The 54,394-nt window shown below is 44.8% G+C and carries 52 protein-coding genes and 2 tRNA genes; 31 read left to right on the top strand and 23 right to left on the bottom strand.

The window, feature by feature from the left end; genetic code table 11:
* Window positions 1–1,396, top strand: a 1,396-nt coding sequence (gene xsc / locus QZY95_RS09570; RefSeq protein WP_290922810.1) for a sulfoacetaldehyde acetyltransferase, incomplete at its 5' end; no start/stop codon positions are given.
* Window positions 1,397–1,500: 104 nt separating this feature from the next.
* Here the strand turns inward: xsc and QZY95_RS09575 are convergent.
* Entirely contained in the window at window positions 1,501–1,902 is a 402-nt protein-coding gene (locus QZY95_RS09575) for a hypothetical protein (RefSeq protein WP_290922811.1), read from the bottom strand.
* A 127-nt stretch (window positions 1,903–2,029) separates the two neighbouring features.
* Here QZY95_RS09575 and QZY95_RS09580 point away from each other — a divergent pair, with 127 nt between their 5' ends.
* The 5 genes from QZY95_RS09580 to QZY95_RS09600 all read left to right on the top strand — a co-directional run bounded on the left by QZY95_RS09580 (window position 2,030) and on the right by QZY95_RS09600 (window position 5,076).
* Complete coding sequence (locus tag QZY95_RS09580; RefSeq protein ID WP_290922813.1) at window positions 2,030–2,917, top strand: LysR family transcriptional regulator; 888 nt, start codon at window positions 2,030–2,032, stop codon at window positions 2,915–2,917.
* An 86-nt stretch (window positions 2,918–3,003) separates the two neighbouring features.
* On the top strand, window positions 3,004–3,315 hold the full coding sequence (locus QZY95_RS09585) for a metalloregulator ArsR/SmtB family transcription factor (RefSeq protein ID WP_290922815.1): 312 nt from the start codon (window positions 3,004–3,006) through the stop codon (window positions 3,313–3,315).
* Between the two features lie 167 nt (window positions 3,316–3,482).
* A complete protein-coding gene (locus QZY95_RS09590) occupies window positions 3,483–3,857 on the top strand; it encodes a rhodanese-like domain-containing protein (protein WP_290922817.1) in 375 nt (124 codons plus the stop codon).
* Between the two features lie 63 nt (window positions 3,858–3,920).
* Window positions 3,921–4,670, top strand: a complete 750-nt coding sequence (locus tag QZY95_RS09595) for a sulfite exporter TauE/SafE family protein (RefSeq protein WP_290922818.1) — start codon at window positions 3,921–3,923, stop codon at window positions 4,668–4,670.
* A 103-nt stretch (window positions 4,671–4,773) separates the two neighbouring features.
* On the top strand, window positions 4,774–5,076 hold the full coding sequence (locus QZY95_RS09600; protein WP_365971180.1) for a hypothetical protein: 303 nt from the start codon (window positions 4,774–4,776) through the stop codon (window positions 5,074–5,076).
* Between the two features lie 140 nt (window positions 5,077–5,216).
* On the opposite strand, the gene QZY95_RS09605 is transcribed toward QZY95_RS09600, so the two are convergent.
* A complete protein-coding gene (locus QZY95_RS09605; protein ID WP_290922820.1) occupies window positions 5,217–6,845 on the bottom strand; it encodes a hypothetical protein in 1,629 nt (542 codons plus the stop codon).
* A 364-nt stretch (window positions 6,846–7,209) separates the two neighbouring features.
* Here QZY95_RS09605 and QZY95_RS09610 point away from each other — a divergent pair, with 364 nt between their 5' ends.
* The 7 genes from QZY95_RS09610 to QZY95_RS09640 all read left to right on the top strand — a co-directional run bounded on the left by QZY95_RS09610 (window position 7,210) and on the right by QZY95_RS09640 (window position 14,333).
* A complete protein-coding gene (locus QZY95_RS09610; protein ID WP_290922822.1) occupies window positions 7,210–8,319 on the top strand; it encodes an iron ABC transporter substrate-binding protein in 1,110 nt (369 codons plus the stop codon).
* Window position 8,320: 1 nt separating this feature from the next.
* Window positions 8,321–9,391 (top strand): iron ABC transporter permease, encoded by a 1,071-nt coding sequence (locus QZY95_RS09615; protein ID WP_290922824.1) that lies wholly within the window; start codon window positions 8,321–8,323, stop codon window positions 9,389–9,391.
* Complete coding sequence (locus tag QZY95_RS09620; RefSeq protein WP_290922826.1) at window positions 9,388–10,143, top strand: ABC transporter ATP-binding protein; 756 nt, start codon at window positions 9,388–9,390, stop codon at window positions 10,141–10,143. The genes QZY95_RS09615 and QZY95_RS09620 overlap by 4 nt, the downstream gene beginning before the upstream one ends.
* A gap of 16 nt (window positions 10,144–10,159) precedes the next feature.
* Complete coding sequence (locus QZY95_RS09625) at window positions 10,160–10,768, top strand: FmdE family protein (RefSeq protein ID WP_290922828.1); 609 nt, start codon at window positions 10,160–10,162, stop codon at window positions 10,766–10,768.
* A 729-nt stretch (window positions 10,769–11,497) separates the two neighbouring features.
* Window positions 11,498–12,439, top strand: a complete 942-nt coding sequence (locus tag QZY95_RS09630) for a radical SAM protein (RefSeq protein WP_290922830.1) — start codon at window positions 11,498–11,500, stop codon at window positions 12,437–12,439.
* Window positions 12,440–12,677: 238 nt separating this feature from the next.
* Window positions 12,678–13,127 (top strand): iron-sulfur cluster assembly scaffold protein, encoded by a 450-nt coding sequence (locus tag QZY95_RS09635; protein WP_290922832.1) that lies wholly within the window; start codon window positions 12,678–12,680, stop codon window positions 13,125–13,127.
* Between the two features lie 543 nt (window positions 13,128–13,670).
* Window positions 13,671–14,333: an outer membrane beta-barrel protein gene (locus QZY95_RS09640; RefSeq protein ID WP_290922834.1), complete on the top strand. Its 663-nt coding sequence runs from the start codon at window positions 13,671–13,673 to the stop codon at window positions 14,331–14,333.
* Window positions 14,334–14,381: 48 nt separating this feature from the next.
* Here the strand turns inward: QZY95_RS09640 and QZY95_RS09645 are convergent, their stop codons facing one another.
* Complete coding sequence (locus tag QZY95_RS09645) at window positions 14,382–15,050, bottom strand: Crp/Fnr family transcriptional regulator (RefSeq protein WP_290922836.1); 669 nt, start codon at window positions 15,048–15,050, stop codon at window positions 14,382–14,384.
* A gap of 397 nt (window positions 15,051–15,447) precedes the next feature.
* Between QZY95_RS09645 and QZY95_RS09650 the strand changes: the two genes are divergently transcribed.
* Both QZY95_RS09650 and QZY95_RS09655 read left to right on the top strand, forming a co-directional pair.
* The gene (locus QZY95_RS09650; protein ID WP_290922838.1) at window positions 15,448–15,735 is read left to right on the top strand and encodes a cupin domain-containing protein; all 288 of its coding nucleotides are present in this window, start codon (window positions 15,448–15,450) and stop codon (window positions 15,733–15,735) included.
* Between the two features lie 407 nt (window positions 15,736–16,142).
* Window positions 16,143–16,388, top strand: coding sequence for a hypothetical protein (locus tag QZY95_RS09655; protein WP_290922839.1), 246 nt, complete (start codon window positions 16,143–16,145; stop codon window positions 16,386–16,388).
* Between the two features lie 98 nt (window positions 16,389–16,486).
* Here the strand turns inward: QZY95_RS09655 and QZY95_RS09660 are convergent, their stop codons facing one another.
* The 6 genes from QZY95_RS09660 to QZY95_RS09685 all read right to left on the bottom strand — a co-directional run bounded on the left by QZY95_RS09660 (window position 16,487) and on the right by QZY95_RS09685 (window position 19,802).
* Complete coding sequence (locus QZY95_RS09660) at window positions 16,487–16,990, bottom strand: Hsp20/alpha crystallin family protein (protein WP_290922841.1); 504 nt, start codon at window positions 16,988–16,990, stop codon at window positions 16,487–16,489.
* Between the two features lie 25 nt (window positions 16,991–17,015).
* A complete protein-coding gene (locus QZY95_RS09665) occupies window positions 17,016–17,414 on the bottom strand; it encodes an Hsp20/alpha crystallin family protein (RefSeq protein ID WP_290922843.1) in 399 nt (132 codons plus the stop codon).
* Window positions 17,415–17,428: 14 nt separating this feature from the next.
* A complete protein-coding gene (locus QZY95_RS09670) occupies window positions 17,429–17,857 on the bottom strand; it encodes an Hsp20/alpha crystallin family protein (protein WP_290922845.1) in 429 nt (142 codons plus the stop codon).
* 496 nt (window positions 17,858–18,353) lie between these two features.
* Window positions 18,354–18,430: transfer RNA gene (locus QZY95_RS09675), tRNA-Pro, on the bottom strand.
* Between the two features lie 141 nt (window positions 18,431–18,571).
* Entirely contained in the window at window positions 18,572–19,036 is a 465-nt protein-coding gene (locus QZY95_RS09680; RefSeq protein WP_290922848.1) for a hypothetical protein, read from the bottom strand.
* Window position 19,037: 1 nt separating this feature from the next.
* A complete protein-coding gene (locus QZY95_RS09685) occupies window positions 19,038–19,802 on the bottom strand; it encodes a DUF4198 domain-containing protein (protein WP_290922850.1) in 765 nt (254 codons plus the stop codon).
* Window positions 19,803–20,103: 301 nt separating this feature from the next.
* On the opposite strand from QZY95_RS09685, the gene QZY95_RS09690 reads away from it, so the two are divergent.
* Window positions 20,104–21,057, top strand: coding sequence for a DUF362 domain-containing protein (locus QZY95_RS09690; RefSeq protein ID WP_290922852.1), 954 nt, complete (start codon window positions 20,104–20,106; stop codon window positions 21,055–21,057).
* Here QZY95_RS09690 and QZY95_RS09695 read toward each other — a convergent pair whose 3' ends face one another.
* Window positions 21,058–22,722, bottom strand: coding sequence for a FapA family protein (locus QZY95_RS09695; RefSeq protein ID WP_290922854.1), 1,665 nt, complete (start codon window positions 22,720–22,722; stop codon window positions 21,058–21,060). It abuts the gene before it with no gap.
* Window positions 22,723–22,994: 272 nt separating this feature from the next.
* Here QZY95_RS09695 and murI point away from each other — a divergent pair, with 272 nt between their 5' ends.
* The 4 genes from murI (at window position 22,995) to QZY95_RS09715 (ending at window position 26,020) form a co-directional block, all read left to right on the top strand.
* Window positions 22,995–23,825 (top strand): glutamate racemase, encoded by an 831-nt coding sequence (murI, locus tag QZY95_RS09700; protein ID WP_290922856.1) that lies wholly within the window; start codon window positions 22,995–22,997, stop codon window positions 23,823–23,825.
* 233 nt (window positions 23,826–24,058) lie between these two features.
* On the top strand, window positions 24,059–24,883 hold the full coding sequence (locus QZY95_RS09705; RefSeq protein ID WP_290922858.1) for an arylesterase: 825 nt from the start codon (window positions 24,059–24,061) through the stop codon (window positions 24,881–24,883).
* Window positions 24,884–24,969: 86 nt separating this feature from the next.
* Window positions 24,970–25,128 carry a rubredoxin gene (locus tag QZY95_RS09710; RefSeq protein ID WP_290922860.1) on the top strand — a complete coding sequence of 53 codons (159 nt, stop codon included), beginning with the start codon at window positions 24,970–24,972 and terminating at the stop codon, window positions 25,126–25,128.
* Between the two features lie 148 nt (window positions 25,129–25,276).
* Entirely contained in the window at window positions 25,277–26,020 is a 744-nt protein-coding gene (locus tag QZY95_RS09715) for a PAS domain-containing protein (protein WP_290922863.1), read from the top strand.
* A gap of 436 nt (window positions 26,021–26,456) precedes the next feature.
* Here QZY95_RS09715 and QZY95_RS09720 read toward each other — a convergent pair whose 3' ends face one another.
* The 6 genes from QZY95_RS09720 to hflK form a co-directional block, all read right to left on the bottom strand.
* Window positions 26,457–27,929, bottom strand: coding sequence for a sigma-54 dependent transcriptional regulator (locus tag QZY95_RS09720; RefSeq protein ID WP_290922864.1), 1,473 nt, complete (start codon window positions 27,927–27,929; stop codon window positions 26,457–26,459).
* 9 nt (window positions 27,930–27,938) lie between these two features.
* The gene (locus tag QZY95_RS09725) at window positions 27,939–29,810 is read right to left on the bottom strand and encodes an ATP-binding protein (RefSeq protein WP_290922867.1); all 1,872 of its coding nucleotides are present in this window, start codon (window positions 29,808–29,810) and stop codon (window positions 27,939–27,941) included.
* A 21-nt stretch (window positions 29,811–29,831) separates the two neighbouring features.
* Window positions 29,832–31,790, bottom strand: a complete 1,959-nt coding sequence (locus tag QZY95_RS09730; RefSeq protein WP_290922869.1) for a response regulator — start codon at window positions 31,788–31,790, stop codon at window positions 29,832–29,834.
* A gap of 235 nt (window positions 31,791–32,025) precedes the next feature.
* Window positions 32,026–32,733 (bottom strand): LexA family transcriptional regulator, encoded by a 708-nt coding sequence (locus QZY95_RS09735; protein WP_290922871.1) that lies wholly within the window; start codon window positions 32,731–32,733, stop codon window positions 32,026–32,028.
* A 478-nt stretch (window positions 32,734–33,211) separates the two neighbouring features.
* Window positions 33,212–34,060: a protease modulator HflC gene (hflC, locus tag QZY95_RS09740; RefSeq protein WP_290922873.1), complete on the bottom strand. Its 849-nt coding sequence runs from the start codon at window positions 34,058–34,060 to the stop codon at window positions 33,212–33,214.
* Window positions 34,060–35,139 (bottom strand): FtsH protease activity modulator HflK, encoded by a 1,080-nt coding sequence (gene hflK / locus QZY95_RS09745; protein ID WP_290922874.1) that lies wholly within the window; start codon window positions 35,137–35,139, stop codon window positions 34,060–34,062. Before hflK ends, hflC begins: the two co-directional genes overlap by 1 nt.
* Before the next feature lie 438 nt (window positions 35,140–35,577).
* Here hflK and QZY95_RS09750 point away from each other — a divergent pair, with 438 nt between their 5' ends.
* Genes QZY95_RS09750 through QZY95_RS09760 form a run of 3 tightly spaced genes read left to right on the top strand, consistent with a single transcriptional unit; the run spans window position 35,578 to window position 38,317 of the window.
* Entirely contained in the window at window positions 35,578–35,997 is a 420-nt protein-coding gene (locus tag QZY95_RS09750) for a 4Fe-4S binding protein (protein ID WP_290922876.1), read from the top strand.
* A gap of 12 nt (window positions 35,998–36,009) precedes the next feature.
* Window positions 36,010–37,764, top strand: a complete 1,755-nt coding sequence (locus QZY95_RS09755; RefSeq protein ID WP_290922878.1) for an aldehyde ferredoxin oxidoreductase C-terminal domain-containing protein — start codon at window positions 36,010–36,012, stop codon at window positions 37,762–37,764.
* Window positions 37,765–37,810: 46 nt separating this feature from the next.
* Window positions 37,811–38,317, top strand: a complete 507-nt coding sequence (locus QZY95_RS09760) for a TPM domain-containing protein (RefSeq protein ID WP_290922880.1) — start codon at window positions 37,811–37,813, stop codon at window positions 38,315–38,317.
* 107 nt (window positions 38,318–38,424) lie between these two features.
* On the opposite strand, the gene QZY95_RS09765 is transcribed toward QZY95_RS09760, so the two are convergent.
* The gene (locus QZY95_RS09765; RefSeq protein ID WP_290922882.1) at window positions 38,425–38,904 is read right to left on the bottom strand and encodes a DUF1499 domain-containing protein; all 480 of its coding nucleotides are present in this window, start codon (window positions 38,902–38,904) and stop codon (window positions 38,425–38,427) included.
* 138 nt (window positions 38,905–39,042) lie between these two features.
* Here QZY95_RS09765 and QZY95_RS09770 point away from each other — a divergent pair, with 138 nt between their 5' ends.
* From QZY95_RS09770 to QZY95_RS09780, 3 genes are all read left to right on the top strand, one after another.
* The gene (locus tag QZY95_RS09770) at window positions 39,043–39,228 is read left to right on the top strand and encodes a hypothetical protein (RefSeq protein WP_290922884.1); all 186 of its coding nucleotides are present in this window, start codon (window positions 39,043–39,045) and stop codon (window positions 39,226–39,228) included.
* Window positions 39,229–39,245: 17 nt separating this feature from the next.
* Window positions 39,246–39,713 (top strand): ribonuclease HI, encoded by a 468-nt coding sequence (rnhA, locus tag QZY95_RS09775; protein ID WP_290922886.1) that lies wholly within the window; start codon window positions 39,246–39,248, stop codon window positions 39,711–39,713.
* Window positions 39,714–39,887: 174 nt separating this feature from the next.
* Complete coding sequence (locus QZY95_RS09780) at window positions 39,888–40,865, top strand: hypothetical protein (RefSeq protein ID WP_290922888.1); 978 nt, start codon at window positions 39,888–39,890, stop codon at window positions 40,863–40,865.
* Between the two features lie 162 nt (window positions 40,866–41,027).
* On the opposite strand, the gene qrcD is transcribed toward QZY95_RS09780, so the two are convergent.
* The 5 genes from qrcD to QZY95_RS09805 all read right to left on the bottom strand — a co-directional run bounded on the left by qrcD (window position 41,028) and on the right by QZY95_RS09805 (window position 46,258).
* Window positions 41,028–42,293: a menaquinone reductase integral membrane subunit QrcD gene (gene qrcD / locus QZY95_RS09785; protein WP_290922890.1), complete on the bottom strand. Its 1,266-nt coding sequence runs from the start codon at window positions 42,291–42,293 to the stop codon at window positions 41,028–41,030.
* 5 nt (window positions 42,294–42,298) lie between these two features.
* A complete protein-coding gene (gene qrcC / locus QZY95_RS09790; protein WP_290922892.1) occupies window positions 42,299–43,063 on the bottom strand; it encodes a menaquinone reductase iron-sulfur cluster-binding subunit QrcC in 765 nt (254 codons plus the stop codon).
* Between the two features lie 12 nt (window positions 43,064–43,075).
* Window positions 43,076–45,148 (bottom strand): menaquinone reductase molybdopterin-binding-like subunit QrcB, encoded by a 2,073-nt coding sequence (gene qrcB / locus QZY95_RS09795; protein WP_290922894.1) that lies wholly within the window; start codon window positions 45,146–45,148, stop codon window positions 43,076–43,078.
* A gap of 14 nt (window positions 45,149–45,162) precedes the next feature.
* Entirely contained in the window at window positions 45,163–45,795 is a 633-nt protein-coding gene (gene qrcA / locus QZY95_RS09800; RefSeq protein WP_290922896.1) for a menaquinone reductase multiheme cytochrome c subunit QrcA, read from the bottom strand.
* Between the two features lie 64 nt (window positions 45,796–45,859).
* Window positions 45,860–46,258 (bottom strand): hypothetical protein, encoded by a 399-nt coding sequence (locus QZY95_RS09805; protein WP_290922897.1) that lies wholly within the window; start codon window positions 46,256–46,258, stop codon window positions 45,860–45,862.
* A gap of 41 nt (window positions 46,259–46,299) precedes the next feature.
* On the opposite strand from QZY95_RS09805, the gene QZY95_RS09810 reads away from it, so the two are divergent.
* The 3 genes from QZY95_RS09810 to QZY95_RS09820 all read left to right on the top strand — a co-directional run bounded on the left by QZY95_RS09810 (window position 46,300) and on the right by QZY95_RS09820 (window position 49,992).
* Window positions 46,300–47,982: an ATP-binding protein gene (locus QZY95_RS09810; protein ID WP_290922898.1), complete on the top strand. Its 1,683-nt coding sequence runs from the start codon at window positions 46,300–46,302 to the stop codon at window positions 47,980–47,982.
* Window positions 47,983–48,077: 95 nt separating this feature from the next.
* Window positions 48,078–48,169 (top strand) — tRNA-Ser (locus QZY95_RS09815).
* Between the two features lie 1,271 nt (window positions 48,170–49,440).
* The gene (locus QZY95_RS09820) at window positions 49,441–49,992 is read left to right on the top strand and encodes a hypothetical protein (RefSeq protein ID WP_290922899.1); all 552 of its coding nucleotides are present in this window, start codon (window positions 49,441–49,443) and stop codon (window positions 49,990–49,992) included.
* A gap of 255 nt (window positions 49,993–50,247) precedes the next feature.
* Here the strand turns inward: QZY95_RS09820 and QZY95_RS09825 are convergent, their stop codons facing one another.
* Window positions 50,248–51,633, bottom strand: coding sequence for a sodium:alanine symporter family protein (locus QZY95_RS09825; protein ID WP_290922902.1), 1,386 nt, complete (start codon window positions 51,631–51,633; stop codon window positions 50,248–50,250).
* Window positions 51,634–52,513: 880 nt separating this feature from the next.
* On the opposite strand from QZY95_RS09825, the gene QZY95_RS09830 reads away from it, so the two are divergent.
* Complete coding sequence (locus QZY95_RS09830; RefSeq protein WP_290922904.1) at window positions 52,514–53,464, top strand: AraC family transcriptional regulator; 951 nt, start codon at window positions 52,514–52,516, stop codon at window positions 53,462–53,464.
* A gap of 62 nt (window positions 53,465–53,526) precedes the next feature.
* The gene (locus QZY95_RS09835) at window positions 53,527–54,159 is read left to right on the top strand and encodes a nitroreductase family protein (protein ID WP_290922906.1); all 633 of its coding nucleotides are present in this window, start codon (window positions 53,527–53,529) and stop codon (window positions 54,157–54,159) included.
* The last annotated feature ends 235 nt before the right edge of the window (window positions 54,160–54,394 follow it).

Consider the following 54,394-nt stretch of genomic DNA (forward strand, 5'->3'; position numbering starts at 1 on the left):
TACCTATCAGGAAGAAGTCCTTGATCCTTCCCGTGTTGCGGAAGTGCTTAACCGTGTCATCTTAAAGGCAAAGCGCGCCTCTGCGCCTGCACAGCTCAATATTCCTCGTGATTTCTGGACGCAGGTGATTGATATCGAATTACCTGAGGTCGTAGAGTTTGAGCAGCCGGCCGGTGGTGAGAACGCCATTTCACGTGCAGCTGAGATTCTGTCTAAAGCAAAATTCCCTGTTATTCTTAACGGTGGCGGTGTGGTAATCGGCGATGCTATTGGAGACTCCATGGCGTTAGCAGAACGCCTTGATGCTCCGGTTTGTTGTGGCTATCAGCACAATGATGCATTTCCGGGAAGCCATCCGCTTTATGCGGGTGCACTTGGTTACAACGGCTCCAAGGCTGCAATGGAACTTATTTCCAAAGCGGATGCCGTGCTGGCTTTGGGTACTCGGTTGAATCCATTTTCCACTCTTCCAGGTTACGGTATCGATTATTGGCCGAGCAATGCCGAGATTATTCAAGTAGATATTAATGCTGATCGTATTGGGCTGACCAAGCCTGTGAGCGTTGGCATCGTGGGCGATGCCAAGAAGGTTGCACAAGGTATCCTAGCAAAACTTAGCCCTTCTGCCGGTGATGTGGATCGTGAAGCACGCAGGCAGAGTATCGCGGAAACCAATGCGTCATGGGCAAAAGAGCTCGCCTCTATGGATCATGAAGAAGATGATCCGGGTACTACTTGGAACGAACGCGCACGTTCTCGTGAGCCGGAAAAGCTTACTGCGCGTATGGCGTGGCGTGTGATTAAAGAGGTAATGCCTGAAGGCTCAATTATCTCTACAGATATCGGAAACAACTGCGCAATCGGTAACGCATATCCAACATTTGAAGAAGGTCGTAAGTATCTTGCTCCGGGTATGTTCGGCCCATGTGGATATGGCTTCCCAGCAATCCTCGGTGCCAAAATGGCGAAGCCGGAAGTACCTGTCATTGGCTTTGCCGGAGACGGTGCGTTTGGTATTTCTATGAACGAAATGGTTTCGTGCGGGCGTGACGATTGGCCTGCAGTAACAATGGTAGTGTTCCGCAACTATCAGTGGGGCGCAGAAAAACGTAATACCACGTTATGGTATGACGATAACTTTGTCGGTACTGAGCTGAACCCGAACGTTTCCTACGCCGGAATCGCTAAAGCATGTGGCGTTGAAGGTTGTCAGGCGGCAACTGTTGAAGAACTTCGTGAAAAGCTTGCTGCTGCCATCAAGGCGCAGATGGAAGAAGGAAAAACAACCTTTGTAGAAGTTCTCAATAATCAGGAACTTGGTGAGCCATTCCGTCGTGATGCTATGAAGAAGCCTGTCCCTGTTGCCGGTGTAAGTAAAGATGATATGAAATCATAATGTCATGAAAAATCGGGCGGGATAATTGTAACGGTTCCGCTTGAGTAACAGTATAAAAAAGGCTCATGGGCGGTTGCCTATGAGCCTTACTTTGTCTGTGGTAGCTATTGCTTATTCACGTAAAATGTTTTGATACCTTTTGATGTTACCACGATAATATCACCGTCCTGCGTCAGGGCAAGATCTCCGGTTCCAACAATGTTGCATACTGTTTTGGAAAGTAGCCCTTTTCTGTCAATACAGTATACAGCACCATGTGAAACGGAGCTTACACAGACGGTGCGTGCATCATTTACGGCAATGCCTGCAAGTTTTCCAAGTCCAGTCGCCAGATCAACCTGTAAGCCGTCTTTATATGTGGCAACTACCCGCCCTTCTTCAGCAAATCCCACATATAAAACCCCTCTGTGGTCTCTTGCCAATAAAAGATGCTCCCCCGTAATATCTTCTGCATGCGCAATTGTGCCACATAGAATTGCGAATAATACTATAACTACCCGTGCCATATGTCTCTCCTCTGTCTTTTCAGGCGGTTGGCGTTACCACCTTGTTTGTTTGGCAAAGACTATACAGCTGAAAATAAGACCAATCCAATACCATTTACATTAAGAATGATGCGATTTAGGTATTATTATGCGTATACAACAACTGGAAAACTTCATTGTACTGGCAGAAGAACTGCACTTCGGAAAAGCTGCAGAGCGGCTGCATATGCAGCAACCGCCACTGAGCAGGCAAATTAAAGCCCTTGAAGATGAGCTTGGGGTTCTGCTTTTCAAACGCAACAACAGAAAAGTAGAGCTGACAGAAGAGGGAGTCTTTTTTTTGCAGGAAGCAAAGGCTGTTACAACGCGCCTCACTGTTGCACAGCATACACTTAAAGCTATGGGGAATGGCGAAGCAGGAACCTTGCGTATAGGTTTTGTCGACTCATCCATCACAGAGCGCTTCGTTACTGCAATGGGACGTTTTAAGGAACAATACCCCAATGTGATTATAGAGCTGGAAGAAAAAGTATCAGTTGAGCAACTTGCGGCCATAGAAGAGGGAAGTTTGCATATAGGCTTTATCCGTACTCATCTGGTGGAAACACACGAGTTGCCTCATATTGATGTCATTAGCGAGCCGTATATTGTAGCTTTGGCAAAGGATCACCCGTTAGCAGGACAGGAGACTGTTTCTGTGTACGATCTCGCTAAAGAACCGCTTATTTTCTTTCCTCATCGTAAAAATCCGGGAATTTACAATTGGGTTTTAAACGGCTTTTCGCAGTATGGGTTAGTACCAAAATTCGGCTTTGAAGTAGTAATGGATCAAGCTGCTGAGATGTTTGTTGCAGGCGGTTTTGGGTACACTCTTCTTCCGTCCACGTCTTGCAGAATGGGCAGACGGGGATTGACCTACAAGCGGGTTAAGGAACCATTCTTGAATTTACGTATAAGTATGGCGTGGAGTCAGGCACATGAGTGCCCGCTAGTGAAGAATTTTATCGAGGTGTTTACACAGCAGGCTGATTCATAGCGGCTGTGGTAAAAAACTCATAATAATAGGCTATTATGAGTTGACAAATATGTTCGTTTGGCAATATTGCCAAATGAGGAAGCGTTATGACAAAAAATACTGACAAATTAGTAACATTAGAACGTATACACGAACGAGCCAAGGTTATGAAAGCTATGGCTCATCCTTCACGTCTTATGATCATTGATGAGCTTGGTCATGGGGAGCGATGTGTCTGTGATCTGCAAGAATTGGTAGGACATGATATGTCAACTGTTTCTAAGCATCTGAAAGTGCTCAAAGATTCAGGTATTGTGAAGGATGAACGCCGAGGTAAGCAGATTTTTTATACACTGAGAGTTCCATGTATTCTTAAGTTCTTCCACTGTATCGAGTCAGTAATAGATGCACACAACTAAAAAAATTTGCCATAACATTTGGTCATTTTACCATATGACTAAATGTTAGCCGGACAGTGTCCTTATTTCACAGCGTAGCGGACTAAAATAACACAGCACAACTCGTTATTGATTTTGCAACTAAAACGCTCCATTACTAATGATGGAGAAATAAAAAGGATATTGGAATGAAAGAGTTAGATGTTGTTTTAGAAGAAATGGATTTTGAATTTTTAGGCTCTGGTGAGCATTCTATGAATATAGAAGGGATGCGGAAAGCGTTAAAGAACGATCATTTTATGTTTCTCGATATTCGTTCCGAGGAAGAAGTAAGCTATACGACATTCCCCTTTGCTGTATCTATTCCGCTGCATGATTTGCCTAAAAAATATGAGGAACTACCGAAGGATAAATGCATTGTCGTATTTTGCTCTTCTATTTTCCGTGCTGCTGTTGCGTATACGTATCTTCGCGCAAAAGGATTTGATGAGGTAAAAGGCCTTACTGTTCCAATGGAAGATATGGTTAAGGCATTTAAGCCGGGTCCATTGTCTAAAATGTAAGCTGCTGCGCACCATCTTTATTTTAAGGGTGGTGCATTTTATTCTTAGTATTGGAAGGTTGTAATGGACTTTATGACGTTGGCGATCACGCTGCTGTCCTTTTCATTGAGTTTTCTTTTTGCACTTGGCGGCGTCGGATCGGCATTAGCACTTATTCCTATGCTGACATGGCTTGGTGTTCCTTTTAGTTTAGCGCGTCCAACCGCATTATTCGTGAATACAGTAAGTATGCTTGGTGCAACGTATTCAAATATCAAAGCACGGCGGCTGGATTACCGGTTAGGACTTCCGATCATCGCCTCATCAATAGTGTTGGCGCCTGTTGGAGCATGGTGCGGTAACTTGTTACCGACACAATATGTCCTTTTTGTTTTCATTCTTTTCCTTTTATTTTCAGGGCTGATGATCTTGTTTTTCAAAGGAGGGAAGTATGCAAATCAATATCGTGAGGATAGACCGGTTTTAGGGCCCTTGCTTGTCGGGGTGCTTTCTGGCTTTTTATCGGGACTGCTTGGAGTTGGTGGCGGCGGAGTGATAGCTCCATTGATGCTGTTGCAAGGTTTTAATCCTAAACGAGTTGCAACTATTACAGCGTTTGCAGTGCCGTTTTCATCATTTTCTGCCTTTCTTACCTATGTAATGTTAGGGGATTTTTCGTGGAAAATTCTGCTCTTTGCCGGTGTTGCGGCATGGGTAGGCGGGTATTTAGGAACAATCGTGATGCATCGCAAGATGCGTTCAGCAACTGTTAAAAAGATATTGGGTGTTGTTCTACTTTTGTTAGCGGCACGCTTGATTCTGACTCTGGTGTAAGCGGGGAAGTCGTTGCAGTTTGCCCCTGTTTTGGCAAATGCTTGATAGTGAATATTTACTTCTGTATTGAAGAGCAATCAACCAAAACAGGTAAGGTTCAGCTATGTCGAATGATTTTACGATATTTCCCGATATTCAGCAGATGGAAGCGCTCACTACAGAGAATAAACCATGTGTTGGTTGTGGTTGGTGCTGTCTTCATGATCCGTGTTCAGAATCGCACCGGAAATATGGATACACAAAACGGTGTCCTGATTTGCTGTGGGATGAAGAGAATACCCGCTATATTTGCAAGCTGATGCTTGATCCGGCGTATAGTGAGAAGGTACGGGAATCTCAGCATGAAGGGCAAGGCTGCTATGCGCCGCTTAATGACTGGCGAAAGAACGTTAAGAATCGTGGTTGAGAATATGCTATTCTTCTGAATCACAGCAAATATTGGTTTATTAGTAGCTGGTCATGCCTAGAGAAAAGGGCACAGTTTTTAAGAAGAGTACGTAAAAAGAGGGCATCGAACGGTGCCCTCTTTTTTGTGGTCGCACATTTTTAACGCCAGCAGAGCTCGGAGCGGGTTGTGGTGAAATTGGAGATAATGATCTTTGCAAGCTCATCGTAGTTCGGCGCTGCATGTATGGTTGAGCCAAGGTTTTCTTGGGTTGAAGTTGAGAGGTGTTGAGGCGTGTCGTGTTGCGAAGTTGAGGCACGGTGGTAGATATCAATACCGGACAATTGCAATGCAAAGGTAGAACCGGAGTCTTTTGCGGAAAGGTTGGAGGTAACAGAAGCCAGAGGCAAATCTTTGATTTTGTGACCGGCATACTTTGCAATTTCTCTTAATGTTGCGAGTTGCTGTACGTTGTCTGTAGCTTCTCCGAAGTGCCAGACTGGAGGCATGGATGGACTGAGAAATTGATTTAGCAACCTTCCGCATTTTTCACGAGCGTTGCTTGCACACAGACCGTTACGGGCTGTGGTAAATGCCGTTTTACCACTGGCAAAAAGTAAAATGTTATTTTTCAGTAACGTCTCGGTAAAAGCAGAAAACTCAATGGCCTCTTCCTCGGTAGCCGGTGCGTCTCCAAAGAGATTCACTATACCCAAAATCTTACCTTCAATTAATCCGGATGCCATAATATCCATACAGCCGTAATAGTGATCAATTGAATCCTTACAGAAACCGACTTGTGCGGTCACTGAGGTGTCAGGGAGCAAAGGCTTGATGGTACGCCTGTCTTCAAAGCTTGAGAGGGCATGTCGTACGATAGATTTTGCTAACTCTTCAAGCGTGGCAGAATTTTTATTAAGAGATGTGGCATCTGGAATGTGGCTTATTTTATTGGCAGTTACTATGGCTGTTTTAGCAGAGCGGGCAGCTTCTGTGACTGTTGGAGAAAGTTTCAGTGTGTCAGCCATGAGCAAGTCGATCGCACCAGTTTGTAGGGCCAGTCCTATTCCGTTGAATGTAGCAAGGTGAGGAAGCTTGGCTGCCGACACTTCATCTTTACTACCTACTCCGAGTACTTGAATCCCCGCCGGACATAAGTCCTTAAGCATGGCGAATTGGTCGTTATCGTTCGCTGCTTTTTTAACTGCGTCAGCAAGACCGGGAATGTGTTCGTAAAGAGCAATAGTAATGGCGTCTGCATTTAGAGATTCAAGATGAACATTCGTGGTAATACGTTCTGGCACGCCGCAGATACAGTGAGGTATAAGGGTGTTGCTAATCAAACTGGTTAATAGAAATGCTGCACCAAATCGTAAGACCATTTTCTCAGTTTCTTGCCAGTTTTCTTCTCCATTCTCGGATAACACTTGCATATTGCAAAGCATGTCAGAAGTAGACCCTGTAGGGAGTAAGTTATGCTTTGTCCAAACCTGAATTCGTTCAGGAGGGGATACAATATGTAAGCTCGCTTGTGCGTCTTGTTCGTTGCACAAGATGTCTCCAAGAAGTGCATCAGCAAGATTGGAAGCAATGTCAGACGTCGATCTGTCTTTCGTTGCAATAGAGTAGTGTTCTGCAATTTTGCGTAACGTTCTTTTGCCTACGATAGAGAATGACGATGTATCTTCTGCTGCATATTTGAATAACTCAAGCTGCAGACGTGCTTGTTTTTCAAGAGTCGCGGCATTTTCTGCTGCGGCAACAAGCAGTGATCTATATGTTTTTTTCATTGGTCGATCTCCCTTTGGATAAATGCGTGATCGAAACCGGACATCATCTTTTGTCAGGTCCGACCATGCTAGGACTATGGCCTGTTGTTGTATCCTTTTGTGGCATTCTTCCATCAGGAGTGATGGTTTGAATGTCAGGAAGGCGACTGCTCGTAGGAAAAAAATAGTTTGAGGACGTCAGACGGTGGCATACGCGCTGCAGTCTGACGTTTTTTTGTGATCATATTTTATGAATAATTCATAGTTTTAGTATGTTACTTGACTCTTTCTTGCTCGGTAAGTAGGTGTGTCTGTGTTACATAATAAAATTTAGTAACACTTTCAGATGAGTTTTTAGCTGTCTGTATACACTTGGGAGCGAGTCATGAAAATTTTTATGCACAGTCTTATTGTTTGCTTGCTACTGGTTTCATCTGCGTCGGGTAAGGAACCAGCTCGGCAGATGATAGATGCTTTGGGTAGAGTTGTTGATGTGCCTGAGAAGGTTGAACGTGTCATTTGTTCAGGTTCCGGGTGTCTTCGTTTGTTGACCTACCTTCAAGCGCAATCAATGGCTGTGGCTGTAGATGATATAGAGTCGCGGGATCGAAATTTTGAAGCCCGTCCGTATGCGTTAGCGAACCCGCAGTTTAAGACTATGCCGATCTTTGGCGGCTTTCGCGGGCACGATAACCCTGAGCTAATCTTAGCGCTGGAGCCGCAGCCGCAGGTTATTTTCAAAACCTATGCTTCAAGTATGGGCTTCCCTCCTGATGATTTACAGAACAAAACCGGCATTCCAGTCATCACTCTTGATTATGGAAATCTTGGGGAAAAGCGTGCGCAACTCTATCAATCCCTTCGTGTAATGGCAGATGTTCTTGGCAAGCAAGAGCGTGCAGGGAAGGTTATCGCCTTCATGGAAGGTCAGATAGCAGAGCTCAAAAAGCGGACAGCTAATATTCCAGAAAAAGATCGACCGACTGTTTTTATTTGCGGCGTGGCTTTTAAAGGGCCTCATGGATACCAATCTACAGAACCTGCGTACCCTCCGTTTACATTCGTAAATGCGAACAATCTTGCTGGAAGTATGGGAGGGACTGGGCGTGACCTTCAACACTCTACTATTTCAAAAGAAAAGATACTTGAGTGGGACCCGCAAATTCTTTTCCTCGATTTATCAACGTTGCAGATGGGTGATAACGCGAGCGGGCTGTATGAGCTTAGAAATGATCCGGCATACCGCAATCTGACTGCTGTAAAAAATGGACATGTATACGGACTGTTACCTTATAATTGGTATACTAAAAACTATGGCTCCATTCTTGCGAATGCATACTATGCAGGAAAGCTGCTGTATCCGGAACGCTTTGCTGACGTGCAGCCGGAAGAAAAAGCAGACGAGATATATCGTTTTTTAGTGGGAAAAGACGTTTTTACGAAGATGGATACGATCTTTCACCAATTGGCGTATAAACCTGTTCCGGTGAAGTAGTATGCATTTTTCAGATGGACAGGTTCCTGTTGAGTACAGCCAGTACATACATAGAAAAATTATGCTGCTGGTAGGCGTTGTGGGGTTGCTTGCAGTGACACTTGTTGTTGCTGTTTCCATGGGGGTTGCAAACATATCGCTAAATGATGTCGCCAGTAGCCTGCTGGGTGGCGATGTTCTCCGCAGGGTGGACATAATTATCTGGAACATCAGACTCCCGCAGGCTCTTACAGCCGTTGTTGCCGGAGGCGGATTGGCCGTTTCCGGAGCAGTAATGCAGTCCATTCTTCGTAATCCTCTCGGGTCGCCGTTCACCTTGGGCATATCACACGCAGCGGCATTCGGGGCGGCATTTTCTGTGATGGTGCTGGATGGAGGCATTATGGGGTCGACCACTGCGGACGCAGTAACTATCACCAATCCATATATTACAACACTTTGTGCGTTTCTTTTCAGCTTACTTGCTGCCGGTGTTGTCATAAGCGTCTCCCGTCTTCGGGGAGCGACTCCCGAGGTTATGATTTTAACGGGAGTTGCTATGGGAGCATTATTTACCGCCGGTACCATGTTTCTTCAATTTTTTGCCGATGATGTGCAGCTTGCTGCAATGGTATTCTGGACATTTGGTGACACCGCACGTGCTACATGGTCTTCTTTGGGGATTATCTCTTTTGTAGTTGTTGTTATTACGGGCTATTTTATTGCTAACAGCTGGAATCTGAATGCTATTGATGCAGGGGACGAAACTGCAAAGAGCCTTGGAATCCGTGTGGAACGGGTGCGTATTGTTGGAATGGTGTTGTCATCCATGGTTACGGCACTGATAATTTCTTTTCTAGGGATAATCGGCTTCATCGGACTGGTCGTACCACACATGGTACGGCGCATTATCGGTTCAGATCATCGTTTTCTGCTTTTTGCATCCACCGTGTTTGGTGGAGTGCTGCTTCTTGTCTCAGATACTATGGCACGACTTGTCCTTGCCCCTCATTTAGTCCCTGTGTCTGTGCTGACAGCGTTCATGGGCGCTCCGGTGTTCTTATACCTGATAGTAAGGGGGCAGGGACGATGATTCTTTCTGTTTCGGATATTGATTTTACCTACGACAACAGCCCGGTGCTTTCTGATGTGGATTTTCAGTTGGCAAATGGTGAACTGCTGGCAATCTTAGGCCCTAATGGAGTCGGAAAGACAACATTGCTGAAGTGCATTAACGCAATACATCGTCCTGACTCTGGTGTGGTAATGGTCGAAGAACGTGATGTGCTGACCATGCGTCCTGATGAAATAGCTTTGTGTGTCGGCTATGTCGCACAGAAGACCGAAACAGCACGGCTGACAGTGTTTGATGCCATACTTATGGGGCGAAAACCTCATATTCGTTGGAAAACAAGCAAGCAGGATTTGAAAATAGTGGATTCTGCCATCCAGCGGTTGGGGTTGAATGCGTTGCTGATGCGGTATTTAGATCAGTTAAGTGGCGGAGAATTACAAAAGGTAGCCATCGCCCGTGCAATGGTTCAGGAACCACGGTTATTGCTTTTGGATGAGCCGACCAGCTCTCTGGATTTGAAGAGTCAGATAGATATTCTCGGTATGCTTCGGCAGGTAGTGAGTGAGCATTGCATTGGCGCGGCAATGACAATGCATGATTTGAATCTGGCATTGCGTTATGCGGATAAGGTTTTGTTTCTTAAAGATGGAGCTATTCATTTTATCGGCTCTACAGATTCTGTGACATCTGAGGTGATTGAGGATGTGTATGGACTGCCTGTTTCCATGCACATTGTTCAAGGGCATCCAATGGTCGTACCGGCTGCTTAAAAAAAGGAGAGTGCCAGTGGCTTGCTATTTTTCAGAACAACTTATTGAAGATGTAATCACGTTCCATGGTCATAGCTGTCCCGGTTTGGCCATTGGGATTCGGGCTTCCGAGTTAGCAATGAAAGAATTTGGAGATAAAGAGGGCGTTGAGATGGTGGCAGTGTCGGAAACGGATATGTGCGGAGTGGATGCTATCCAGTTTCTTACAGGATGCACATATGGAAAAGGCAATTTTCTGCATAGAGATTACGGGAAAATGGCTTTTTCGTTTTTTGACAGAAATTCCGGGCACGGTATCAGAGCATTGCTAAAGCCTGAGGCTCGAGCTGGTGCGGGCGAAGAACTCGATGCTCTGATGGCGATTGATGAGCCTTCTATGACTGATGCGCATAGCCAGCGTATTGTCCAGTTGAAGCTCCAATTGCAACAACAGATAATGAATCTTGCCTTGGACGAGCTATTTGAGGTTACGCCGTTGAATAGTGGAATGCCGCGTCCAGCAAAGATTATGAAGAGCATTGTGTGTGAGCACTGTGGTGAATCTGTGATGGAATCCCGTATCCGTTGTTTTAGCGGTAAATTTGTATGTATTCCATGTTTTACAACAATGGAGCAGAAACGTTGATGGCGCACCTATCATATTGAAAGGTAATGTATTCTATTAGGCAGGATTGTTGTCTGAGATAAAAAACAGCCAGTCGAAGGCTTTTGCTTTTTATGTGGATAAAAAAGCACACTCTTTGCCCGCTTTGATGCATCCTTAATGTGATCATTTTGAAGGCTGATGTGTTCATAATGAAGGAAATGAACTCATAATTTGTTTGATTCTGTTTGCAGCTATCATGCTGAAAGAACTTACTATCAGTCTGTTACAAGGAATTTGATTTTCCGAATTGACATTCTTAGATATATTTCGGAGAAAGACGTTCAGGAAGACTTTAAGAAATTAGGCGGACAGATAAGAATATTTCACGTTGTATTTTGTGTGTCTGTCACATGTGAGGCGTCATTGTGCCGCAGTTACTTGAGTGAATAGTTCTGTGTTTTTTTATGTAAAAAAGTAAGTAAGTATATACTGACAAAAAGTAGTTGGCGCATAACTCTCTTAATTTAGTGAGATGTACCGCAATGGCACCTCAGTATTAGGCTGGAAAATGTAAAAGACAAAGTCGGCAGTGAAAACACATATGAGGAAGTAATTTTTTACCCCCAATGGCTATGAATTTTGTCTTTTATCGTATCAACATATAACAATTAAATGCTCTCCATATCTCGAAAGCAAATTGTGTCTATCTAGTATATAGTACTCATTTTTGATTTGAAGTAAGCGATTCGATTAACAGGAGAATACGTTATGATAACTTTTGGACCAGTACCTTCCCGTCGTTTGGGACGCAGTCTTGGGATCAATAATATCCCTCCTAAAACCTGCTCACTCTCTTGCATATATTGCCAAGTGGGAAAAACAAATAAGCTGCAGGTTACACGACAGCCATTCTATGAACCGCAAGCAATTGTAGATGAAGTTGCAGAAAAGATACGACGTACAGAAGAGCAGGGTGAAGAAATAGATTTTCTGGCTTTTGTTCCTGATGGCGAACCAACCCTCGACTGTAACCTTGGTAAGACTATAGATTTACTTCGTCCTCTTGGAAAAAAAATTGCCATTATCAATAATGCTACATTGCTATGGCAAGACGAGGTCAGAGAGGATTTATGTAAAGCCGATTGGGTTTCCCTTAAAGTTGATGCTGTTTCGCCCAAAGTATGGCGTCGAATTGATCGGCCTCATAAGGAGTTGCAACTTCAAAATGTGTTGGACTCAATGCTTCAGTTTAAGAAAGAATTTACGGGAACATTAGTTTCAGAGACGATGTTACTTCGTGGAGTTAATGACACTCCTGAGGTGCTAACTGAGACTGCTTCCTTTTTAGAAAAATTATCTCCATCCACGTCCTACCTTTCTATTCCAATACGTCCGACAGTAGAAAAAATAGCTTCTATCCCTGACGAAGAAGCATTGAACACTGCATATCAAATTATTCACAATAAGGTTGAGAACGTAGAATGTCTTTTCGGCTATGAGGGAGATACGTTTTCATCCACGGGCAATGCAGAAGAAGATTTGTTGAATATTATTGCCGTTCATCCAATGCGTGAACAAGCCGTTCAGGAATTCTTGGCAAATACTCAAGCAGATTGGTCTCTTATTGATAAGCTTATCGAGCAAGATCGTATTTTTGTAACAACATATGAAAACAACCGTTTTTATTTGCGAAGATTGCATAAAAAATAGCGAAATCAAAAGGACCTCTTGTCAGGGTAAGTGCTTACTTATATTGTGTTAGACAGGCTCTTGCCCTCATAAGAGATTTACATAAGCAGGCAGAGCGCTACGTGGTTCGTATAAAGAGACCAAACAAGAACGTTTTATCCAGTCAACGCATGCTTATGAGTAAAGAACTCGCTAGGAAAAGCTTGCTATGAGCCTCGTATTGAGGCTGCTTGTAACCATTTAACAAACGGATAAGAAAGTGCCCAGTTTTGATGAGATTGTGAATGAACTTCAGGGTAAAATTAATGATGAAATCATTGATGCCTTTGGGCCGGCAGGATTTGAACGTTGGCGTAACCCACCACACAGAGGAAAACCTGCCAAGGCTAACTACGAGGGCGTATCCACTGGGGGATGTGGTGATACCATACGAATTTTTCTGTATATTGAAGACGATAAAGTCTGTGATGCAGGATTCGCTACTGACGGATGTGGTTCCAGTATGATTAGTGGATCAATGGCGGCAGAATTAGCCATCGGCAAGCCTTGCGACGATCTCGATACCATTACAGGAGAGACAGTGCTTGAAGGCTTGGGAGGGGATAAAGGCCTGCCAGCAGACGACCAGCACTGTGCCTGGTTAGCAGCCACCGCCTTACACGAAGCTGTAGGGGATTATTATAAGCAAACCGTGAAATGTAAAAAATGAGATTAATCCGGTTTACGAAGTCCAAAAAAGAAATTTGCGTAAGTAAAAATGATCTGACTGAAAAGTAAAAACAAGCTTCATAGGTACCTCCTGTGAAGCTTGTTTTTATTTAGGTCTTGTCACAACGAGTTACTCGATCACAAGCTGTATGGGGAGTCCTCAAAAGAGGTAGAAACTATCGCTACTTGTTATGATAAGTGCGTGTCAGCGATAGTGTGCTCTGCAGTGTTTTGGACGAAGGATTTATGAAATAAGTGCAAGTGATAACGTAACAGCGGTCTTTGCAGTACGTATGAAAAAAGATATTTAAGTATTTTAAATAATTAGTTAAATTTGCGTATAGTTATTATATGGAATGAACAGTAATCTTAAATGTTGAATGAAATAATCTGCTATCAGTTTAGGAGATAAAATGATTCACCTGCTTAAGCGTTTTTTACAGCTGTTTGTTGCTACTGTTCTTTTGCTTTTCCTTTGTGTTCCAGTCAGTTCGTACGCTGCTGAAACAGAAAAAGACCTATCTGTCGCAGCTCACGGGGCTTTATGCCGGCATCGGTGTTAGTATTTTCAGTGGGCAAACAAATTACCCTGCAACTGCATATGGAGACGGTACATATTTTATTGAGGAAGATTTTGTTCAGTTTGAACGTGAAGAGTATCGTTTTACTGAAACAAATCCTGCGGGTAGTTTTTTTTGTCGGGTATAACTATTTTTGGAAAGATATTCTTTTAGGCATCGAAGGTGACATTACTTTTACGGACTTTAATAGTTCGCATTCCATCAATACGTTGTATGATTCAGTACCAGTTCCTTTTTCTATGACCTCAAAGGTTCGTGCCAGCTGGTTTGCATCCATAGCTCCTAAGATCGGGTATCGTTATAATAATTCTCTGTTCTTTGTTCTAGGCGGAGCTGCCTTTTCTCATTTCCGATATAGTTTCTCATTTAGTGATGAGTATGGGGCAGGGCACCATAGCGCTGGTAGTAAATCGGCCAGCCGGACTGGTTGGGTTGTTGGGGCAGGCTATGAGCATACTCTCGAAGACCATTGGGCTCTTCGATTTGACTATCGCTACTATCGGTTCGATGACATTTTCAATAATTTTAAAACACCGTTAGGGCCAGATGAATTGCATGATGGGTTTTCGCACTCCCTCAAATTCGAGGCAAACATGTTTCGAGTCAGTGTCATTCGAAAATTTTAGAGATAGATTTTTATAAAGAGGCTGTTCTGTTTTTATAGCTTACTGTTGCTACCACTGCGCATATTCCACAAGTCGTTCAGGGGCAAAGACTTCAAAATTATTCTTGGTTATTTTGCCAATAATATTTTCGTCCCGAAGTTGAGCCAGCGCTCTGGAAACCGTCATTTGGTGAAGGCCAAGAAAATTTCCAATGTCTAACTGGCTAATTTTAAATTCACTTTTACTTTCATATAATTGGAAAAGGATTTCAGATACCCGTGCAATCGGCTTAAGGTTGAAAAGGTTTGCGGTGAAGTGGCTGATATATGTCCTTTTAAAAATTATATATTGGGAGAGATTTATGGATAACTCAGGGTACGAACGAACAAAGTTGACGTCTGTAAACATGTCAGAGGGAAAAGCATAGGCCTGAGTATCCGTTAAAAATTCGAATGAAACCCGTCCCCTATGTTTTATCATGCAACCCGCCTCATTAAATAGCGAGTCAGGGCCAACAAAGTATAAGATACGCCTGTCACCGCTGTGTAAGTAGCAGCTATAACTAATGTAGCCCTCTTTTATTAGATATACCCCGTCGTCGGCCTGATCGATCACTTGTCCTTTGGAAAACGAATGTAACCGGGCCAAATGGATAACCTCTTTCCAACAAGCATTCTTTTTTTCAAGAACAAAATGTAACTTTTGTTTTTCGGAAAAATTGTAACAACCTTCCTTCATAACGATTCCCTCATTTTGACCAACCGAGCTAATAGTAAATTATCTTAGATGATAGTGACTGCCAGCCCCTATGCATTAAGCTTCTCAGCCTTGAGAAGGGGCAAGTAGTAGGTCTCTTCTTAAAAAATATTTTCTTTCAAAAAAACAACAAATGTTATTTTTTTCCTCATTGCATGGCCTAATATATTCTCAAAAAGGGATTGAGCATTGGCTGATTCTCGATCAAAGGATCGTATTCAGAATCGGGCATAGTGTCCCTGACGAAGTGGAGCCAACCTATTCCAATAAAAGAGATCGCGTTTCTTGAGGTTGGGTCGGCAACTACAGAAATTAGAATTTATTGATGCTCTTACAATGGCGCTGTATGCCTGTAAGTAGTTAGCAAGAGGGTAAAATTATGGATTTAAAAAGTACAAAAGAATCACTGAAAGTGCATGTATATCATATTCCGTCCGATAAAACTGTTCCTTTGCATCAGCATAGTAACTTGGATGAAATATTTTACTGTATCAAAGGTTCTGGCTTTGGAGTACTGGAAGATAAAGAGGTAGCGCTGAACGTAGGGGATACGTTTGTTGCCCCTGCAGGTGTTATGCATTCATTGAGAAGTGATAAAGAGATTTATGTTACAGCCTTATTAGTTCCGGTCATGGATGATAGAAAGGAAAAGGTAAGAGCCGTTTAATAGGCGACAGACTCCGCAGGTGTTATGACCATGCGGTTTTTTTAATGTTTTTTATATTTCTGTCGGTAGTGTTTTCAGACAAAAATGAGTGTGTTGCGTTCAGCCGCACGAAAAAAGGGTTTAGATCAATTCGATCTAAAACCTTTTATTCTCTGGTCGGGATGACGAGATTTGAACTCACGACCCCTTGAACCCCATGCAGTTGGTTTCTGTGTTAAGGTCTTTTATTTCGATATGTTAAGCTCGATATGTTTTTAGCGAATGGACATTTTGCGATATGACCCGATTAAATTTGTTCAGTATAAAAATTTGAGAAAAGCGATTCGTTGTTCCTAAATAGGCAGGTATTCAAACCCGCTTTTGGCATCAGACATGTTCGGCCTTTCGTTAAGGCGAAACCACGCTCTATGGGGCAGATGTGGCGGACTCTTTCTGAGGTGTTAGCAGAGCCTAATACCGCTATTGTGATGTCCTTTGCTTCTGAAGAGTGGGCGCACTGGACTGTAGTTCAGGATATTGATGATGAGGCGTTGTGGTTAGCTGATTCTGATGGGATGCGCACAATCCTTCGCAAAGAAGCCAGTATGGTGAAGGTTAGTGCTCAGAGATCGCTATGTATTCAGTGGAGAGATGTGTTTGTGATGAGGCTATAATTTTTTAATAATTTTGAGGTGTAAGGTGTTGAGTGGGAGACTGTAAAAGAAAACATGGGTACCGCATTTTTGCGATACCCATGTTGAGTCATGTTATGTTAAGTGCTTTTTACCTCGATTCTTTTCACCTCCGTTTTAGTGTCTAGAGTTTGGGGTAGTTTTACAGTCAGTACACCGTTTTTGAATGAGGCTTCAGCCTTTTTGCCATCGATGCCGGCGGGGAGAGGTATAGTGCGGTATACTGCACCATATTGGCGTTCGGAAAGGTAATAGCCTTTTTTCTCTTCTTGACGTTCGACTTTTTTCTCACCTTTTATTGCCAGTACATCATTGGTGATGGATACCTCGATATCTTCCATATCCATTCCAGGCAATTCAACTGAAACTTCAATTGTTTTGTCGGTTTCTACAATGTCTGATTTCGCATCACCTCCACTCCAAGGCCATTCAATTGCCTCGATTTTTTGGTCAAAACGATTTTTGAATCGATCGAACACCTGGTTGAGCTCATTTTGGAGGATTGTGATTGGATGATCTTTATCGGATTGAGCCTCAGGGGTGTGATCCTTTTGTGCCCAAGGAAGTATGTCTTTAATTTGCATGTTATCCTCCTTTCGTTTTTCAACATTAGGCGGCGTTAACAACAATCTTTTTGGGTTGTGCAGCCTCGGCTTTTGGGAGCTTTACAGTGAGTATGCCATTAGACATTTTTGCTTCGATTTTATTAGGATCAAAGTCTTCCGATAGTGTGAAAGCCCGTTCATAGTCGCCTTGACCATATTCTTTATAGGTCAAATCAAGCTTTTCTGGCTGTACAGGGTGAATTTTTCCACGGATGGAAAGTACCCGTTTCTCTAGAGTTATATCAATATTGTCAGGAGCTACACCAGGCATTTCAAGTATCATCGAAACGCCATTCGAGCTTTCGATTATATCCGCAACTGGTCGATATGTGTGCCTGCCCTGAAAGGTTTCAGGAGTTTCCGCTGGGGTTTTAACAGTTGTCTGAGTTATTTCATTTTTCATGTTATAATCTCCTGTTATGCAGCTTTGACCTCAATTTTACGTGGTTTGTCTTCTTCAGCTCGACCAATAACGACGCATAACACGCCATTTTCAAAACGGGCTTCGACTTTATTTTCATCAATATTGAATGGAAGCTGAACAGGTCGGCTGAACTTACCGTAGCTACGTTCACGTCGGAGCCAAACGTCATCTTTTGCAGTATCTGTGACGGCTCTTTCTCCTGAAATTGTGAGGAGATCGTCTTTTACTGTAATTTCAAGTGCAGAAGGTTCAATGCCGGGAAGTTCGGCTGTAATAGCCATGGCATCATCACCTTGCCAGATGTTAACTACCGGGAAGACTGTTTGTGACCTGTAGGTGTTGGGAGGGGAGGCAACGTCTCGCATTAAAGAGCGCATGAGCGCAAAAGGATCGTTGCGTTTGTAGAGAGTAGGGTAGAACATGTTATAGTCTCCTTCATTGAATATAAAAACAATAAATTAACTATAGAGCTCGTTCCGGCCTTGTTTTCCTTTTCAGGAGTGTGGCCAAAATGAACAGAGCCTAACCAATCTCTGGCCAGTGGAACAGTACATTGTTTGTTACAAGATCTACTGTTCAGGCCGTGTTGAAAAAAGCTTCATTATTTGTGTCGCATAGCTATCTTCAAGATGAAATTGAAAATAAATTTGCTTCAAAAAATGTCAAGAAGAACCGTACAGATTTTTTTTTGAAAAAATTTAAGTTTTTGAAAAAAAAGAAAATATTTTTGTTTTGATTTGTTTGACTGTCTGTTTTCGGCAGAACATCCAACTGTTCTGTATTTCAAATATAACAGGTCATTTTATTCCAGCCTGTTAGTTGGCTATTTCGACTTTCATAACCACCAAGGCGTTCAGCCAACGTTCAGCCACACTAAAAAAGGGTTCACAGCGAATCGCTGCAAACCCTTGATATCTCTGGTCGGGATGACGAGATTTGAACTCACGACCCCTTGAACCCCATTCAAGTGCGCTACCAAGCTGCGCTACATCCCGAAGTGAAGATGTAAAATATCGTGCAGTTATGGGAGCGTCAATATAGTTTTCAAGTTGTAATATTATTCTAACGCCAAGTTCTTTGGCACGCTTTTTTGGGATGATTGGTGCAGAATCTTGGTAATAGGTAACTTACGCCTTTTAGCTCTTCACGTGTGTTTTTCTTTGTTTCAAAAGTAGGGCTGCACAAAGCAGATTAAGAATAATGCTTATGCCAAGAATAATCCGCAGAGGCTGTGAAGCTCCGGATGTTGCCGAGCTTGCTTGAACAGCCCCGTCTTGAGTAACCGTTACATCCAACTCAGCTCTGTGCCCCATGTCTGTAGCGCTAATATTCCATGTTCCTGAGGTGTTCGGAACAAACGCAAAGTTCCCTTTAGCGTCAGTTCTACCGTTTTGGAACTCCGCATCCCCGTCTTTTGATTCTGGCGCGAATACAAGAACTTCTGCGTATGACATAGGATCACCACCAGCGTATTCAAAATGAACCGCAACAGTTTTACTGGTGATGCCGTTTGCTGTTACTCCGTGTGCAAAAGCTGTCTCAATGGCAAAACTGGATACTCCCAGCAGCATAAACGCCAACGTGTATACTAAGCGGTACATCTTATTTTTCAATCGGGAATGTTAATGTGGCACGCATAACATGGCTTTCGTATTTTGAGCCGTTACCTTCAGCAACATGCTGTACACGAATCATCCAAAGACCTGAGCTGGAAAGATGAATTTTTGCAATGCCTTCACCATATGGCTCTGTGGTGTACGCGTAAGTGTTTTCTGTGTCAGAGAAACCTTTGTAGGTTGCAAAGATATTTTCAGGTGAAATGGTTTTGCCGTTAAAAAGTACTTTGATGCGGATGTCATCCCCGGCACGGGCTGTTAACGGGTTATCAATCGGGATAATTTCAAGAGCATGCCCAATCTTGCGATCAAAGTTTGCTGTCTTACCATCGACAGGTAAGATTGATTTTGCGAACTTCTCGTATTTTCTGGAAAGAATTACGCCCGATAACGTTGATGCATCCCCTTTTTTCCAACCCTGCGTAGTTTTGCTCCACACTTCTCCCTTTCGATGTGCGGAAAGAACAGCGGCTTCCCCACCTTTAAGAGTCACGCTTCCATCCCATGTCAGATATGGCTTGTTGGCAAATAAAGACACTTTGTTGCCCTTATATGATGCAACAACACTTTCTGCAGCTTCAAGCTCTTCGCTGTGCATAAAAGAGTGAGAAGAAGCGAGGCTGAATGGTAATTTTTGTCCATCATGGTATGCCTGCCATTGTTGCGGCACCAAAATAAATTCGTGCGCGGCAGCAAGAGACACAGTTGAAAACACCATCAGTAAACTCAAAATAATAGCACTTTTTCTCATAACATCCTCCTTGAGTAACACGAATAATAATTTAGTATACAGCTAGCAGCGTAAAAAAAAGATGTCAACGCTATATGACCAATATTTATAGCATGTTAATTTGATGAAGTTCTACACGGTGTTTAATGAAAACATGTTGACTGGAAAGGGAGTATCTGTCTTTTCAGAGGATAGTGTGTGCTTTTTTAATGACAAGGAATAGTAGAGAAGGGTAATACTAGACTGTGTGTACGCGATAGGTGGGGTGTCCGCAGGACAGCCAATATAAACATTATGTTTTTAGAACAGTATGAGGTTGCGATTGACTAACACAGCACAGAAAGCGGGCGGATTGATTCCTGTAGCGTTAACTCAATGCGATGATTATGACTATCGTACCGTGTATAAAGCTGTTTCTGAATGTTTAGAAGCAAGCCATTTTGCGCCTTCGCTAGGAGCATCAGTACTGGTAAAACCAAACTTGTTGAAGGCAGACCGTACAGGCCTCTGTTGTACACATCCGGTGGTTGTCGAAGCTGTATGCGAAGCAGTATTGGACTACGGATGTTCTGTCAGGGTCGGCGATTCTCCGGCATTTGGTTCTGCCGCTTCTGTTGCCCAAAATATAGGATTACTGGAGCGGTTGGAACGATTGGATGTTCCCTTAATTACACTTGATTCTCCGGAAAAAGTGCGTTTTGAAAGCGGGGCTTCGATAGGTATTTCCCGAAGTGCATTGTATAGTGACATGCTGCTGAATGTTCCTCGTATGAAGGCGCACACGCAAATGCGTGCTACGTTTGCTGTGAAGAATTTGTTCGGCTGCGTAAGTGGAGTGCGAAAAGCGATAGCCCATTCAACTCATGGGGATAAGGCAAATGCTTTCAGGGAACTTTTGGTAGATGTCGCAATGGCATTGCCTCCATCTGTAAGTGTCGTGGACGGGATTACCTGTATGCACAGGACGGGGCCGAGCGGAGGCGATCCATACTCTTTGGGGTTGATCGGTGCGGCAGGCGATCCTGTTTCGTTGGATACTGCTTTATATTCGGTACTTGGCTGCAGTGTGGATGAAATGCCGTTATGGCTGGAACTGCAACGAAAAAATATCCGAGGGGCGTTCGCAGAAAAACTGACGTATCCGTTATTGCCTCCTTCAGCATTCAACGCAGAAGGATTTATTCTTCCGCAGCAACTAACTCCGGAAACATTTCATCCATTACGGCTACTTCAGAGCGGGATTAAACGCTTCTGGAAACGCTATCTTTGCCCGTAATCATTCATGACTTTGTTGCGATCGGACTGCTCTTTGGTGATTTTCCAACTCCATGGATAGTTTTGGAAGTGGATACTCGATGGTCAGAGTCTGTCCGTGCATTGTTACCAGCGTTCCTGCAGCAACATTGCCCCGTATGATAACTCGATGAACAGGGTGTGTTACTTTTGGTGTAACTTTGTTGGCAATGGATTTGCGGATGCGCTTTGCTTTTTCAAGCAGCTTGTCAGCACGATTCCGCATAGAACCGGACACTTCTTTCTGCTGGCTTTTTCTGATCCATTCGTCGAGTTTTGAAATAGATTGGGAAAGGACCGTTTCTGCCTCGGATGTAATGCGCTGCAATGCTTTTGGTGATCCGGCTTCATTTGTGATTATCAGAATCGGCGGTGCTCCGTGCTCTCCTCCTGCTTCAGCGATATTTATTTCGCTGCCTGCCACTAGTGTGCTTCCAAGCACCGTCCCTTTTTCAGAACAGGTGCGTATAGCGCTGCCGGCGGTCAGTTCAGAGTTTATAATAGAGCCGGAAGTCACAATGCTGTGTGCTGCAACAACATCAGCATTGTGCATGTGGTTGGCATACACTGAACCTTTAGAGGTAATGGTGCTGGCTTTGTTCATAATGATGGCACCGGAAACAAATACATCCCCGCCGCAGGTAATATTTCCCTGATCTACATTTCCATCAACAATCACATGCTGTGGAGCCTCAACCGTAAAACCGGCAGTGATTGAGCCTGTAATATGCACCGAGCCTTGTTTAACGACAATATTTCCGGTCTTCATGCTTACATCTCCTTCGATACGTAAGACGTCGGTAATCGAAAGGATGTCGTCGCGTATGCTCATAAGCCCTTTGCATGAAGAGTAGTAGACTGTATGTCCGCCGTGTTGGGGGATTCCATATAGATTTTCCCCGATAGTGAGAGGCTCTTTGGCAGAGCTGTTTTGCTTGGGTGCCGGTTTTTCCATAACCGGTAAGGCGTTGCCGTATACATCAAACCCGTTAGATGTTTCAGGAACCGGCATTTGAATGGCTACAGGCGTATGTGCAGGTATTTCAGCGAAAAAGCCTTGATCCCGATAATCAACAGGAGCAGACGCATCCTGCATTGTGCGGAGAATCCGTTCCGGAAGTAATGGCAAAATAACAGGCGGTTCTTCATGAATTGCAGGTTTTCCCTTGCAAATTGGTACCATGCGCACGGGCGTTTCAAGCTCTCTTGCTTTGCGGGCGGCGGCATTAAAACGGGCGGTATCAATAGGAGCATTTACCTCCAGCTGCCAGAGGGCTGCTGCATAATGACTCAACAGCAGGGAGTTGCCTGAATAGTCCTTGTGGTAAATATCACCATATACTGTCATGCCGTCGTTAGCGGGGTACAATATTGGGCGGACAACAATCTTGTTATTATCAATATGCAGTACACCCAGAGTTGTTGCGTAGATTTTATTGGTTCCTGTATCTATAGAGTAATTATGTGTATTGGGAACAGCATCATTTTCATTCCCGACTTCAGAGGAAAGATGAAAATGTTCAAGGCGTTGTATTGTACCTATGCATGTACCGGGAGTAACAGGCAAAAGCGGATTGCCTGTTAAAGCAATATATCGGGAAAAAATGGATTCTTCTTCAGTAAGAATTGTGGATTTATCGTGTGTCATACTGTCCTCCGGCACGCCGGCACTGTACGCAAAATGCGTAAGAATAAGAGTGACTAGGGGATTTTTAGTATGCGCTATTTTGCAGCCCGATTCTATGTAGCTTTGGTATAGATGTGGCTCTTACTGGTTGATAATAAAAGAAATAGGGTGAAAATCCGTTTGCAGCCTGCACTCTGCTTGCCTTTTTTAGCAGCAGGAGTAGGTTCAGCCCTGCCATACAGGGTGGTAAGATGTACTCATCAATTTGTAGAATTGATGTCGGAGATATTACAATGACTTCTCTTCCAATTGGACTGTTTGATTCTGGCGTAGGCGGGCTTACAGTGCTGAAAGCACTGCGTTCAAGCCTTCCATGCGAAGAATTTTTATATCTTGGTGATACTGCACGGCTTCCGTACGGAACCAAAAGTCAGGAAACCATTATTCGTTATGCAGTGCAGGCAGCAGGTAAGCTTGTCGAGCGCGGCGTAAAAATGCTTGTTATTGCATGTAATACCGCAAGTTCTGTAGCTATTGAACCTTTGCAGCAGGCGTTTCCTGATATTCCGGTACTTGGTGTGGTTAAACCCGGTGCCGCGGCAAGCTGTGCTGCAACAGAAAACGGCAATATCGTTGTGCTCGCCACAGAATCCACAATTCGTGGGAATGCTTATCAGCGGGAAATATACAACATTCGTGAAGATGTGCAGGTAACAGGACTTCCATGTCCACTGTTTGTTCCTCTGGCAGAAGAGGGCTGGACAGAAGGTGAACTTGTTGAAGGGATCGTTGCCCGTTATTTGAACCCGTTGTTTTCTTCACCGCTCGAAACAGCTCAGCGTACAGCGCCGGATACAGTTGTTCTTGGCTGTACCCACTTTCCTTTACTCGCTCCATCAATTCGCAATGTTGTAGGCGACGGCGTCCATATTGTTGATTCTGCAGAAACAACAGCGCAGGAAGTGAAAAAAGTACTGACTGACCGCGGGCTGTTACAGAAAAAAACTGAATGCGGTGGAACGCTGTTTTTAACAACAGACGATATTTCCAGATTCGCCAGAACAGGAAGCTGGTTCTTAGGGCTTCCGATAGAAGTTGGTGATGTCGAGCTAGTCGATTTATAGCTGACTGTTTTCTTTACCTATAAGAGCCGAAGGTGTTTTTTTGAATGGCGGCAATGGCCATTTAGAAAAATTCCTTCGGTTTTTTTGTGTAGAATGGTTAGAAAGCATTGCACACGTAGCCTGCTGATAAGCTGTCTTTTCTGTATCTCATATCATTTTTTTACATAGTGTCGGGAGTATACTGGTTGAGATTCGCAATTCTCAACGAACAAAACAGACCTATGGAGACCACGATGAGACATGGCAGGCTGATGCGGTGTGGTCGCATCTGTATCGCGGTTTTGATCCTGTGTGTATTTGCATACACTCAGGCATACAGCTCGCAGGAGCCGCAACTTGTAGCGGTTGCTGTTAAGAAAGAAGCTTCTTCTCTCAAGTTGCGCAGCGTGAAATATACTCCGCGAACTTCACGTACGTCGCACTATCCACAGACCGATCTGGCGTACTTTACGCCTGAAGCGCAGGGGATAACATGTCCTCCGGGAAAGATTTTCTTTATATCTGCTTTTGGAGACAGCCTTATTTCCGGCTATGGGCTGGATAATGCTATGGACTCGTTTCCGGTGGTATTGCAGGAAACACTTCGTCGGTTAGGATATTCTGTTGTTGTGGAGAATGATGGCATTGCCGGAAACACAACCGCGGAAGGGCTTGCCCGATTACCCAAAATTTTGCTGAGCAGACCCGATATCGTCATATTGGAACTCGGAGCAAATGATATGCTGCAACATAGAAGTGTAACACGTATGAGAAGTAACCTTGCAGCAATGATACGGGAAATTCAGAATAGGGGCGTTAGGTTGCTACTTGCTGGGATGTATTCACTTCCGCATCTCGGGCAAAAGTATGCCGATAAGTTTGATGCCGTATACCCCGATCTTGCCGCAAAGTATGATGTTGCGTTTTATCCCTTTTTTTTAGAAGGCGTTGCGCTTAACCATTCCCTGAATCAAAAAGACGGGCATCACCCAAATGCCGCCGGTGTTCAGGTAATTGTGCATAATATTATTCCCTATGTTGTTAAGCAAATTGAATTGATTTGTGCAAAAAAACTCTAGCGGACAGGTGTATAATTCGCTTGCTAACCTAATTTGTTCTGTGCATAGTATGCGCATGATTTAACAGATTTCCTCTGGAGGAACGAATGAAAAAGTACGAATGCCCTTGCGGATATGTGTATGACCCTGAACTCGGGGATATTGAAAGCAATATTCCACCAGAAACAGCTTTTGAAGATCTGCCGGATGACTGGGTATGCCCTCTCTGTGGTGCAGAAAAAGAGTTTTTCGAAGCTATCGATTAAACTTGCCAGTAAAAAAAGAGCGACCAATCTTGTGCTGCAAGATCAGGTCGCTTTTTTATGGTTGTAATTTCCGCACGATATTCACGTTTTTGCGATAAAAGCCGCTGTGTGTTAGTATGATTATATCATCACACGGGGGGCACAGCTTTTGTTATTATTTCGCCATGCCAAGTTTTCTTTAGCCACAAAGTTTTCTGTTGCGGCAGCAGTCTTTTTCAGCTGTTCAGGATTGGTAGTGCTTTGTGCACTCCTCATACTTGCTGCAAGTTCCCCACTCACGCCAGTGGATATTCTGTGGCTTATGGCATGCTGTGCTGCCATTACAGTCCCGTGTTTTTACTACTTGTTTAACAAGTTGTGCAGAGGGCTTGTATGCCGTCCTTTAGAGGCACTTACCCAAACGGCAACCGAACTGGGTAGTGCTCCCCTTCCGACCAACATTCCTAAAGAGATAGAACTGGATGCCTTGACGATGGCGCTGGTTCGTTCCGGTGAAGTCTTCAGCAGACGTATGCAGAATGCTACAGAGAGCCGTTCATACTTCGAATCTCTTTTCAAAGGGATGCCGGGCTATGTTTCTGTTGTGGATACGTCTTTTACCATCGTTCATGCCAACAATGCTTTTATGGAGACCTTTGCTATCGCTGAAGGACGATCCTGCCGACATGTGTGTACTCGAGAGTTCCCGGGTGGAGATTGCCCTGTGGCAAAAGTTTTTATTTCGAGAAAGCCTGTTGTTGTGACAGAAGAGGGCATGTATCCGGATGGAACAGCCGCGTTATGGCTTGTAAGTGTGTCCCCTGTATTTGATGCATTGGGGCAGTTGACCGCCGCTATTGAATCTCGTCTGGATATTTCAGACGTCGTTAAAACGAACGCCACTAAGCTTTAGCATCACATAGTATTTGGATTGATGAATAGTCTCTCGCCGATGGCGTTGAGCCTTTTGTTGCGTCCAAAAGATAGCCCCCTGTAATCGGGGGGGGGATGATTACAGGGGGCAAGATAGGTTGGTCTGAATCTACGCCTCGGAAATAGAACTATAACTGTAGGGGGGGGAAGTCAGATATAGTTCGCACCGTATTCAGAGCCTAAGCACGACGGTTGGTACGTTGGGGGGGGGACGCCTAATCGCTGGCAATCCAACCGTCAACAAGACTTATAGCATCTATCGTGCCAAAATGTTAAGTTTTGGCTTGTAAAAAAAGAATCTATAAAACAGTATGTTACGTTTTTTTTAGTGTTTTGTTTTGTCAGAAAACTGTTATTGAGCCTATTTTGTGCGGATTCGAACGTTCGAATTCGCACAGTGTGCGAAAATGCACATGTTATGAAATTTTCCGATACAGAGCATATCGGGAAATTCCAAGGTACTCAGCGGCTTTTGTTTTGTTTCCATCAAACTTAGCAAGTGCTTTGCGAATAACAGATTGTGTAACGTCTTCCAGATTGAACGGGTTTTCTGGGAGAATGATCGTCGATGATGCAATGTCGATGGAAGGTAATCCCGTAGTCGGCGGCAACGGGGCACTAACACCTTCGCTGTGCTGTAGTGATCGTGATGATGCTAAAAACTCAATATGCTCAGGACGCAACAGTATGTCATCATGAATAAGTACTGCACGTTCTATTGTGTTCTCTAATTCTCGCACGTTTCCGGGCCAAGGGTACTCTTTGAGCAGGGTAAGAGTTTCCGGTGCAATGGCTGTAAATTTTTTCCCTTTTCGTTTTACCTGCTTACGGAGGAAGAGAGATGCCATTTTTACGATGTCATCTTGTCGCTCCCGTAATGGCGGGAGACGCAGATGCCCGACGGTTAATCTGTGATACAAGTCTCTACGGAAGAGACCTTCTTCAACCATCATTTCAAGGTCTTTGTTTCCTGCCCCGATAATACGCGCGGAAAAATGTTTTTTCTGAAGCCCACCGACACGATAGAAGCTTCTGTCTTCCAATACACGTAAAAGCTTAGGCTGAAGTTGAAGCGGCATTTCTGCAATTTCATCAAGAAAAAGAGTGCCGTTTCCGGCCAGTTCCAATTTACCTGCAGAACCACCGGCGCGTGAGCCGGTATATGCTCCGGCCTCGTACCCGAACAATTCACTCTCAAAAAGTGATTCAGCAATGGCAGAGCAGTTCAAGGCAACAAAGGGGGTATCGCAGTGGGTATCGCCATGATGAACCAGTCTTGCAATAACCTCTTTACCTGTACCGGTCTCACCTTCAATAAGTACAGGAACATCCGGCTCATGATGAAAAATGGTGGCGTCGCGAATGATTTCCTGCATTTTGGAAGAACCGGAAATAATTTGTCCTATGCCGGACACGTTCCTGAGCTGCGAACGCATTTTTTCAAGATCTTCCTGCAAAGATTCCTTTGCTTCAGCAACACGTTCTTCCATATTTTGTTTGAGATCAGTGTTCTCAAAAAGAAGGGTCTGGTGTTCTGCACTGCGTTCAACTGCTGCTGCCAGTTCTCTGGCATTGATAGGCTTATTTAAATAGTCATACGCACCGTTTCGTAATGCTGTGATGGCTGTTTCCATATCACCGTGTCCGGTAATGATGATAACATCACTGCGCTTACTGGTTTCACATGCCTTAAGCTCTGCAAGCAGGGAAAGGCCGTCCATAGCAGGCATTTTTATGTCTGTAATAATAAGGGGATAATAACTTTCTTTAGCATGATTCAGCGCTGCAACAGGGTCGCTGAATGTACTAGGCTGGTGCCCCAAGTCAGTGAGTACAACACTCAGACTTTGCAGGCTTGTAGAGTTGTCATCAACAATAAGTATTCGCATGCAGATCTCTTAAGCAGACGGAGCCTGTGGAAGTAAAATTTTAATAAGTGTCCCTTTGTTGTCAGATAGCGGTGACTCGGCTGTAATGGTTCCACCCCAGCTGGTAACGAAGGTATGAACCAAAGCAAGACCCAGCCCCATATTCTTTCCGGATTCTTTGGTTGTAAAAAACGGATCAAATATTTTGTCACCAAGTCCTTTCAGTCCGGGTCCGTTATCACGGATGCTTAGCAGAACTTGTTTGTCATCAGTTTCCAGCGTTGTAATGGTTATGCAGCGTTGCTCTGAGCAGAGTTCAAGTGCATGTGCAGCATTCATAACAACATTGATTACAATTTGCTCCAGCTGAATGGGCAGAGCAAGAACAGGAGGAAGCGAATCCTGAAGTTGTTCTTCAATGCAGATATTTCGGGAATCAAGCTTGCTTTGCAACATGCCCAGAGCTTGTGTAACAGCTTGATTTACATCTGAGTGTTGAAGCGGAATAGCTCCCTGATGACGAACCAGTGAACGCATGTGCGTAATGATATCTTCAATAGTTCCTGTTTCATGAAGGATCCACTGAAGGCGTTCTTGCAAAATTTCGGGCGGAACTGCTCCGCGCTGCTCAACCATCATATCCAGTCCGCTGGCATACAGGCGCAGTGCAGAGAGCGGCTGGTTGATTTCGTGTGCAATGCCGGCAGCGAGCGTACTCATGGCTTCCAGTTTCCGCATCTGCTGGGTTCTTTGGGCTATCTTCTTCTTTTCGGTTATATCTTCAAGAAGAATAATTGCTGAGGAAAATAATTTGGTTCGATGCAGCGGGCACGCTGTAATGCGGAATGTCAGTTCGGCTCCGTCACGTGTCGTGGAAAATTCGCATTCATGCTCTTTGCCGTCATGAATGGTTAAACTGGTTGTTTTATCCAATAGTGATTTCCCGTTTTCATCTTCCTTCGTGAGGATAGAAGGGCAACTTACTGGGTACGATTCGTTTTGAAGTTTGAACCAGTTTCGGAATTGGCTGTTCGCGGCAGTAATATTGCGCTGTCCGTCAATTACGGCAATAGCGAGAGAAAGGTTGTTTGTGATCAGGTGATATTGGCGTTCTGTGATCGCCAATTTTTCCTGAAAACGGGTGAGCTGCGTAATATCAAGCCCCATCAGCAGAATGAGCTGATCTCCGTCCGTGTCGGTAAAAGGGTAGCTTAAAAAGCGATAGGAACGACCTGAACGGGGACTTTTCCAAGCGGAGAATGAAGGAGAACCCGTTTCAAATACATCAAAAGGCGGGAGATATGGATGGGTAGGCGTACCGGTAGATTCACTGTTTCCTGTGAAAGCATGGTAGCAGGAGTCGCCTACATTTAATTGTACTTGGTTGCGGAATGGCTTGTTAATATACCGTAAGGTAAACTGCGGTGTAACCAGCGCCACAAATTCCGGAAGTTTATCCAGAATTGCCAGCAGATTCAGGCGTTGCCTGTTCGATTGTTTTTGAGTCGGGTTGCTGTCTGATCCTAATGAAAGTGTGCTGCTGATTTTTTTACTTCCGTCCGGCAGACGCAGTGGACGAGAATGGACAAGAATTGTGACTCGCTGCCCGTAGGAATCAAGAAAAAACAACGGAAACGTGCTGACCTTTCCTGCTGTTTGCAACTGGATATGGTGCGTCAGGGTAGAAAGGTTTTCAGGCTCCAGAAGTTGTTCTTTTAAATTTGCAAGAACCTCCTTTCGTTCCCAGCCAAGGGAGGAAGAAAGGAAACAGCGTACGTAATCAAGGTCAAGGCTCTGGTCAGATAAGCAGGTATCGCTCAACTGTCGAAGAAGAGTAGAAACAGCTTCCGGCAACTGGGAGGAAGAATAGGAACGTGTCGTTGTTGGCAGTAGCTGAGCCATGTAGTCTCCGGGCAAGTCAGATTACGCGAGGTTATTCATATTTCGAGATATTTCTTCGGTTGTCTTAATGCTTAGTTCTTCGAGAGCCTGCAACTGTTCAGCTGGTACTGGTTTGTGTTTTGCCGCAGCAGCGTAAATCTGCATAAGCGCATTCCCTAAACTGTTTGCACCAATGTTGAATGCAGCCGCAGCAAAAGACTGGCTGTGCAGAGCAGCCTTATCATAAGCATTTTCTTGTAAAAAGAGTTTCAATCCATACAGACGTTCGGCTACTTCGTCTACAAAGAGAGAGTACAGGCGGCAGATAAGCTCATTATCATCATCAAGACGAACCATAGCCCCGTCAACGTCCAGCACCTGTGTCATGTCGGTTTGTTCAATTTCCTTTTGCGGCTGTGCAGGAATTTCTTCAGGTTGCAGTACGCGTGCTATTTCTCGATAAAATTCAGAAGCATGAATAGGTTTTGAAACATACCCGTCCATTCCGGCTTCAATAAAGCGTTCTTTGTCACCTTTCAATGCAAAAGCAGTTACTGCAATGACCGGTAATGTTGTCGGTGTGTCAGGAATAGTGCCGGAGCGAATGTGGTTCATTGCTTCAATACCGGTGAGGAACGGCAGTTTGATTTCCGTCACAACAAGATCAACACTCTCAGAAGCTAGTAATTCCAATAGCTCAGCGCCGTTCGAAGTGACATGACATATAAACCCTTTCTTTTCTAACAACTCCAGAAGCAGTTTTTGTCCCACAATATTGTTGTCAGCAATCGCGACATGAAGTCCCTGCGGGAATTCAGGAATAATCTCCTGTTCAGTAATATCCTCCTCAAGTTCACCGTGTTCGAATTGAGCTGTAAAATGGAAGGTGCTTCCTGCACCGGGTTTGCTTCGCACCCAGATTGTTCCGTTCATTAACTCCACAAGGTCTCTACAGATGGCAAGCCCGAGGCCGGTTCCGCGTATAGGTGTTTTACCTTCGGCTAGTACCTGCTTGTACGGTTCAAAAATGTAATTTTGCTCTGCCTCTGTCAGTCCCACTCCAGTATCGCGTACAGAGAAAAGCAGCATTCGGTATTTAGGAACAGGAATATGTTGTTGCTCCGAGTATGCTCCAAGCGTGGCAAGATCTGAAATTTCAAGAGAAATGCCTCCCTGATCTGTGAACTTGATGGCGTTGGAGAGCAGGTTGTTCAAAATTTGTGAGACGCGCGTAGGATCGCCCTTCAGCATACGGGGAACAAAAGACGGAATGTCATAGGTGAGGGTCAGCTTTTTCTTATGTGCTTTAGGCAGGTGGGTGCGGATTGTCTTGTTGATGAGTTCTTCAAGGTTGAACCGCTTGGGTGAAAGCGACATTTTGCGTGCTTCAATGCGCGAGAGATCAAGGATGTCATTCAGGATATCCAGCAGATTCTCTGCGGAATCCAGCACTGTTGTCATATATTCTTTTTGCTCTTTGTCTAAAGCTGTTTCCAGAGCAAGGTCGGTCATTCCCACAATTCCGTTTAAAGAGTTGCGGATTTCATGACTCATATTGGCAAAGAAGCTGGATTTGGCACTGTTTTCAAGCTCAGCTTTTTGTCTGGCTTCCGTAAGACGTGCTTCTTCAGAGTGCTTAACAAGAGCAATTTCAATGGCAGAATGCAGTTTTCGGGCATCAAAAGGTTTTAAAATAAACCCGTACGGATTTGATGATTTCGCTCGTTCAAAGGTATCCCTGTCAGAGTATGCAGTGAGAAAGACAACAGGTATGGTGTATTTAGCGTTGAAAACATGGGCAATGGCAATCCCGTCCATTTCTCCCTTTAGGTTAATATCCATGAGGATAAGGTCAGGCGAGTGTGTTTCTGCAGCTTGGAGTGCAGTCTCAGCAGTATTGGCAACAGCACAGACCTGATACCCGAGAGTTTCAAGGGTACCTTTAATGTCGAGTGCCACAATGCGTTCGTCATCAACAACAAGAATACTGATAGAGGCCATAATCATTCCCCACTCTGCCGCATAAGAAGATGTGCAGCAAAAATGCTGCTGATGCGGCACATAAAAAATCAAACAGTTGCGTAGTACTGTTACGAAGAAGAAAGTACGTGAAGCTCTTGATGTATATGCAATAAATGCATGTGGTTGTCTAGGCGGGGTAGAAGGAATTTTTATGTTGAAGGCCATAAAAAAAGGCGGTCAAAATGACCGCCTTTTTTTATTAGAAAAGTCTTGTTTACATTGTCTGAAGGTTCCAGACAACGCGACCTACAACGTCTTCAGTACAGCGATCCATCGGCAGATACTGCTCAGGGTGAGCAGGGTTTTCACTGCGGAGGATAAAACGTTGATTAGCAGCATCAAGGAAGATGCGCTTAATGGAGATGCCTTCGTACGGTACGTACACGCCGTAGATTTCACCGGAAAGGATGTTGGTCTGAGCAGTATCAAGACCTACAAAAGCGCCTTTCTTGATGAGTGGTTCCATACTGGAAGCATCAACACGGAAAATTTGAATGGTCGCACCAGCAAAAGATTGTGGGATGGAAAGTTTGCCAACGCTGGTAAAGCGACGAGCCTCTTCACCGTTGTCAGAAACTTCAACATTTTGCATGGAGTGGATAGTTACAACAGCGCTGCGGGCATCTGGATCACCAAATTTAGCTGGGTTTTCAAAAACCCGACCAGCAGCAGGGCCTTCAACTGGCTGGTAGCCGTCTTCCTCTGTACGCAAGTACATTGGTCCGACGCCTTTTTTAAGCCAGTCCGGATTAAGACCAAACTTTTCAAACAGCTTCATGTACCAGTCAGAAGGTACAGAATCTCTGCGCTTTGCGTCAGAGATACTTGATTGGCGAATATCAAGTACTTCGGCCAATTCAACCTGAGTTCTAGTATTAGTAGCTAGTTTGATACGTTCAAAAACTTCATCAAAGGTGGACACGGTGTCTCTCCCGCCAAGACGTTGGATAAGCTTACGCTTACGGGGGCTAGTCTTGTCGTTGAAAATTGCTGGGTATTTTGTGCAAAGCCTGCGACATGGTTGCGATGAACAAGCATGGCAGTACGTTAAACAATAGAACTATTGTTTACATGCGAAACACATCAAAAAAACGAATGCAGTCTTTTTGATGCCTAAAAGAGTTACAAGCTTTTAGCGGATGCAAACACTCTTTGTGGACGGATTTGCAATGGTTTGTCAATATCACGATACATGGATATTCATTAAAAATTGTAAATCCGATTGAGCGTAATAGTAACTACTGCTTAATTGGCTATGCTTACCATGAAGTTCAAGGCGCAAATATTACCCTGCAGATTAGAGTAAATCGAGGGAAAAGACATGACAAAAAATGTAAAGATAAAAAAAGAGCGTAGCAGCATCTAACTACGATGCAGCTACGCTCTTTTGCATTGTGTTGTTATCGCATTTCGTTAAGGAATTTATTTTCCGGAGTTACAATAATGCGAGTGTTGTTTTTGAAGCTGTCTTGATAGGCTTCAAGTGATCGCTGGAAGTTGTAGAATTCTTCATCCTTACCAAGCGATTCAGCGTAGATTTTTGTTGCAAGTGCATCACCTTGACCACGGATGATCTCAGCTTCTTTGTTTGCTTTTGCAATAATGATTGTACGCTCTTTGTTTGCAAGAGATTTAATAGTGATTGATTCCTGCTGTCCTTCAGAGCGGTACTGTTTTGCCTGACGTTCACGTTCTGCACGCATACGTCCGAAAATAGCACGCTGGTTTTCAGGCGGCAGGTCAGTACGTTTAATACGTACGTCCACAATTTCGATACCGTATGCTTTAATCAAATCAGAGGAACGCTTTGTAACCATTCTCATAATGTTGTCGCGTTCAGTAGAAACGATTTCAGTCAGCGTGTAACGACCGAGAGCCGCACGGAGCTGGGAGTATACAATATCATCAAGTCGTGCCTGAGCACCCGGAATAGTACGAACGGTCTGGTAGAAGAGGAGAGGGTTTACAATGCGCCAGCGGGCGTAGTTGTCCAGCACAAGAGCTTTTTTGTCTTGTGTAAGAGCTTCCGCAGGCTGCGCATCATATTCCAGAAGACGTGCATCAAAGTAGATGACGTTCTGGATAAACGGGATTTTGAAGTGCAGGCCAGGTCCGTAAACGTTGTTATCCGGTTTACCAAGTTGGAGAACAATAGCTTTTTCAGTCTGCTTAACAATAAAGGCAGACTGGAACACTGCAGCAACTAAGAGAACCAGCAGAATGATAATTGGAGTAGCTGTTTTTTTCATTACTTACTCCCCTTCATGCTGTCGTCGCTGAGCGGTAAAAATGGAATAGTAGGAGCAACGCCCTTGTTAGGAACAATGACTTTGTTAACTCCGGAACCGCTGAAGACTTTTTCCATAGCTTCTAAATACATTCTTTTTCTGGTGATGGATTTAGCCTGATTGTATTCAGCAAGGATAGCAAGGAAACGAGACGCATCACCTTGAGCTTTGTTAACGGTAGATTCTTTGTATGCCTGTGCCTGGTTCACAATTTCTGCTGCAGCACCACGTGCTTTTGGCAGAATATCGTTACTGTACGCCTCAGCTTCGTTAATAATACGGCTGCGGTCTTCACGGGCGCTGGCAACGTCTTTGAATGCGTCAACAACTTCCTGCGGTGGATGTACGTCCTGCATCTGCACAGCAACAACTTGAATACCGGCTTCATAGCGATTCAGGATATCCTGCAGCAGCTGGCGGCAGTTATTCTGAATTTCCAATTTACCTTCAGTCAGAGCGTTATCAATTTTGTTGTGGCCGATAACTTCACGCATGGCGGCTTCGGCAGCACTTTTAACAGTAACGGACTGCTGGGTAACATTAAACAGGTAGTCCACAGCGTTGCTGATGCGGTACTGAACAATGAACTGAACATCGACGATGTTTTCATCACCAGTAAGCATGAGTGATTCCGCTTTGACAGTACGGGATTGTCCCTGCTGGAAAGATGAAGACTTGCCAGTAGAACGGAACCCGACCTCAATACGGCGGATTTGAGACACCTTAGGTTTGTAAACTGTCTCAATAGGGTACGGAAGATGATAGTGCGGTCCTGCACCGGTAGTGGCAACATATTTGCCGAACCGCAGAACAACACCTTCTTCGTCAGGTTGTACAATGTAAATACCGGATGCGAGCCATAAAAGAACTACAAGGGCAAGAACGAACTTGCCCGCAGGGAAATTAATTCCCCGAAGTTTCTTCAGGCCGTCGCCGATCGGGTCAGAATCATTGCCGTCAGGAGTGTTTCCACCCCAGTTCGGACCATGACCCGATTGCCTCTGCCGCTTTTCTTGCAGTTTTTCCCAATCCCAATTCATAATATATGAAATCTAGGGCAGTTGTCTGAATAGGTCAAGCAGCATTCAACGTAACGATTATAACTTGTTGTATAAATTCGACTATAGAATTCGCTTTAGTCAGAGTATAGGGAATTATGTTCCTGAAAAAATGCAGAAAAACTGACGCGAAGTATGGTATACAGAAGGCTGGCAGATCATGAAAGCGCAACAATGGTCATGATCTGAAAATGGTAACCTACAGAAATGGTTCCCTAACTGTAAAAGTGCGGCATAGAAGTAAGTCATTGCAGACTGCACAACCGGCACAGAAAAGAGACATATGATGATAATCACCATTTTTCTGTGTTTGAATGTCAGCAACTGCTTACGAGAATATCAAGGATTTGCATGCGCCGGAGCAGTACAAATAGAGGGATCTGGTAACACTCCTTAAGAGGAAAAACAGCAGGATTACGTATGAAAAGACTAGAAGCGGTGCGAATGGAACAGTGTATAGGATGTCATTCCTGTTCATTGGCCTGCGCGCGACTCGTTCATAAAAAGCTTTCATGGAACACAGCTGGAATCCGTATTTCGTCTGCCGGCGGGCTGACAACCGGATTCGAAGCGCAGGTATGTGTGGCGTGTGATCCCGCCCCGTGTGCGGAGGTTTGTCCAACGGATGCTCTTAAACAGCGTAAGGGCGGCGGTGTCATTGTAAAGCACGACAAATGCATTAAGTGCGGCAAATGTGCAGAAGCCTGTCCGGTTGATGCAATCTATTATGAACCGGAAAGTGATTTGCCGTATCTGTGCATTCACTGTGGACGGTGCGTGCCGTTTTGTCCGCACAACTGTATAGAGTTGCGCGAAATCCCGACATACGAAGAAGAATAGAGGAGCCTGAGAATGAAAATGGATCCAAATTTCTCCCGCGTATTGCATGTTGATTTGAATACGGGAAAGAGCAAGGCATTGCAGATTGAAGACCGCCATATGCACATCGGCGGTAGCGGACTGGCAGCCGTGTTATACGATCGGTATGGTATAGACGACGCTCCGGCGGATGATCCGAGACAGCCTTTGATTTTTGCCATTGGCCCACTGACCGGTTTTTATCCGCTCATGAGCAAAGTCGTGTGCGGATTCCGTTCACCATACACTGATGAATGGTCAGAAAGCCATGCTGGCGGCAGGCTGGCATTGTCTATTCGTTTTGCCGGATACGATGCGCTGATGATAACAGGAAAAGCTGAAAAACTCAGCGCTCTGGTTGTCGGTTCACGCTCCTGTGAAATTGAAAATGTTACCTATCTGCGCGGCAAAGATGTCTTTGCCACTGGTAAATTTTTGCGTCGGTTCGGTAAGAAAAATGCAGGTCATCGTTCCGCCATACGAATCGGGCAGGCAGGTGAGCGCGGTGTGGCGTATGCATGCATCAACGTAGACTCCTTCAGGCATTTCGGGCGCATGGGTTCCGGTGCCGCAATGGGCTTTAAGAACCTGAAAGGCATCGTAGTTTCAGGTGACGGTTCTTTCGATCTTCCGGAAGGAAAAGCCTATGCCGAAATGATGAAAGATATTTATAAAGATATCACTGAAACAGGGAAGATGAAAAAGTACCATGACTTAGGTACTCCGCAGAATTTGATTCCGTTGAATGAACTGCAAGCTCTTCCATGGAACAACCTGCAAAAAACACAGGATGAAGGCGTAGAAGGGATATCCGGTGAAACCTTCGCAGAACAGCTCCTGCTTCGTCAGGCAGCCTGTGCAGGTTGTCCTGTCGGATGTATTCATATCGGCCTGTTACGTCAGCAGTTTGCAAGCGAGCATGAGTTCCTCTACAAACAGGTTTCGTATGATTACGAGCCTATATTCGCTCAGGGCAGTATGCTCGGCATTACAAATGCCGCAGACGTTCTTGCCTTGCTGGATGAAACTGAAAAGCTTGGGCTGGACTGCATGAGCGCAGGCGTTGCCCTTGCATGGGCGGCAGAGGCGACAGAAAAAGGCTACATTTCTCAGGAAGAGACCATTGTCGAACTCAAGTTTGGAGAGATGAAAGGCTTCCTTGAAGGATTAAAGTTCATAGCCTCCGGTGAAAATGCGTTTTATCAGGCATTGTCCAGAGGATCGATGGCAGCGGCAAAGCTTTACGGTGGTGAAGATTTTGCCTGCGTTCTGGGGCAGGAAATGGCAGGGTATGCCACTGGTGAAGTCTTCTTTGTTGCTTCAGCCTACGGCTTCAGACACTCACATCTTGATACAGGCGGTTACGCATTTGATCAGAACAATACTGAAAAGAATGCAGACAAAGCCATTGAGTTTATGCTCGAAGATGAGCGTGGTCGAATTTACATCAACTGTATGATGGGCTGTCTGTTTGCTCGTGGAACATACGGGCCTGAGAAACTGAAGGAAGCGTTGACTGCTGCAGGTTTTCAAAATATTGCCGATAACCTTGAAGAGGCAGGCAAGTATATCCAGAAGTTGCGTTGGCAGTTGAAGTGCAGAACCGGTTTTGATGTGGATGCCGTAAAGATTCCGAAACGTTTTACCGAAGTAGTTACATGGAAAGGTGAAATTGACACCGGGTACATGGACGAAGTAGCACAACGGTATGCCTCAGCCATTAAAGAAATGGCGAAATGTGGTGAGTAGTTAACAGCCTGCGGAGCAAGTAGCCCGTAGTAGAACCGGAGAGCAGATGGGATTTTTTAGAAATAAACGCGGTCCGCTAATCCGCGCCAAATCTTCTGGCGAATTCTTTTTGCGTGCGATGCTGCTGATAGCAGTGTTTGTTATTGTTTCCGTCGCATTTTGGTATCAGACAGAATCCAGCTACAAAGAGATTCGTTCCCGTGGAACAGTCTATGACCAGACAGAGACGTTAACAGCAGCGCAAAAATCAGCCCTGCGTGATTATGCCGCAGCCCTGCGTGAAACCCACGGGCTAAAACTGCGGGTGCAGGTGCGCAATACTCCAGTGGTATTGCCGGATGAACTGGATACAAAAACCGTGTTTATCGGACTAAACCCGTATACTCGTCAGGTGCTGGTAGAATTCCCACCGTTGCTGCGTAAAGCACTCGGAACAGATTATATGTACAAATTACAGAATGAATTTTTTACACCGTATTTTGAAAAGAACCAGTGGCAGCACGGGCTTGCCTCGGCACTGCAAAAACTCTGGGATGATATGGGCGGGAATTAATTCTCTTTATAGATAACAAAACGGCAGGTCACATGACCTGCCGTTTTTTGTGAATAGCCTTGCAAACTTTTTGAACCGGCATAACCCTACTTGGTTAAGCGGGATGCTTATTGCAAATAGAGTTTCTTAAAAGCATCGTATCGTGCTTTGTTGGCACCTAGGTCAGATTTACCGACTCTGGATGCTGAACGGAACTGCACTTTGTTGTTGGCAGCATCAATATAAAACTCAACATCATCATGGTATTTCATGAATGGTGTGACAAACACTGCGTGAATGTAGTTGTCGAGCTGGGTCGTAACTGTATTGTTCCCCATTTCCTGCAAGCAGGCCAAAATTTTGGTAAGAGTTTCTTTGGCGGAACCTTGCATGGGCAGAGCGTCAACATGTTTGGAGGCATCATCGGTCTGACTCGAAACAGCGTTAGGCGTGTCAGGCATGGCGGCAAGCTGACCGTTATGAACACCGAGCTTACTTGTAATGTCTGCCGAACGTGTTCCTAAATGGCGGAAAAATAAAAAACCGGCAATAATAAGGGCACATAGAATAATAAAAGCCCATTTAACAAGAACAGTTGTATTGGTCATACGTTTCCTTTAGGTAATGCAGACAGTTAAAAAGCTGGATGTTGTCATGCAAAAAGCTGACAGACGACCTGTGGTTGCTACGTGTTGTAAATGTACCATGCAGCGGTGAGAGCATAAAGACTGTTTGTAGAAAATATCTTGTCCGTTGCTTTGAAGGTTTTTGTTGGCTTGGTGTTGGGAACTTTCTTACTGACAGTCATGCCGGTATGGGCAAGGCGTGTGGAAAAAGCTAGCCGCGGCGCATTTTTTATGTTCCATACTGATGACGTTGCCCCGCAGTATATCATCAGCCATGCGGAACGTATTCCATTTCGAACTACATAGAATATGCGAGTAAGAGTATGAAACATATTTATTTATATACAGACGGTTCCTGCCTCGGTAACCCCGGCCCGGGTGGATGGGCAAGTATTCTGCGATACGGCGATACTGAAAAAGAATTATCAGGCGGTTTTGCCCTGACAACAAACAACAGAATGGAAATTCTTGCTGTTATTGAAGGGCTTGCAGCGCTGAAAGAGCCTTGCAAGGTCGACCTGTACACAGACTCTCAATATGTCCGCAACGCTGTTGAGAAAAAATGGCTTGTGAACTGGCAGAAAAACGGCTGGAAGAATGCTTCCAAGAAGCCTGTGAAAAACAAAGACCTCTGGCTGCGTCTGCTTCCATATCTTGAAAAGCATGATGTGACTCTGCATTGGGTTCGCGGACACAGCGGACATCCTGAAAATGAGCGATGTGATGATCTTGCTCGCGAAGAGGCTTCAAAGCCGAATCTGCCTCGCGATGAAGGGCATGAAGAGGGCTAAACGTGCCCGCTAACGTTATTGATATAAAAAGGTTGTTCAGCCATGCTGTACAGCCTTTTTTGTTACCGTGTTTCAAGAATTTCTACGCAACTTCATAAGATGATTTAAGTACGTAGAGAACCGATGGAATGAGAGTAGATTTCTTATTGCGACAAAGTATGGTAGAAATTGAGTATGCACACAGAATTGTTTTCTTTTATGGATATGGATGTTCTTTGGAACGGACTTTTTCGTCCGCTCATTCGGCTTATTCTGTCTATTTCAATAGGTCTGGCTATCGGGAACATTATTGAAGCCCTGCATTGGGGCCGTTTTCTGGCGCGAATTTCGTCACCGCTTGTTCGTATGGCACATTTGCAGGATGTTTCCGGTGCTGCATTTACGATGGCTTTTTTTTCGAGCATCACTGCAAACACATACCTTGCGGAGCAGTATGAACAAGGGAAAATTGCACGCAGGGAACTCTACTTTTCCAACTTGCTGAACAGCACGCCTGTCCTTTTTCTTCATCTGCCGTCATTGTTTTTTCTGGCAATACCGTTTCTTGGGAACGCAGCCTTTTGTTACGTCGGTATTATTGTAAGCGCTGCTCTGTTACGCACCTTCGGGATTGTTGTTATCGGGCGTTTTGCGCTTCCTCCTACACCGGAGGGGTGCGTAACGTGCGAACTGGATGATAATGCTCCCAAAGATTTTCGGGAAGTTGTGCAACGCGTCACATCTCGTTTTCTGCGCCGAATCAAACGTGTTCTTCTTGTGACTATTCCAGTGTACACACTTGTGTTTTTGCTGAACCGTTCAGGTGCATTTGAAGCATTGAATAACATCGTCGGCGGCAGTAACGGTATTTTACCGTTTATTAATCCGGAAGCTGCGGGTGTCCTTATTCTCAGTCTGGCTGCGGAGATTACGGCCTCTATGGCAGCTGCCGGAGCATTGCTGACAGAAGGAACAATTCAGTCCAAAGAAGTTGTCCTTGCTCTTTTGGCAGGCAACATTCTCTCTTCCCCCATGCGGGCAATACGTCATCAGCTTGCAACGTATATGGGGATTTTTCCACCTCGTTTAGCGATATGGCTCATCGTTTGTAACCAGAGCGTACGAGCGGCATCTCTTCTGTTCTTTACAGGTCTGTATTACGTGATGAGTTAAGCGGGCTGGAAAGTTTGAAGCTTCTGCTGAAGAATTCGTTATGACGATGGCATAACGGTTTCTGCCTTCTTGTTTTCAGATAAAGAAAACGAAGAACCCCGGCGCGGGTGGGGACCGGCCGGGGCTCAACTGACTTTAAGCTTACCTATCTGAAACTAAGCCCTAGCTGGACTTAGTCGCATTCAAAGCACGTTCCTGCGGGAAAATCGGCAGGTAACGGTATGACAGACTGAGAACAATAGCACCGTAGGCGAGTACGAGTGCAGTAGCACCCCATTCAGCCCAGTTCGGATTGTATGTTTCCCAGGTGTCGAAAGGCATTACAGGCATAGCAAGTGCCTGAACCGTAAATACGTAACGGTTAATTGTAATGCCGATACAATCAAGCAATGCTGCAGAGTAGAACAGAGCAGGATTATTGCGGAGTTTCGGTGTAAGCAAAATAGCACACGGAACTACGCCGCAAAGGAAGAGCTCAGACCACAGCAGCCATTTGCCGTAGATTGTCTGGTAGAAGTTCTGGTCAAAGGTAAGACCGGAACGTGGCAGTACATCGACTACCCATGCGTAGGTGTCAGCAAACTTGAATACGAGGTATACAAGCAGCATCGCACCGGCAATTTTACCCATAAGGGTTTTGATTTCCCAGCTGACCAGTTTCTTGCCAGTCATTTTTTCCATGAGGGTCGCGATAAGCACGGTAAATACCGGACCGGAACCAACAGCGGAAATAACAAACAGGAAGAATGTCCAAGGCCAGATGAAGAAGCCGTCACGGAGTACGTAAGGACGACCGAAGAGAACGCCGTACATACCACCGAGAGAACCCTGGTGGAAAGTAGAAAGGAACGCACCGATACCTGCAAACAGCGGCATCCAAACGTGCAGGTTATGCGCGAGGTGATGCAGAATAGGAATTCTGTTCAGCTGTTTTTGTTCAAGGATCAGCGGGATGTACTCGATGATCAGAACAATGAGGTAACATGTAATACAGAAGATAACTTCTGTAAGCATGGAGTGTACGTTCGCATGCCAGTAACCGAACCATGCACGAATCGGCTGACCAACGTCGAGCACGAGAATGAGCATAGCACCGGAGTAGCAAATAAAACCGATAATAACGGTGAGGTTAATGATGTTTTTCAGTGGATCAATGTTCAGAATGTATCTGAGCAGACCGGTGAAGAACGCACCAGCACCGAGAGCAATAACAGCAAGGTCAAAGGTGATCCAGAGACCGAAGCCGAAGTAGTCGTCAAGGCCTGTAACGCCAAGACCTTCCGCAAGCACTCTAAATGCAGCGTAAAGACCCCAAAGAGCTACAGCACCGACAAGTCCCATCCAGACAGAAAACTTTGTCAGAGAGCAACGAGTAGTGCCTTCCGGAAAGAGTTCATGGTCTGCAGGAAGAGAGTAGTTCTTTCCCATGACTGTTACCCCTTAACCTTTTCGTCTTCCAGATAGTTATCAAGCTGACGCAGTACCCATTCACGGCGGCTTACGTAGTAAACCTGAGTGTCGGCACCGAGACGCTCGAGCAATCTGTGAGCGTATTTGGAGCTAGCAAGTTTCGCTACTTCATGGTCTTCGTTGTTAAGGTCACCGAAGGTGATAGCACCGTTAGGACAAGCCTCGGTACAGGAAGTAACGTATTCGCCTTCAGCCAGATCCATAGGATCACGGCCTTCAACGATTGCTTTGTCTTTTGCAGCCATCCAACGGTGGTGACAGAAAGTACATTTCTCAACAACACCGCGCGGACGTACAGATACGTCTGGAGTAAGAGCTTTTTCAAGTCCGCCAGGCCATACCGGATCACGCCAGTTAAAGTAGCGTGCGTGGTAAGGGCAGGCAGCCATGCAGTAACGACAGCCGATGCAACGAGGAGTTACCTGGCTGACGATGCCGCCTTCTTCGTTTTTGTCAGTCGCGATAACCGGACAAACAGAAACGCAAGGCGGGTGACCACACTGCTGACAAGGGCGAGGCAGGTAGGCTACGTCGTGTTCAGGGTAAGGTTTACCGTTGGACAGTTCGTAGACTGTGATCCAGTTCATTACTTTGATTTTATTGGAAGCATCGGCAATTGGTGCAAGGTTGTTTTCAGCCTGACATGCAACCATGCAGGCACCGCAACCAGTACATTTGTCGAGGTCAATCGCCATGCCCCATTTGATAGTGAATTCTTTAGTTTCCATGACGCTCGTCCCTTATGCCTTGCTGACGTTTACACCAGCAACATTCCAGACAGATTGTCCGGTGCCGGCTTCATAACCAACAGTCAGCAGCTCCATGACGTTTTCGCCTTTGCCTTTGCTGAACTCATCAAATGCGGTGTGACCAAAGCCCATCAGCACTGCGATGGTGTTTGGCATAACGCCTTCAAAAATGTTCACACGGGCCTGGATGCTGCCACTGGAATTGCTGAGCTTGATGCGCTGGTGTTTCACCACGCCAAGCTCACGCGCTGTTGCACCGTTCATAGCAACATACATTTCGTTCTTCTGGAGTTCCCAGCGGCGAATTGTCTTGTTGTTGTAAGGTGGAATAGCGGTGTTCGGGGTACCGATGTTCAGCTTCTGCACAGGGGCAATGCTCAGTTTTGCAGGCTTCGGTGCAGCAGCAAGTGCTTTACCGATAACGTCTGCGGCAATGCGCAGATCAGACTGTTCTGCAACAGCATCACTAGTGAAGAATTCGCCTTCCATCAGGCTGTCCCAATCAGCACCTGCGGCTTCTGCCTTCGCTTGAAGAACTTCTTCAAAGGTTTCGAAACCGAGATCCATGTTGAGCTGACCAGCAACACCCAGCAGAACGTCAGCAGCAGGTTTGCCGTCAATTACGCAAGGCGCAACCGGACGGGCAAGACCATAGAATGCCTGATTGATGCCGTAAGGAGATTCCACGTCATCAAAGCGTTCAAGACCGAGTGGAGTAGGCAGAATAAGGTCACAGGCTTCAGCAGTTTCATCAAGGAAGCTGGTGAAAGCAACTTTAAACGGAACCTTATCCATAACTTTAGCCATAGCTGCAGGCTGAGGCAGACCGTATACAGGGTTTGCTTCATAGAAGACCATAGCACGCGGAGTTGCAACTTTACCGGCACTGATGCGGGAAAGGTACGCCACGAGGTCTTTATCAGCAATTTCAGCACGATCCATACCGGAAGCAATAACTTTCGGTGCCAAAGGAATAGCGGTTACGCCACCTTCGCGACCAAAGCCGCCAAGCAGCATGTTCACGGCGGTACCTGCCAGAACTGTTGCAACGCCAGTGCCTTGACCGAATTCAGAACCGGTAAGAACAACAGGACGTTTAGCTTTGGAAAGCTCAGCTGTAATCGCTTTAAGTTTTGCAGGAGTTACACCGGCAAGAGCTGCAACCTTTTGCGGAGTGAACTGAGCGGCAAGCGCTTTAAACTCTGCAAAGTCTGGTGCGTCAATTGTAGCGCCGGCCTTGATAAGCAAGTTTGCAATGCCCATTGCAACAATTGCTTCAGTGCCGGATTTTGCAGGTAACCATTCGTCAGAACCTGCAGCAGTGTTGTTCTGCACAGGGCCTGCGTAAACGAATTTTACAGTTGGTTTCTCTGCAGCAGGGTGGGAATTCTTGTATGCAGCGCGGTTGCGGAGCACAGTTCCCCATGACTCAAGGATGTTGGCGCCGATAGCAAAAACATAATCGCTGTTTTCAATATCGTAACCAAGCTGACCGTTGCCGTTCATGCTTGCAAAAGCACGGGCAGCCGGCTGAACTTCGGAAGGCATGACATAAAAGTCTTCGGAACCACTTTCTTTCGCCATACCGGAAAGAAGCTCGTTGATTGTACCGGTTTCGTCACCGGATACATATGCAACTTTGGAACCGGCTCTTCTCAGGTTCTCTTTGAGCATTTTCTCTGCTTCTTCCCATGAAATCGCAACAAAAGCGCCGTCACCGGCATGCTTAAGAGGACGTTTCACACGGGAAGGAGAGTACATAAGCTGAACTTCTGCTGCAGCAAGCGCAGTGATGCCACCCATGGAAAGAGGGTGGTTGTCATCCGGAAGAACGCGCACAGGGCGTGGACCGACCAGACGAACTTTCATGCCCGCAGCGGAAGGACACAATTTACTGATGGTTGAAACGTAGGAGTTTTCACCGTCTACATTTCGTGGAATCCAGGGCCAGTTCTGTGTCCAAATACTCACGTCATCAAGGAGCTTCCAAGGAACGGGAGTAGCCAGAACACCAGTGGTGGCGCCTGCAACAAACTTAAGGAATCCTCGTCTATCTACTGCCATTGGATACTCCCCTTTTACTTATGACAGACGAAGCATGCGTTGCTGGAACGGGTCACGCCATAGTGCTCAGGGTGAGCATGGCAGCGTTCACATTGCCACATCTTCATGGTCTGCTTGCTGTACTTGGTCAGCTTGTTTTCATAGTAAGTCGGGGCCTTGTCCATGTTTGCCACATCAATGTGACACTGGGAGCAGAGCTCGGTTTCTGAGAAGTCATGACATGCGTTACATGACTCAAGAGAGTGAGCTGCGTGACTGAAGAAAACGTTATCCGGCTGTGCTTGGTACACGCGCCATTTAACCTCTTTTCCGGTTTCCACGTACTCTTTAATAAAGCGCGCTTCTTCCGGATCTTCCCCGAGTGGTTCGTCGCTGTGACATTCAGCACAGCTTTCAGTTGTCGGAAGGCCGGCAAAAGTGCCGTCTTCACGGAAATAATGGCACGCAGAACATTCCATTTCTGCGTCTTGAATATGCACCTTATGGCTGAAATTAATAGGCTGTTCCTGTTCTGAGAAAAGCAGTCCAGGGAATGCCCACCAACCAAAGATGAGTGCCACTACCAGACCTACGAAGAACGGGGCCGCGCCGCCAAATTGGCGTGACGTACTGTTCCCGTCGGCAGGATGTAAAAGCCTCTCCTCCATAACCCTTCGCCTCATAGCTGGTTTAAAATATTGAAAAAAAGCCCACATTACCACATCCATGTGTCTACTTCTTAGGGGCAGCTGCGTCAAGGTGAAATATTTCACGAGCGGCAATTAACCCTTCTGAAACGTACACATTCAGCGGATGCGATGTATCCATTAACTGTGTTTCTAAAACATAAAAATAAAGTTTTTGATACAAAAAAAACCGCTGGAATCGTGCTGTTTGAAAGTCCAAACAGTTTATTATTTTCGGTAAATTCAGCATGTTATCTTTTAAAATAGAGTAAATTAGTAGTTTTTTGGCGCTTGTGCAAAAAATAGTAAAGCCAAACGCTTTTTCCCGTTTTGAGATAGCGGCGGGCTTGGGCTGGTTGTAGTTGGGGAGCTTGCAATATTTCAAAAAATTTATCTGCAAATGTTGTATAATTAGAAGATTTTTTTCTGAAGCTGTGGTACGCATAAGTGTGATTTCATGTATATGTGCAAGAACTGGGGGCGCATATGGATAAAGATATGAGTGACAATCGGTTGTTGTTACACGGTGTAACGGGGAAGCACTGTTGCATTACAGAGCCTGTTGATCTTTCCTCCGCAATAAACCGAATAGTTGAATTGGAAGCCTACGCAGCTCGGCTTGAGCTGGAGACGACAGCAGCAAAACGTGAGGCGTTGCTGCTGAAGGACGTGTTGCGGGCAATTCCAGCCGAAACAACGGTCTATCGTGCTGATGATAGCATTGCATTTTCTACTGACAATGTAGAGGAAAGTGCAGGACTGCCTGGTGAAACCGATGACATCGAAACCCGTAGTAAACACCTACAAACAATGCATGGAGCTCTTGCTCAAGGGGAGTGCGCTATAGGCACAGAGCGGAATTTTGATTCAAATGCGTTGAGGTCGGTTCAGTATATTCCTCTTCATACAGAGCAAGGTGAGCCGCTGCTGGTTAAGTTTAGTAGTGAAATGGCGCATGCCTTCGAAATGGCACACGAACTCAAAGCTGCCAAGGATGCCGCAGAATCAGCTGACAAAGCAAAGAGTGAGTTTTTAACGACTATGAGTCACGAGATACGGACACCTATGAACGGGTTGCTTGGTATGCTCGATTTAGCGTTGGACACTGAACTTGATGCGGAGCAGCGTGAGTATCTGGAAGCCGTAGAAAATTCGGCGGAGTCTCTTCTTGTTTTGATTAATCAAATTTTGGACTTTTCTAAGATTGAGGCAGGTGTCTTAGAAGTAGATAAGCAAGCCTTCAGGTTGCGTAAACGGCTTTCTGCTTTGCGGACAATGTTCTTCCATCGGGCTGAGGAGCGTTGTTTGAAACTTATGTTCTCTGTGCCGGATGATGTTCCGGATGTTTTGGTTGGAGATTTTCCACGCATTCGGCAGGTGATCGTAAACTTGCTTGATAATGCCTTGAAATTTACTGATGGTGGTACAGTTCAGCTTACTGTCGGGTTAGAAGAGATCGTCGAAGACACTGCGAGATTACGCTTTTCAGTTAAAGATAGCGGCATTGGAATTTTAAAAGAACATCAAGAAGCAATTTTTGAACGATTTGTTCAGTCAGATAGTTCTGTTTCTCGCCAATATCAGGGAGCAGGGCTCGGATTGGCCATTTGCCGGAAGCTTGTCGAATTGATGGGTGGTACACTTGAGGTAAGCAGTGCGCCGGGGGAAGGCGCTGAGTTCTTCTTCACCCTGCCGTTCCAGCTAGGGAAATTAAATGAGAACGGCGTAGTCGCAACCAAAGAGACCGCACTTGCTCAACCGGAGCTGGGCAGTGAAAAAAAAGTACTGGTTGTCGACGATAACGCTGTGAATCTGAAGTACATGGAAATTTTTCTTAAGAAGCAAGGCTTCGAAGTAGAATTGGCGACAAATGGTATTGAAGCCATTGAAGCAGTGAAGGCTGAGTCATATGATGCCATTTTAATGGACATAGCGATGCCTCATATGGATGGTATAGAAGCAACACGTCAAATTAGGGAGTCTACAGATTTTAAAGTTCGTCAGGACGTACCGGTGGTTGCAATGACCGCTCATGCACTAAAAGGTGATCGAGAAGCCTTTTTAGCTGCCGGAATGAGTGAGTATGTTGGAAAACCTATTAATCCTGATAACTTACTTAGGATTTTGTTCGGTTTGTTACAACAGCCAGATATAAGGGCGCAGCAGTAAATTTAGAAAAAAATACAAAAAAATGCTTTTTGTGCTTGCGCTTTGAATTGGAATTCCCTATACAGACCACCTCTGCTTCGCAGAGAACACAACACGGAGAGGTGGCAGAGCTCGGTTGAACGCGGCGGTCTTGAAAACCGTTGAAGGTTTGCGCCTTCCGGGGGTTCGAATCCCTCCCTCTCCGCCATGAGAATTAAGCCCTTACAGTGAAAACTGTGAGGGCTTTTTTTGTGCCCAACGATTGAGGTTAACGAGTTTGTCCAACCTTTGTTCGCGTTCCTAAATTGGAACCTACCGAAGCAAGTTGCTGGAAAGATATGTTTCACTTGAAGCAGCCTGCACAGGAGAAGATGAAGATCCTGTTGTGTTTAACTACGCACAATCAGAAAAAAACGTGTTGCAACCGACCTCCCTTACATGCAAAGGGAAAGAATATTTCTTAGCATATTAAAATGTTGGAACTCTTTTGGCTATTGCTGATGGAGCGGGGCAGGTCGTGCACATGGAAGAGACAGATAGTTTTGGGGAAAGATTGTCGAACCATATTATAGCGAGCTTTCTGAGTTAGCTAGCGATAGGCATGAAGGAAAAGAGTTGTAGAGAGCAAATGAAAAAATATTTTTGGTCAGCCGTAGTCATTAATTGCCTTTTTGAAGTTGGAGTAAATTTCGTAGGTCTGGTGTCCTCGACAGGGAGACTATACCAACTTATTTTTTGGAATGACCTTTGCCGTAAACCCTTTTGGCTGGTTGCTGGCAGGCATTAAATGGCCTGGAAGCATGTATGATGTGTTGCTTACGCATACAGTTATTATTGGGCTTAGTGCTGCGTGTATATGCGTTGCAGGCTTTTTGCGAGAACGATCTGAGAAAATTTTTCACATATCGGGAACACTTATGTTGTCGGTATATGTACTGCTGGGGCTCTTTAGCTTTGTTATAAGTGTATTGTGAGCGCAATTTGGTATCTGTATACACAAACGGTGTTATCATAACCTAATGCTGTATTAACCTAAAGTGTCCCGCTGACCCTCTTTCCAGTAGACGGGACAGCGGGACTCTTTCATATTTTTGTTCTTTTAATGTAGACGCGATTCGTAGTTATCCATTTTTTTGTAATTTTGTTGAGTAAGAACCTGTTTGTCGCTTTCCAGCAACGTTGTCCACATGAATAACAAGTCGTTCGCATTAGTTTGATCTTTTCAAGCAGGTTTGTACTTCTATCGGGTATTTTATTAAATATACGTATGAGTTGTTGAGGGTAAATAGTAAAGAGAGGATGGTATTGCCTTTGGCACGGTGTGGTGCTTCTGATAACCCTTATTATGAATATAGCAGAGGTATTTCTGGATCGGGGTATTGGTGAAGACCTTGAAGCTCGATCAGAATGGTTGGATTGTTTTTGGGAGATGATAGCCTCAAAAAAAATATGGGCACGGAGGTGAGAGTGGAAGTTACTATGAGCGATGTAGAATTTTTGTTGGGCTGGGTTCAGTTGGTTCCTGGAGGAGTGTTTCTCTTTGTTGTCTTATTGTCGCTCTTTTTTTCCGTAAAAGGACGGGCATTTTATAGGGAGTGCTCTCATTTTTCATTATGTGCAGCAGGATGGGATAAAAGCGGAACAGTTGAGTATGCAAGGGGATATTTTCGGTGGGTCGTAGGGATACTGTTTTTCCTTATGTATTTGGAAATCTTTTTTTTCGATTATACTATAATATTGAATAATCCCTCACTGGATACTTGGGTGTTTTTAGTCCCACTTTTTACTGGAGCCGCGATTTTTTTTGTAGTGTATCTTACTGCCTTTTATAGCTGTGTGGCTGTTGGGGATGACAAGATTTGGATTGTTCCCGTTCGAATAGATGATGGAATCGCAGTAGATAAAGAGTCGTTTGATGAGCTTGTTATACAGGATTTTTTGATCATGAGTCTGGTTTATTCACCTCGTTGGGGAGGTAAGCGTTTTGTTCTTGTTAGTAAAAGATCAATTCTCGAGATGATAGATGAATAGAAATGTAACGAACGCTTCTGATCAATAAGATGCTGGTAGAGCAGAGGATGAGTGGTCGCTCAAAAAGGGTACTCATAGAGTGCATGGGAATGAAATTTTTTTAAAGTAATAGCCGTATTACTAAACTTGAAACAAAAATACGTCCGGTAGCTATCTTAAGCAACCGGACGTATTTGTTTTAAGTCTGGTGTGTTCCTAATAGTTAAGGAAGAAGCACCAAAAAACTGCTAAGTACAAATACCATCACACGTAATACTAACGGGCTGGTTGTGTTGCAGCAGCATCTTTTGCAGGTTCACGAGTCTTATCTGCAAAGTAGTTTTTGGTTTCTTGAACAATAACAGGAGATAACAGGAGCAGGCCAACGAGGTTTGGAAATGCCATCAAACCGTTAAACAAGTCACAAAGCAGCCACAGGAAGTTCAATTCCATTACTGCCCCAACACCGATGCAGGCAATGTATACCAAGCGGTATGGAAGAACAGCACGTTCGCCAAACAAGAACTCAATGGATTTTTCACCATAGTAACACCAGCCGAGAATGGTGGAGTATGCAAAGAGTGCCAGTCCAATGGAGACAATGTAATCGCCACCAGTCAGCAAGGACTTAAAGGACATAGCGGTCATACCTGCTCCGGTCGCACCGCTGGACCATCCGCCTGCAATAATGATTACCAATCCGTTAAGCGTACAGACGACCAAAGTATCAATGAAAGTCTGTGTCATGGAAACTAACGCCTGACTAACAGGGTGGTTTGTTTGTGCAGCAGCAGCAGCGATAGGAGAGCTGCCAAGGCCGGATTCGTTGGAGAAAACACCACGAGCTACACCCATACGCACGGCAAGCATCACACTGGCACCGGCAAAGCCGCCGGTTGCAGCCGTAGGGTTGAATGCTTTCTCAAATACCAGTGCAAACGCACCAGGTACCTGATCCAGATTCATGAGCACGATGAGCAGTGCACCGGCAATGTAAAATACAATCATAATAGGAACGAGTACGCCGGTAACTCGACCGATGCTTTTGATGCCACCAATAAGCACTAATGCACAGCTGATAAGCAGAATAGCACCTGTAATCCATTCAGGTACACCAAAAGAGGTTTGCAGAACATCGGCAACAGAGTTGGATTGAACCATACTACCGGTTCCCAGAGCGGCAATGGAAGCAAAAACGGCGAATGAAGCCCCGAGCCACCATTTATTCAGGCCTTTGCTGATGTAGTACATAGGGCCACCGTTCATTTCGCCGTTGGCATCCACTACACGGTATTTAACAGCCAGTACTGCTTCGCCATATTTTGTAGCCATCCCCAGCAAGCCGGATACCCACATCCAGAACATCGCACCGGGGCCGCCAATAGCCAGAGCAGTAGCAACACCGGCAACGTTACCGGTTCCAACAGTGGCGGAAAGAGCAGTCATGAGAGCCTGAAAGTTACTGATATCACCTTCTGCTCCCTTTTCTTCACGCTTTACCAACGCTAACCATAGAGAATGAATAAGCTTGGTAAACTGAATACCTCGTAAGCTGAACGTAAGGAATAACCCTGTGCCAATAAGCATGACAAGCATGGGTGCACCCCAAACGAAACCACTGAGGTCACTAATAAACATCTGCAACTGAGAAAAAAAATCCATAACAATCCTACTTTGTATAAAAAGAATGACAACAGATAGCCAACGGCCTTCTGCACAAAAGATAATAGGAGTTCAGCGCCACCTAAAATCAATGTAGGCACACTTAATAATGTAAATAACACGCTAAAAAAATAAAAAAAAAGAGGTTGAACAAACAACCATCACTAAACTGATTAGCAGTACAACCCCTTTAATTCTGCAATCACAAAGAATAGCAACATAGGCCGTTAAGAAATGAGCACAAAAAAAAGATGTAAATGAGCACACAATCTGTTTTTAGAAATGAAACCTGTTGATATGATTATACAATAGAATTTTGAGATGGAATCTTTTTGGACTAAAATACTCTGAAATAAGGCTTTAACATAGGCAGTACAAGCCTGTACGAGCATCTTTAGCTTTAGAATTGGCATGAATAAAAATCGAATTTCACAGATTTGTAGTAAAAATTTTGATGTGATCATTCAATCAATCTTGTTCAATCACTTTTGGCGAGAATGAGGGGCATTACCCAAAATTACTTCGAATGAAGTGATCGGTTGTTGGGGGAATTCCTGTTTTCGCAAACAATGCTGTAAGACGTTTGGGGGCGACAGGCTTGAATGACTCAACGAGGCTTTAGCGTTACGAGGTGATAATAAGCTCTTTCAGTGAAGGCTGTGAGAGCTTTTTTATTATTTAAAGTAGTATGTTGTGCCTTTTCTACGTGCTGTTTGGTGACTTGAAATTTGAAAAGTAGTTTCTTAGTAAGGTAAAGACCTACCTCTGCCTTTTTCGACATGTTTTTACCATGCCGTATGCATATTTCACCCTTTTCTTTGCATAATCCTCTCAAGACGTTTTTTGTGGGGAAGAATATGGTAGGGTCTAACAGACAAAGATGAATAATAATTTGAGGTTCATTGTGCAGGATGCCAATCGTATAGATAGTAACAAAGCAAGAAAGCTGCTGAAGCAAAAATTGCATAACCGCATGGATGCTTCTGGAGATTACGCAACGTCTATTGAAGGAGTGACTCTTTACAGGAGGGACGTACCAAATAACATTGAAACATGTTTTTACCGCCCGTTGATAGTTTTGGTTGCACAGGGAAGTAAGCAGACTCAGGTTGGTACAGAGATATACGCTTATAAAGAGGGTGATGTAATGGTGACAGGTGTCGATCTGCCCGTTGCTAGTACTATCACGCAGGCGTCATCAGAGAAGCCATATTTATCTGTAACTCTTGATGTTGATAAAGAATTGCTTGCTCAGCTCACAGTAGAGCTGGCGAGAAATACTGTCCCTGCAAATTTAACTATAAGTGGGCTGTTTATTCAAAAGGCAGGGGCAGATATTTTGGATGCCTTTTTACGTCTTGTGGAACTTCTAGACCGACCGGAACGAATCTCGATTTTAGGGCCGATGATCAAAAAAGAAATTCATTACCTTTTGCTTATCGGGGCTTGCGGGCATAAATTACGGTCATTTCATTCTCTTGGTTCAAAAAGTAATCAAATAGTGCAGGCAGCTGCATGGTTGAAAGAAAATTTGGCGCAACCGGTATTGGTAGAGGAGCTTGCAGAGCAGGCTAATATGGCTCCATCAACTTTTCATCGGTATTTTAGGGAGATAACAAGTCTCAGTCCGTTGCAATATCAAAAACGCCTACGTCTCCACGAAGCGCAACGCTTAATGCTTGTAGAAAATCTTGATGCTGGGAGTGCTAGCGTAAGCGTCGGTTATGAAAGTTTAAGCCAGTTTTCAAGAGAATATAAACGTCTGTTCGGCGATCCACCTCATAGGAATGTTACTAATCTGCGACAACAGTTGGAAAATGCGCAGACCTAACTGAATAAATATTTTTTGTATTGCATGATCTTCATCATGCCTAACGTTAAAGGAGATCTTTCGTGGTTAAAACTTCACAGCTCAGTGTCATAGATGCAATGATGCAGCGTCATAGTGTTCGTTCTTTTACCGATGAACCTGTCTCACCTGAACAGTTGAATGCGCTATTTAATGCAGCCAGAGTGGCACCATCCAGTCTTAACTCCCAGCCGTGGCGATTCAAGGCGGTGCAGGATGAAAATATTCTCAAAGCATTTGGTACAAAAGAAGTATCAAGAACGCAGACATGGCTTGCCAATGCAGGCGCAATAATTGTCTGCTGTGCAGATATCTCAGGGTATGTTCGTGACTCACAGGCGAGTGCTTTTTTCTATCGGGAAAATAAGCTGATTGAAGGTGATTCAATGGACGGTATTGAAGAGTATGTAGAGCGCGAATCTTCAGCTGTGGAAGTAGCTAAATTTGGAGCAGCTGCGATGAACGTAGGGCTTTCTATTTCATTTATGATGTTACGCGCTGTAGAGTTGGGATTAGGTACTTGCTGGGTAGGAATGTTCAATGAAGATAAAGTAAAAGAGCTGGTAGGCATTGACCCGTCACTACGTATTGTTGGCCTACTTGCGGTAGGTCATCCCGATCAGGAAATTCCTGAAGAACATGCTCGTAAGTCTCTTGAGGATATCCTTCTTCCATAACAACGAGTTGGAAAATTTTTCGTATCAATAAAATGATCTTAAGATATTGGCATGTTGTCTATCGTGCCATAGTCTTTTTTCGTATTGCCCAAGTGTCTCACTGTCTTTCTTTAGTATAAGATATAGTGGGACACTTTGATCCTACAACGAAAATGTGGACACCAAGTTAAGCCACAAGGTCATACTGTTCATTACGATACTCAAAGGTGGCAGGGGAAAGCCAGCCATTGCTCGA

Source organism: Halodesulfovibrio sp., assembly GCF_015482765.1.
Taxonomy (GTDB): domain Bacteria; phylum Desulfobacterota; class Desulfovibrionia; order Desulfovibrionales; family Desulfovibrionaceae; genus Halodesulfovibrio.

Excerpts from the sequence above, each read along its gene's own strand:
- QZY95_RS09575 (WP_290922811.1), bottom strand. The coding sequence starts at position 1,902 with ATGGCACGGGTAGTTATAGTATTATTCGCAATTCTATGTGGCACAATT.
- QZY95_RS09580 (WP_290922813.1), top strand. The coding sequence starts at position 2,030 with ATGCGTATACAACAACTGGAAAACTTCATTGTACTGGCAGAAGAACTG.
- QZY95_RS09585 (WP_290922815.1), top strand. The coding sequence starts at position 3,004 with ATGACAAAAAATACTGACAAATTAGTAACATTAGAACGTATACACGAA.
- QZY95_RS09590 (WP_290922817.1), top strand. The coding sequence starts at position 3,483 with ATGAAAGAGTTAGATGTTGTTTTAGAAGAAATGGATTTTGAATTTTTA.
- QZY95_RS09595 (WP_290922818.1), top strand. The coding sequence starts at position 3,921 with ATGGACTTTATGACGTTGGCGATCACGCTGCTGTCCTTTTCATTGAGT.
- QZY95_RS09600 (WP_365971180.1), top strand. The coding sequence starts at position 4,774 with ATGTCGAATGATTTTACGATATTTCCCGATATTCAGCAGATGGAAGCG.
- QZY95_RS09605 (WP_290922820.1), bottom strand. The coding sequence starts at position 6,845 with ATGAAAAAAACATATAGATCACTGCTTGTTGCCGCAGCAGAAAATGCC.
- QZY95_RS09610 (WP_290922822.1), top strand. The coding sequence starts at position 7,210 with ATGAAAATTTTTATGCACAGTCTTATTGTTTGCTTGCTACTGGTTTCA.
- QZY95_RS09615 (WP_290922824.1), top strand. The coding sequence starts at position 8,321 with ATGCATTTTTCAGATGGACAGGTTCCTGTTGAGTACAGCCAGTACATA.
- QZY95_RS09620 (WP_290922826.1), top strand. The coding sequence starts at position 9,388 with ATGATTCTTTCTGTTTCGGATATTGATTTTACCTACGACAACAGCCCG.
- QZY95_RS09630 (WP_290922830.1), top strand. The coding sequence starts at position 11,498 with ATGATAACTTTTGGACCAGTACCTTCCCGTCGTTTGGGACGCAGTCTT.
- QZY95_RS09640 (WP_290922834.1), top strand. The coding sequence starts at position 13,671 with ATGCCGGCATCGGTGTTAGTATTTTCAGTGGGCAAACAAATTACCCTG.
- QZY95_RS09645 (WP_290922836.1), bottom strand. The coding sequence starts at position 15,050 with ATGAAGGAAGGTTGTTACAATTTTTCCGAAAAACAAAAGTTACATTTT.
- QZY95_RS09650 (WP_290922838.1), top strand. The coding sequence starts at position 15,448 with ATGGATTTAAAAAGTACAAAAGAATCACTGAAAGTGCATGTATATCAT.
- QZY95_RS09655 (WP_290922839.1), top strand. The coding sequence starts at position 16,143 with ATGGGGCAGATGTGGCGGACTCTTTCTGAGGTGTTAGCAGAGCCTAAT.
- QZY95_RS09660 (WP_290922841.1), bottom strand. The coding sequence starts at position 16,990 with ATGCAAATTAAAGACATACTTCCTTGGGCACAAAAGGATCACACCCCT.
- QZY95_RS09665 (WP_290922843.1), bottom strand. The coding sequence starts at position 17,414 with ATGAAAAATGAAATAACTCAGACAACTGTTAAAACCCCAGCGGAAACT.
- QZY95_RS09670 (WP_290922845.1), bottom strand. The coding sequence starts at position 17,857 with ATGTTCTACCCTACTCTCTACAAACGCAACGATCCTTTTGCGCTCATG.
- QZY95_RS09680 (WP_290922848.1), bottom strand. The coding sequence starts at position 19,036 with ATGTACCGCTTAGTATACACGTTGGCGTTTATGCTGCTGGGAGTATCC.
- QZY95_RS09685 (WP_290922850.1), bottom strand. The coding sequence starts at position 19,802 with ATGAGAAAAAGTGCTATTATTTTGAGTTTACTGATGGTGTTTTCAACT.
- QZY95_RS09695 (WP_290922854.1), bottom strand. The coding sequence starts at position 22,722 with ATGACACACGATAAATCCACAATTCTTACTGAAGAAGAATCCATTTTT.
- murI (WP_290922856.1), top strand. The coding sequence starts at position 22,995 with ATGACTTCTCTTCCAATTGGACTGTTTGATTCTGGCGTAGGCGGGCTT.
- QZY95_RS09705 (WP_290922858.1), top strand. The coding sequence starts at position 24,059 with ATGAGACATGGCAGGCTGATGCGGTGTGGTCGCATCTGTATCGCGGTT.
- QZY95_RS09710 (WP_290922860.1), top strand. The coding sequence starts at position 24,970 with ATGAAAAAGTACGAATGCCCTTGCGGATATGTGTATGACCCTGAACTC.
- QZY95_RS09720 (WP_290922864.1), bottom strand. The coding sequence starts at position 27,929 with ATGCGAATACTTATTGTTGATGACAACTCTACAAGCCTGCAAAGTCTG.
- QZY95_RS09725 (WP_290922867.1), bottom strand. The coding sequence starts at position 29,810 with ATGGCTCAGCTACTGCCAACAACGACACGTTCCTATTCTTCCTCCCAG.
- QZY95_RS09730 (WP_290922869.1), bottom strand. The coding sequence starts at position 31,790 with ATGGCCTCTATCAGTATTCTTGTTGTTGATGACGAACGCATTGTGGCA.
- hflC (WP_290922873.1), bottom strand. The coding sequence starts at position 34,060 with ATGAAAAAAACAGCTACTCCAATTATCATTCTGCTGGTTCTCTTAGTT.
- hflK (WP_290922874.1), bottom strand. The coding sequence starts at position 35,139 with ATGAATTGGGATTGGGAAAAACTGCAAGAAAAGCGGCAGAGGCAATCG.
- QZY95_RS09750 (WP_290922876.1), top strand. The coding sequence starts at position 35,578 with ATGAAAAGACTAGAAGCGGTGCGAATGGAACAGTGTATAGGATGTCAT.
- QZY95_RS09755 (WP_290922878.1), top strand. The coding sequence starts at position 36,010 with ATGAAAATGGATCCAAATTTCTCCCGCGTATTGCATGTTGATTTGAAT.
- QZY95_RS09760 (WP_290922880.1), top strand. The coding sequence starts at position 37,811 with ATGGGATTTTTTAGAAATAAACGCGGTCCGCTAATCCGCGCCAAATCT.
- QZY95_RS09765 (WP_290922882.1), bottom strand. The coding sequence starts at position 38,904 with ATGACCAATACAACTGTTCTTGTTAAATGGGCTTTTATTATTCTATGT.
- rnhA (WP_290922886.1), top strand. The coding sequence starts at position 39,246 with ATGAAACATATTTATTTATATACAGACGGTTCCTGCCTCGGTAACCCC.
- QZY95_RS09780 (WP_290922888.1), top strand. The coding sequence starts at position 39,888 with ATGCACACAGAATTGTTTTCTTTTATGGATATGGATGTTCTTTGGAAC.
- qrcD (WP_290922890.1), bottom strand. The coding sequence starts at position 42,293 with ATGGGAAAGAACTACTCTCTTCCTGCAGACCATGAACTCTTTCCGGAA.
- qrcC (WP_290922892.1), bottom strand. The coding sequence starts at position 43,063 with ATGGAAACTAAAGAATTCACTATCAAATGGGGCATGGCGATTGACCTC.
- qrcB (WP_290922894.1), bottom strand. The coding sequence starts at position 45,148 with ATGGCAGTAGATAGACGAGGATTCCTTAAGTTTGTTGCAGGCGCCACC.
- qrcA (WP_290922896.1), bottom strand. The coding sequence starts at position 45,795 with ATGGAGGAGAGGCTTTTACATCCTGCCGACGGGAACAGTACGTCACGC.
- QZY95_RS09805 (WP_290922897.1), bottom strand. The coding sequence starts at position 46,258 with ATGCGTACCACAGCTTCAGAAAAAAATCTTCTAATTATACAACATTTG.
- QZY95_RS09810 (WP_290922898.1), top strand. The coding sequence starts at position 46,300 with ATGGATAAAGATATGAGTGACAATCGGTTGTTGTTACACGGTGTAACG.
- QZY95_RS09820 (WP_290922899.1), top strand. The coding sequence starts at position 49,441 with ATGAGCGATGTAGAATTTTTGTTGGGCTGGGTTCAGTTGGTTCCTGGA.
- QZY95_RS09825 (WP_290922902.1), bottom strand. The coding sequence starts at position 51,633 with ATGGATTTTTTTTCTCAGTTGCAGATGTTTATTAGTGACCTCAGTGGT.
- QZY95_RS09830 (WP_290922904.1), top strand. The coding sequence starts at position 52,514 with ATGAATAATAATTTGAGGTTCATTGTGCAGGATGCCAATCGTATAGAT.